Here is a 57,671-nt window from a genome sequence, read left to right on the forward strand (position 1 = left end):
TAATCCAGTAAGACCCCTTGAAGACGACGAGGTAGATAGGGCAGAGGTGGAAGTGTGGTGACACATGTAGCTGACTGTCACTAATAGGTCGAGGGCTTGACCAAAGGAACGAAGATTCTTCTTGCAATCAAAAGGAAGTCATGATATAATCAATATACAGTTTTTAGGGTATAAACCTAATCCTCGATAGCTCAATGGTAGAGCACACGGCTGTTAACCGTGGGGTTGTTGGTTCGAGCCCAACTCGGGGAGTTTATTTTTTTTGTAAATATAATTGCCGATGTGGCTCAATTGGCAGAGCAGCTGATTTGTAATCAGCAGGTTATCGGTTCGAGTCCGATCATCGGCTTAGGCAAAATATTTATGGACCTTTAGCTCAGTTGGTTAGAGCAATCGGCTCATAACCGATCGGTCCAGGGTTCGAGTCCCTGAGGGTCCATTTTAGATAAATTAAGTAAGTAAGAATGATATTTTGGCCTGGTGGCTCAGTTGGTTAGAGCGCCGCCCTGTCACGGCGGAGGTCGAGGGTTCGAATCCCTTCCGGGTCGTTTCTCTTGTATATTACAAGATTTTACTGGGATCTTAGCTCAGCTGGGAGAGCATCTGCCTTACAAGCAGAGGGTCACAGGTTCGAGCCCTGTAGGTCCCATTATAACAATTTAATATTGTTGTATGCCGCAGTGGCGGAACTGGCAGACGCCCAGGACTTAAAATCCTGTGGGTAGTGATACCCGTACCGGTTCGATTCCGGTCTGCGGCATTTTTATTTAGAAAAACTTCCAATATGGTTATATGTTGGAAGTTTTTTTGATATGAAAGAACATACCTTTTGGACAGATGGGTATTTTGCCTGTAGTGTAGGAAATTTTTCAGTATCAGTCAATGTTCCATGCTTTATAGCATTACTTTCCGCAAGTGTAGGAATTAGTATGATAATTCTTAAATCCGCTACATATCGTCCAAGTTTCATCTATATCATCTTTTCTCCGAATAATGGCTATAATTTCACTTGCAAATACTTCTCTATCAATTTCGGCTGTATCAAAGGATATGTCCAGTTCTCAGGCAACTTATCCATAAGCACAACTTTATCCATTTCGCTATGTAATTCTTTCGCAAACTCTGTTATCTCTGCAAAACAAAGCAGTCCAAATGTTTCCTCACCTGTATCATTTACTCTGGTCTTGCCTGTTACTGAGTAAACACATATTGGCTTTACCTCAAATTCGACTGCTCCTGTTTCTTCCTGCAACTCTCTTTTAGCAGTTTCAAGAATATTCTCCCCAGCTTCTCTATGCCCTCCAGGCACTTCGTATGTATCTCTTTCTTTGTGTTTGCAGAAAACCCACTTGCCGTTACTCTGTGAAATAATTACTGCAAATTTTAATAATTCGTCATTAACTGTATCATAAAATTTTACTTCTAGATTATCCATTACTATACCTCCAACTAATCTATTCTTTAAAGACTTAAACACAATTACATATTTTTCTTAATTAATTTACATTCTATTTTTTTGAAAAAATCATTCCAATATTTCATATCCACCACTATAATTTCTTCATGTGATATTGTATATAAAATACAGTTTTCTTTTGCAAAGAAGGCAATGTCCATCTGATCTTCATACTGAAAGAAATCTGAATACCTTTTCAATATATCTATACTAGCCTTTGAGCATTTATAAAAATGTTGAATTGCCTCTTTGTTTTTGCTTCTTAATTTAATCTTTGTTCCCGGCCAGACACATGTTCTTTTTCTTTCAATTAGAAACTTTTCCAATTCTCCTTTAGGTTCTGGAAGGATGTCTGGAAAATCTTTTGTGTCCGCAATAGGTTCTACTAAACAAAACCTATCACTTAAATTACACAATTTATCTAACATTAATTTATACTTGGTATTTTCTATTTCAAATACATAATATTCAGTCATAATTTTCTCCTAACTTTAATGTGTTTTTTCAATATAATTATTAATACCACCACTTTACAATTAAAAAAAAGAAATCACAGGACTTTCAGTGGTATAATGAATTTGACAAAAACATAAGAAAGAAAGTGACCCTGTACGACAAATTTATTATACCACGAAAACACAATAATTAGTAGACTTAATCAATATTTTGGGTGGGAAACATATGTTTGTAAAGAGCGTTGAAAAAGGTGATGAATTATATTATAATAGCAATAATGAGAAGACTTGTAGGCAGGTGGAATATGCTAGAAAAAATTATAGAACTTACAAACGAATATATAGAGAGTATGCCCAAAAAAGAACGTAAAAAATATGGACAATTTTTTACCAGTAAGGAAACTGCCCGTTTTATGGCTGGGTTATATAATGTTAATGAAAAAATAAGCAAAGTAAGTGTCCTTGATGCAGGGGCTGGTTCAGGTATATTGTCATGTGCCTTTATTGAGCGATTGGAAACGATAGATTCTATTAAGGAGATTGAACTTACCTGTAAGGAAAATTGGAACATATTCACCTTTTTGTTAGCAGAAATAAGGTTTTTGACAAGGAAAGTGTGTTACAGGAAACAATTATTATTAAAGTAAGGAAAACAGGTGATAAGCCAGAAACTGTTACGATTACATCATCGAAATCAAACAGTGATTTTGGAGAGCTGACATCATTGACGGCTCCGTATGATCTGGTTGTAGCAGGATCGGACTATTATGTTTATCTTGTAACAGATGAAAATGAAGTGGAAGTATTAAAGAAATTGCATAAATTTGATAAGACACTTCCGGCAATTGGTGTAAAAATGAAAACAGGATTGAACGTAGACTTCCGTAATCGTGAGATTTTGAGGGATGAAGCAGAAGAAGGGGTAATACCTTTATTTTATTCACAACATATAAGGCAAGGAAAGGTAGAATTTCCAATCCGGAAAGAACATGAATATGTAGTGACAGAACAAAAGGGATTGATGCAAGATAACAAAAACTATCTATTTGTAAAGCACTTTACAGCAAAGGAAGAACCTCGGAGATTACAGTGTGGAGTATATTTAGCCAAAAAATTTCCGCAATACCAAAAGATAAGTACACAGAATAAAATTAATTTTGTAGACGGTGTATTAACGGAAATGTCAGAATACCTAGTGTATGGGTTGTATGTATTATTTAATTCTACACTTTATGACGAATATTATCGGATTTTGAATGGATCTACACAGGTTAATTCAACAGAGATTAATGCAATGCCTGTACCGGATTTAGAGGATATTCAGGAAATGGGAAGAAAAGTGCTTGAAAGTAAGGATTATTCAGAGGCAAATTGTAATTTGATATTGGAGGGATACTTATGATACATTTAAATGGTGATCGATTTATTGGACCAAGATAGAATGAAAAATTTATATGGCAAAATCTAAAGTGTGATAAGTATTAGTTAAATTTATGGGGATTAGTATCGTTAAAGATGTTTGCTTCTTGAGAAAATTGTATATAAGTGTTATTATAAATATAAGATACTTAAAATAGTAATACTATCAGGCATTTGACTTGATAAAGTATTAGAATTATTTAGGGGATAGAAATGGGTAGAGAAAATAAAGGTATAAGAATTTCATTTAATTCACCGGTTATTTTGATTTTTTCAATAGCGAGTCTTTTGGTATTAGGACTTAGCTATATGACCGGAGGTGTTTCAGACAGGTTATTATTTTGCGTATATAGATCGTCTTTGTCAGATCCTTTGACATATTTCAGATTTTTCGGTCATGTTCTTGGTCATGCAAACTGGGAACATTTTCTTAGTAATATTATGATGATTCTTGTTGTAGGTCCGCTTCTTGAAGAAAAGTATGGCTCGACAGATACACTGATTGTTATATTGACGACAGCATTTGTCACCGGACTTATTCATTTTATATTTTTTCCAAATGTTGCTCTTTTAGGGGCGAGTGGTATTGTTTTTGCGTTTATATTGCTTGCAAGTATGACGAGTATAGAAGATGGCAAAATTCCGCTTACTTTTATTCTTGTCGCAGTTATCTATATAGGCGGTCAGATACGGGATGGAATTCTGGTAAAAGATGATGTATCAAATCTGACACATATAATCGGAGGAATTGTCGGTTCTGTATTTGGATTTGCTATGAATAAATACAGGGTGAGGAAATATTGAGATTAGCAAATCATGACATTGATAAATGATTACGGCAAAAATATTGAGATTACAATTATATCATTAAATAAAAATACAAATACCGACGGATATTGAGGTGGTAAAAGTGTCATTTAAGCATATGAAAATTCAAAGCCTTGACGATTTCTTTGTCCCGCTTAGCGGACGGAGTGAAAAAGGAATTTATTTTTATCGTTTTAACAAAACATCTGATAAAATAGATGAATTTATTTATAAATATTATAATGCGGCGAGAAAATCCGGTGTTGTAATTGACGGGAAGATAGGAAATCCGACTGAAAGTAATCTTTCGTATTATCAGGAGATTATGGGGATGGATTTTCAGATGAGCATGGGATTTATTTCTGATTCTTTGAAAAAATGGCTGCCACGCATGAGGGCGATTCAGCGTGAAAATATTGCAGGGGCGATATATGATGTTCTTGACGGACTGCGAAGAAGCGGTAAGAATGAAAATATGCTTAAAAATGCGTATATTAAATTTATGTGTTGGCTTTATTATAAATTTGAGGGTGTCGTGGAGCAGATGAACGGTGAGAATATCCCAAAGATTTTTTTCGTGGGAGATATTGTCGGCTATGAATTTATGCTTATAAATATACTTGCTGATGCGGGATGCGATGTTGTTTTTGTGCAGCTACACGGAGATGTGTCTTATCTTAAGGTTGACGAAAATTTAGAAAGGTCTTTTGAGTATGTGGGAGAAAACGGTGCGGCAGAGCAAAATATGGTGAGAGAGTTTGCGGCAGATTTTAGTATAAAAAGTATGCTTGAAAACCATGATTTTAAGGCACAGAGAGAAAACGGTCAAGGAACGGTAAGTTCGCAGGCAGAAATACAGAGAGTGAAAAGTCATGGAACGGGAGGTTCGCAAGTAGATGTGCAGAACATACAAAGACAAGAAAGTGGAATACCGCAGGCAGAAGGAAAGAGTACGAAATCTTTACAGAACAAAAAAAGTTTAAATATAAAAGTTCAGAGTACAGAAGCAGACAATATAAATATTATGGCAGACAGAGGTGGTTCACAGCCAAAAATGTCGTATAAGGTTTCTACTCGTAATTGCACTAATGTCTGGATAGAAGGCAATGGGCTTGACGATTTTTTGCAGCCGGCAGGGGTCAGAAAAGACAGATTTAGGAAATTATATGAAAACGAAAGAAGAACAGAAAAAGTAAACAATGTAGATAATGCACAGAATTTGCATATAAGAAATGCAGAAAAAGTAAACAATGTAGAAAATGTACAGAATTTGCATAATATAAGAAATATAGAAAATAATCTGGGAAATGGGATGTTTTCTGCTGATAATGCACAGGGTTATGGGGCAGATAAAGATAAAATATTTTTAAACTGTTATGTAAGGATAAACGGTGTCTGGGACAAACTTACATATGAAAATGAACTTTATCAATTTTATCTTTCGCTTAAGGCTATGAAACGAAATGTTGTTGTCATTAGTGAGCTGATACCTAAGCCTGATGTTGATGAGATTGCAAAGATAAGGAGAGGAAATTACCGTGATGTTTTTCAGCTTGTAAAGGGACTTGAATTAAATATCAATTTTACCGAAAATCCGATAGTTAGTGAGTTTCTTATCAATTCTTTTGAGGAGACTGTTTATGGAGAGGCGGACAGGCTTGGGACAGGTGCAAATATAAATAAAATGTTGAATAAAGCCGTATATCTTCTTTGTTTTATTAACAGATATCAGACGCAGTTTTTTAAGAATTTTAGCTATGACAACATACCGTGTTTTATTTATATGGGTGGCTGCAATGATGAAAATGAAGCTATGTTTATGCATTTTCTTGCAAGGACACCGATTGATGTGCTTATTTTATGTCCAAACAGGGCAGAGAGATGCCGACTTGAGGATAATATTCTGTATGATATAAACTATGAGGAACAGCTTGCCATAGATAAATTTCCTATACAAAATTCGGGGCTGCACATAGGTACGGCGGCATACCATGCGGAGAGAGAGCTTGACACTCTTATGTATAACGATGATACCATATTCAGGGATAAACAGTATGATAAAGCACGGACTGTTTCATTGCAGACTATGGACAGGGAAATCAAGATTTTGTGGGAGACTGAGATTAAGTACAGACCGGGATTTTCGACTGTTGACGGTTTTGTAAATATTCCTGTTATCTTTTCTAAGTTTTCGGGTGTAAAAGACGGAAATGTCAGAGAATATATGATAATGTTAAAAAAGCTTATGACACCTGAAACGGTTGTTGTAGACAAAGTTCCTAATATTCTTTCGACAGATGCAAATCCGATTAAAGAATATGCCACAGAATTTTTTAAGAATGGCAGGCTGCACAGGGACAAGATAAAAAAAAGCAGGGCATACCGGTATGGTTTTCTGCGTGATGAGATGCAGGATTATATTCTTGACAAGCTGGAATTTTTGATAGCACAAAAATATATTAAGGGGACTTTTGAAAATGGAACTGAATATACTATAGTTTCAGTGGCTCTTAATCTGCCTAAGGAAGTGACAAGGCTTTTGCAGGCATTTGATTTTACTAAGAAAAATCCAAAACTTTTGTATATAAATACATCAGACGAGCTGATTTCCTTAGAAGATACGATTTATCTTACTTTTTTGCATTTGCTCGGTTTTGATGTTGCTTTATTTGTGCCTACGGGTTACAATATGGAAAAATATTTCAATTTGAAACTTATGGAAGAACATCAGCTCGGTGACTATATATATGATATTCAGATACCGGACTGGGAAAGTATTCCGTTAAGTTTGCACACATCATGGCGTGACAGGTTGTTCAGGCATGGTTGAGAAAATAAAAACAGATATTTATTTCTGAGCAGGCAGTTTGCAGAAGTTTGTGAAAATAGACTGTTAAAAAATAGATATTAACTAAACAAAAGTTTAAGATGAGAACTAAAAGCTGAAAGTGAGGGACGCATCTTGAATGAAAGTCAAGAAGATTGATAGTCAAAAATATTAAGGAGGACAAGTATGGGACTTGATTTTGGAAAAAAAGAACCGGCAGCAGTTCAGCCGGCAGTTCAGAATGAGATTGAAGCGGTCGATGTTTATGATATTGTCGAGGATAGAAAGCAGATGAACAACGAGCTTGTGGGTTCAGATGAGGTTGATGCACTTGTCAGCACTATCGAGGTAAACAACCTTGAAACGATAGTGTCTTTTGGTGCTGAGGCAGCAGATGAGATTTCAAAGGCTTCTGATATAGTTCTTAACAGTATGAGCATGAGCCAGATTGATGAGTCGAGCGAGATGCTCAATGCACTTTCAAAGATAATGTCAAAGTTTGATATTGACGAGATTAGGGAGGACAAGGGACTTTTTAATAAGTTATTTGGAAATCTGAGAAAGCAGCTTGAAAAAATCTTACAGAAATATCATACAATGGGTGATGAGGTCGACAAGATATATGTTCAGCTTAAGCAGTATGAGAGTGAGATAAAACAGTCAAACAGAAATTTAAACCAGATGTTTGATGCAAATGTTGGTTATTATCATGAACTTGTCAAATATATTCTTGCCGGTGAGCAGGGATGCAGGGAACTCGAAAATTATATTGCACAGAGACAGCAGGACTATGAAAATACGGCCGACAATGCCATTCAGCTTGAAATTTCAAGCCTTAATAATGCGTTGATGATGCTTGAGCAGAGAACACAGGATTTAAGGACTGCAGAGAATATTGCCATGCAGTCAATTCCTATGATTAAGACGATGGAGTACAGCAACATGAATCTTGTCAGAAAGATAAATTCTGCATTTATCGTCACTTTACCTGTATTTAAGCAGGCACTTGCACAGGCTATTATGTTAAAGAGACAAAAGATACAGGCAGAGGCAATGTCTGAACTTGACAAAAAGACAAATGAGATGCTTATAAAAAATGCAAAGAATACTGTTGAGCAGTCAAAGATGACGGCAAAACTTGCATCGGGCAGTTCAATAAAGATAGATACGCTTGAGAAGACATGGAGAACCATTGTAAACGGTATTGACGAGACAAGAGCTATTCAGGAAAATGCCAGAAAACAGCGTATTGATGATGCAGCAAGACTTGACCAGATTAAGAAAGAGTTTATGGAAACATATGGCGGTGCTGTTAAGCGTTAATAAAAACTTAAGTATTAGATAAATACTTTTAGTGTTATACTTATATTAATGAAATTTTTACATTTAAAAAGAGGAGGAAATGAGTTATGCCAATTAATTTATCAAAAGGACAGAAAGTAGATCTTACAAAAGGAAATCCTGGACTTAAAAATGTTATGGTAGGTCTTGGATGGGATGTTAATGCATTTGATTCGGGGGCTGACTTTGATCTTGATGCAGCCGCATTTATGGTAGATTCAAATGGTAAATGCCCGACAGAAAAAGAGTTTGTATTTTATGGAAATCTTGAACATCCATCAGGTGCTATAAAGCATATGGGTGACAACCGGACAGGTGACGGTGAGGGAGATGATGAGCAGATAGAGGTAAATCTTGCTGATATTCCTGCAAATATTGAAAAAATCGCATTTACGGCAACAATTTATGATGCAGAGACAAGGAGACAGAATTTCGGTCAGGTGTCAAATGCTTATATAAGACTTGTCAATGTTGAGACTAATGAGGAGATTATAAGATACGACCTCGGAGAAGACTTTTCAATCGAGACGGCAGTGGTAGTTGGCGAGATATACAGACACAACGGAGAGTGGAAGTTCAATGCGATAGGAAGCGGTTTCCAGGGGGGGCTTGCTGCACTTTGCGGACACTATGGAATTGAGGTTGCCTAAAAAGGAGGTATGGAATGTCAATAAGCTTAAAAAAAGGGCAGAAGGTAAGCCTTACAAAGGAAAGTGCCGGTCTTTCAAATGTACTTGTAGGTCTTGGCTGGGACGCTGTGGAGAGTAAGAAAGGTTTTCTTGCATTACTATTTGGAACACAGGCAGCCGACATAGATTGTGATGCGACTGCAATCCTTTTAAAGGACGGAAAGTTCTGCGATAAGAATGATGTGGTTTATTTTGGAAATCTCGAACATAAATCAGGGACTGTAAGGCACATGGGTGACAATCTTACAGGTGACGGTGAGGGTGACGATGAGCAGATACTTATAGACCTTTCAAAAGTTCCTGCTGAGTATGACAGGATAGTCATTGTGGTAAATATTTATGACTGTATAAAGAGAAAACAGGAATTTGGTATGATAAAAAATGCATTTATAAGAATAGTTGACGGAAAAACAAACAGGGAAATGTGCAAATACGACCTTTCAGAGGACTATTCGGGAATGACTGCGATGATATTTGGAGAAATCTACAGACATAACGGAGAGTGGAAGTTCAATGCCATAGGTCAGGGGACAAAGGATACAAGTATCAGTGAATTATGCAGACATTATAAGTGACAGGGCATATGCTGAAAGTCAGAAAAAGTTTATTTTAGAAAGAATTGATAGCAGGTAATTCCGTGATGCTTTAAGAAAGTATTGCGTGAATATAAAAAAGAGAGGAAATTTTCTAATCATGATTGAAATAAGGAACAAGGACAGCCTTAAAAAAGGCTTGTCCGGTGAACAGGCAGCTAAGAGTAAAGCGGAGTTTGGAACAAATGAGCTTGCAAAAAAACAACAGGAGTCATTATTATCAATGTTTATAGGAGCATTTGATGATATATGGATAAAAGTTTTATGTTTTGCACTTCTGCTTAAAATTGTGCTTGCGGTACTTGGTGTTATATTTCCGGCTATTTCAGGCGGAAACGATGCAATAGAAATCGTGAGTATCATTCTTGCAATAGCACTTGCAACGGGCTTTTCAACATTGTCGGAGTACAGAAACAGTTCAAGAAGTGAAGCTTTGCAGGAGGAGTACAGTAAAACTTTTGCAAAAGTAATGAGAGACGGAAAACTTTTAAAGATTTCTACAAATGAAATCGTAAAAGGTGATACGATACTTATACAGGCTGGTGACAAAGTACCGGTTGACGGACTTATTTTTGACGGTCATGTTAAAGTCTCTCAGGCGGCATTAAACGGTGAGTCAAGAGATGAGTCAAAAGTGGCAGCAGACAATATGGATGATGCAGAGTCGACAGATTATTCATCAGAAAATAAAGTGTTTATGGGTTCTGTAGTTACAAGCGGTGAGGCTTATATGGTGGCAACTGTTATAGGCGATGCTTCAGAGCTTGGTAAGATAAATAAGGCACTTACAGATAATGAGGAAGAGGAAAGAAAAGACACTTCAAGCCTTAAACTTGAGGTAGTAGCTGCAGGTATCGGTAAACTCGGTGTCTCAGCAGCAGCCATAGCAGGTGTTTTACAGGTAGTGTTAAATATCGTAAGAGCGAATGAAGCAATTACTCCGGTATTTGTTATTTTGCTTGTTGCGGAGGCAGTGATGCTTATGGCTTCTATCGTTATCATGGCTGTTCCGGAGGGACTTCCGATGATGAACAGTCTTGTGCAGTCAATGAATACTGAGTCAATGTATAAAAAGAATATTTTAGTAAGCCACAAAGCTGCATTTTCAGATTCCGCTTATATGAATCTTTTGTTCAGTGATAAAACAGGTACTATCACAGAGGGAAATCTCTCTTTGGTAGAATTTATCACAGGTGATGGAGAGATTGCTGATAAACTGTTAAATGCTGACTTTATGGATGCGATAACAGTCAATAACCTTGCTAAAGTATCAGAGGGAAAGGCTATCGGAAGTAACAACATGGACAGGGCACTTCTTTCTTATGCTCTTGCCAACAATGCAAAGCCGGATGAGGATGAAATTGAAAAAAGAGTTAAAGAAAATAATGGATTTGACTCTGAAAAGAAATGTGCCATCGTGGAACTTAACGACGGTGTAGTTTACTGGAAAGGTGCAACAGAGCAGATAATTGATGACATTACCCACTATGAGACAGCAGACGGAAGCATAAAAGAGTTTACTGCTGCTGACAAAGAAAAGGTTATAAAACAGATGGAAGCACAGGCTAAGCGTACTATGAAACTTTTATCTGTTGCAAAGATAGCAGATGGAAAGAAAATACTTCTTGCAGTATTGTGTCTCAGGGATAATGTCAGAAAAGATGCAATCGAGACAGTTGAGGTGCTTAACGGTGCCGGAATACAGGTTGTCATGGTGACAGGTGATGCTGAGGAGACAGCGACAGCTATCGCAAAAGAAGCCGGTATTCTCGTGGATGAGAAGAACGATGTTGTTCTCACACATGAAGAACTTGAAAAAATGTCAGATGAGGAGCTTAAGAAAGAACTTCCACATCTTAAGGTTGTAAGCCGTGCAAAGCCTCTCGACAAGAAGCGTTTAGTATCTATCGCACAGCAGCTTGACAATGTTTGTGGTATGACTGGTGACGGTGTAAATGATGCACCTGCGTTAAAACAGGCTGATATAGGATTTGCTATGGGTGACGGAACTGCAGTTGCACAGGAAGCCGGTGATGTAGTTATTCTTAATAACAGTCTTACTTCAATAAAAGACTGCGTACTTAACTCAAGAACAATGGCAAAATCAGTCGGCAAGTTCCTTATTTTCCAGCTTACGGTAAATATAAGTACACTTCTTATGAACATCCTTGCACCTATACTTGGCTGGACAGAGCCATTTTCAATCGTGCAGATATTGTGGATAAACCTCATAATGGATACGCTTGCAGCAATGGCATTTGGTGGCGAACCTATTCTTAACAGATATATGGACGAGAAGCCTGCAAAGAGAACTGACAATATCCTCACCGGGTATATCAAGTCAGCAATAGGAGTCAGTGCTATATTTATCACATTAGGTTCAATACTGATACTTGAAAATGTGGGCGGTATAACATCATTTGTAATGCCTGAAGGATGTAAAAATCCTGAACTTTACGAAAAGACATTTATGTTTGCCTTCTTTATCTATTCGATAATATTAAATAGTTTAAATACAAGATCTGAGAGATTTAATCTCTTTGAGCATATAAGCGAGAATAAAAATTTTGGGCTTGTAATGGGAGCAATATTTGTATTGCAAACAATTATCATTCAGATAGGCGGTCCGGTATTTGATACAACGATGCTTAGCGTAAAAGCACTTGTTGTGTCAATGTTGCTTGCTGTGCTTATTATCCCGGTAGATATGATAAGAAAGCTGATAGTACGAAAATAAATAACAGAATGAGTGAAAGAAGGGGTTGTGCTTGACTATTCCTACAATAATCTGCCTTGTTGGGGCGGAGTTATGTGCTTTATCACTTATATTCAGACGCAGGAAATAGAGAGAAACAAGTGATGATGTTGAAATAAAGAAAATAGCTTAACAACTTGGCATATTTAGAAGTATGTGGGTGCGGTACCGGATGTGCCGCACCTCAAATTTTTGTCTAACAGATATTTAATTTATGATATACAGGAGAAATTTATGGATAATATATATGTAAACTATCTTTTGACAGCATTGATATTGACTTTTGCAATACCGGGTGCGGGAGTTGTCATAGAGCAGTTTGTAAAACTTCTTTATTCGGTGACAGCAGCCTTTCTTGGCGACAGTTTCACCTATTTTATATTTAACAGACTGACTTTTATAGGAGTATTCCACCATGAACTGTCTCATGCCCTGCTTGCAACGGTTACGGGAGCGAAAGTTACCAAAATAGTATTCTTTCATCCTGACGGTGACAGGCTCGGATATGTCGAGTATGTGACAAGGGGAAATATAATAATGAGGTCAATTCAGCAGGCATTGGCTTCGATAGCACCGGTATTCTGCGGTGCATTGACAAGTGCGGGTATTTATTATTATCTTACTGTTTATGGTGCGGCATTAGCGGTATGGCAGACTGTACTTTTGTGGTATGTATTTATTTCAATCATATTACATATGACTATGAGCAGACAGGACTTTAAAGGACTGTATCGTGGCATACCGGTTGTGTACCTGATAGTATTTGTCATTGTATATATTTGTAAATTTACATTATTTTAATTTTAGTAACAATTCAGCCATATAAATATAATCGGTAATAAATGAGGGGCTGTTACTATTTTTAAGGCTGAACTGTTGCCAATATTGATAATATGGTGATTTTTTGCTATAATAAAAAAGATTGTGCATAGTTAAATGCAGTTACTGTTCCCTTATAGGAGAGGTGACATTATCTTATTTTAAGCATTTGCGAAATGCATATAATGTGTGCAATTAACACAACCTAAAATTAGTTTCGCAATTACTTATTAGCTTATTTTAAAAGGAGGATACAGATAAAATGAAGAAATTAGAGGACTATGTAAGATGTATTCCGGATTTTCCAAGCAAAGGCATAATGTTTCGTGATATTACATCAGTGATACAGGATCCGGACGGGCTTAAACTTGCTATTGATTCCATGATAGAGGCTGTCAGGGATGTTGATTTTGATGTTGTTGTCGGTACTGAATCAAGAGGATTTATTTTCGGTATGCCTATTGCATATGCACTCGGCAAAGGATTTGTTCCGTGCCGCAAAAAGGGCAAACTTCCATGTGAGACAGTTACAGCATCGTATGCCCTTGAATATGGAACGGCTGAGATTGAAATTCATAAGGATGCAATAAAGCCGGGACAGAAAGTTCTTCTTGTGGATGATCTTATCGCAACAGGCGGAACTATTGAAGCCTGTGCAGGGCTTGTCGAGGAACTCGGCGGTGAAGTAGTTAAGATTTTATTCCTGCTCGAACTTGCCGGTCTTAAAGGAAGAGAAAAACTTGCTAAGTATGATGTGACATCATTGATTACATATGAGGGAAAGTAGAATACAAAAAAGGAGACATAATTATTTATGTTAAATAAGTTATTTAAGTTAAAGGAAAATAATACAAATGTAAAGACCGAAGTTATAGCCGGTCTTACTACATTTATGGCTATGGCATATATACTTGCCGTAAACCCAAACATTCTGAGCGGCACGGGAATGAACCGTGATGCGGTACTTCTTGCGACAGCTATTGCATCATTTATCGGTTGTATGGCTATGGCACTTCTTGCAAATTATCCATTTGCACTTGCACCGGGTATGGGACTTAATGCATATATGGCAGGAACAGTTTGTGCAAATATGGGATATTCATGGAAAGTAGCACTTCTTGCGGTATTTGTAGAAGGGCTTATATTTATCGTGCTCTCGCTTACAAATGTGCGTGAAGCTATATTTAATGCAATTCCGTCTTCACTTAAAAAAGGTGTAAGTGCAGGTATCGGTTTATTCATTGCATTTATCGGACTTCAGGGTGCAAAGATAGTAGTAGCTGATGATTCTACACTTCTTACTTATGTCAGATTTACAAAAAATTTCCATACTGTAGGAATTGGAGCATTACTTGCACTTGTCGGATTGTTTATAACAGTTATTCTCTATGCAAAAAATGTTAAAGGTTCTATTCTTATCGGAATATTAAGTACATGGATACTTGGAATGTTGTGCCAGCTTGTCGGAATTTATGTTCCGAATCCTGACACCGGATTTTATTCATTATATCCTACACTTAAGATGATAGATATTACAGCTATCGGAGATACATTTGGACAGTGCTTTAAAGCCGATTTTTCAAGCATCAGAATCCTTGATTTTATCGTTGTACTTTTTGCATTCCTCTTTGTAGATATTTTTGATACACTTGGAACACTTATCGGCGTATCAACAAAAGCGGGTATGCTTGATGAAAACGAAAAACTTCCAAGAATCAAGCCTGCACTTCTTGCCGATGCTATCGCAACATCAGTCGGAGCTGTTCTTGGAACATCAACAACTACAACATATGTTGAGTCATCAGCCGGTGTACTTGCAGGAGGACGCACCGGACTTTCGGCAGCAGTAACGGGTATTATGTTCCTGCTTGCGATATTCTTCGCACCTATATTTACTGCAATCCCGTCATTTGCTACTGCACCTGCACTTATCTTTGTAGGTTTCCTTATGATTTCATCAATCATAAGTGTAGATTTTACAGACCTTACAGAGTCAGTACCGGCATATCTTGCACTTCTTGCAATGCCGCTTATGTATAGCATTTCAGAGGGAATCGCACTCGGTGTTATATCATATGTAGTTATCAATGTATTTTGTGGAAAAGCAAAGAAAGTTAAACCTTTAATGTATATACTTGCGGTATTGTTTGTATGTAAGTATATATTCCTGTAGAAACAGGGAAAAAGGTGCCATTGTTAAATAGCATGATGCAAGGGGCAAAAGCAGATAGCAATGTATGTTTATATAAAAATTGCTATCTGTTGGCAGCGTGTCAGATAAAAAACGCAGTTTTGTGAATTGAGTTTCATAAAGCTGCGTTTTTTGTTTTGCCGAAAAAAAAGAACCGCTGGAGAAAGCGGTTCTAACAGTCAAGCTTTCGCTTAACTGTTTGGAGAAGGTATGAAAAAAATTTAAGCACTTATCAAATGATTTTGTTTCATTTGATGGGTTTATATTATCGTGGAAGTGTGAACTTGTAATGTTTTAAATGTGAAATATATGTTAATAAATGTGAACAAATAAAGTTAATTGGGGAGAGTTTGTGGAAACAGGATGAAAATACGGAAAACCCGGCAATTTTAACATTATCAGGCAGGCAGCAGAGAGGGGGCAGATATCTGATTAGCTATGTCAGGGGATTTTTTGGCTGAAATATTATATGTATATAATCATGAAATACCTGAATATTAGGGGATTGCAGTGTGTGAAAACGATTTCAAATATTATTGTTGTCCTAGGGAAAGAGTATGAATATAATGTAAGTGGGAAAAGACAAAAGTTGTTCATAGAGTACATCCTTAAGTAAGAAAGGAAAAAATCATGTCAATCAAGAAAATAGCAGAGAGAGCAGGTGTATCGGCTTCGACTGTTTCACGCGTGCTCAACAATCCAAATTATAAATGTTCATCTCCCAAGCTTCGTGACAAAATCTGGAAGATTGCGATAGAGCTTAATTACACCCCAAATACTGCTGCAAGAAATCTAAAGATGGGAGTTAAGGAGAAGGAAGAAAAAGTCTATTATGTAAGTGTTCTTATGACACGAATGGAAAAGGCAACGGCAGATCCGTTTTTTAATGAATTGCTTCGGGTGATAGAAAGTGAGATACATAAACAGGTTGCAATATTGACAAAGGTCTGGTATATGCCTGTTTTTTCAAATGATAAAAAATGCCGTCATGAGGATCTTAATCTGCTGGTAGATAAAATGTATGATGAGCTTGAGCAGAAATGTGACGGTCTTATAATCATTGGTAAATGTAATAAAGACGCATTGAAAAAACTCAATAACAAATTTAAAAATGTCGTTTCGGTAAACCGTAATTCAACAAATTATGAGGTTGATGAGGTTTTGTGTGACGGAAAGAAAGTTGCCATGATGGCAGTAGAATATCTTATATCACTAGGGCATACAAGTATAGGTTATGTTGGTGACTGCTACAATGAAGCGAGGTATCGTGGGTATCTTGAGGCATTGCACAGACATGACATCGACCCGGAGGCAGATTATATAGTACAGACCGGGCAGACAGAAGCGGAGGGGTTTGCGGCAATGCAGAAATTTATGCAGTCGGAGGACAGACCGACAGGAATATATTGTGCAAACGATATAACGGCTATCGGGATATTAAAATTCCTTGAAACAAATAAAAACAGGTATTATATTCCATCTATAATAGCAAGTGATGATATAGAAGAAGCACAATATACAAGACCTATGCTCACAACAGTAAGACTTCCTAAAGAGGAGATGGGGAAGTTTGCATTATATCTTCTAGTTGACCGTATGCGTGGAGGACATAAAAGTGTTGTCAGGACAGAGCTTGAGGGAAAACTTATGGTACGAAACAGTTGTGTAGGGACTGATGAGGGTGGATGGAGTGATTATTGTATATAGATGTAAAATTAGGTGTTGACAGCTACCTTCTTATGAGATAGAAAATAATGGATATTCTAAAGAAGTTGAGCATTTTACTGATATTATAAGGTCAACAGCTCATTTAATAATAGAGTAAAAAAGAATAAAAAACTACCCCATCTGTATAATGAAAATATTCATAATACAGATGGGGGTTAATTTTTAGAAAACAGTTTTATATCGTAATATCAATATTTGCACCGAGTTCCGGATTGACAGACCTTTCCATAGCAGAACGATTCATCATGTCGATAAGACCGGCTCCGCTTTCTTTCATTGTATCTAGACTTTTTGCAAGAACTGCGGTTTCAACATTATTTATTACATCTGCCTGTGATATGCCCATAGAGAGTGCTGCAATATCCATAGAAATCCCTCCTTTTAATTTTGACCTATTGACCTATTGGTCTGTTTTTAGATTATAACTTTGAAAAATTTCTTTCTAAAATAATTATACCATAGTTTGATGAAAATTAACAGTTCAGTCATAAAAATATAATCGCTAATAGTAACAGTTCAGCCATAAAAAGATAATTGGCAATACAATGAACTTGTTCATTGTATTGTTAAGTACCTTTTTATGGTAGAACTGTTACGATAGAGAAATAAAGGTGCTGTAAACAACTTGCACTAATTATAAACTTAATGTATAATAGCCGATGCGGGGGAGCTTGTGCGTGAAACAGGCTGAGAGTAGATTGCGTATCTTAACCCTTATAACCTGATGGATAATGCCAGCGTAGGAAGTTGTCGGTATAGATTTGCAATGATTTATGTTGAGAATATGCATGGTAGTTATGTATATTCTTTTTTTGTGGCTTTTTATATGATGTAGCACGATTATAGGAAATTGCGAAACTGATATTCTGCGATAGCAGTTAATAGTGTTACGAGCAGGCAGTGGAACGGATTGTCAATATCCGTTTGACTCAGGCAGATTGGTGATAGTTTCGCAGATACCGAGAGTACATAAATAAAAAAAAGGAGGACATAAATTTGAAAACAGCATTAACAATAGCAGGAAGTGATTCAAGCGGTGGAGCAGGAATTCAGGCTGATATAAAAACAATGATAAGCAACGGAGTATATGCGATGAGTGCGATAACTGCACTTACGGCACAGAATACTACGGGTGTGACAGCCATTATGGATGTAACGCCTGAATTTCTAGGTGAGCAGCTTGACGAGATATTTACGGATATATATCCTGATGCGGTAAAGATAGGTATGGTGTCAGCAAGTGGTCTTATAGAAAAAATCGCAGATAAACTCATAGAGTATAAGGCAAAAAATATAGTTGTTGACCCCGTTATGGTTGCGACAAGCGGTGCAAAACTCATAACTGATGATGCGATAAGTACATTAAAGAAAAAACTGCTTCCTATAGCAACAGTTCTCACACCAAACATACCTGAGGGTGAAGTTTTATCAGGAATGAAGATTGAGAATGAAAATGACATGGTAGAAGCGGCAAAGTTTATAAGTGAAAAATTTGACTGTGCAGTGCTTATGAAAGGCGGTCATCAGATAAATGATGCAAATGACCTTTTATATAGAAATGGTGATTACAAGTGGTTTACGGGAAAGAGGATAGACAATCCTAATACTCATGGAACCGGATGTACTTTGTCAAGTGCCATAGCATCAAATCTTGCAAAAGGATATGACCTTGATAAGGCGGTACTCAGGGCAAAGGATTATATATCAGGAGCACTTGCGGCAATGCTTGATCTTGGAAAGGGAAGCGGACCTATGAACCACGCATTTGCGTGTGACAATGAATTTATGAAATAAGGGGCAAAATTGCGTAGCAATGGAGCAATCCGTTATATTTGAAAGAGTTTATACTATATTAAATGTCATAAGCTCCTTGTTTATGATATGTAAAGTTGCAAAAACAAAATATAGTTTATTGGGAGTTTCACAAATATTTATATAAGATAAGAAGAAAAGAAATAATAAGAAGTAAGAAAGAGGAATTAAATGGAAAACAAGGGAAGAACATCATTATTTGAAAACGGACTTATATGGTTTGGAGCCGGACTTTCGATAGCCGAGATACTTACGGGAACATCGTTTGCATCGCTCGGTTTTGGCAAAGGAATACTTGCTATCATAATCGGTCATATTATAGGTTGCCTTATGCTTTTTTGTGCAGGAATCATAGGTGGAAAAGAAAGAAAAAGTGCAATGGATACTGTTACTATGAGTTTTGGTGCGGATGGAAGCAAATTTTTTGCATTTTTAAATGTGCTTCAGCTTGTGGGATGGACTTCTATTATGATCTATGATGGAGCACTTGCAGCAAATGGAATATTTAATACAGGAAACTGGGTGTGGTGTCTTGTAATCGGTGCTCTTATTATTCTCTGGGTTGTGATTGGAATAACAAATCTTGGAAAAATAAATACTGTTGCAATGGCTGCATTATTTATTCTTACTATAATAATGTGTAAGGTTATATTCTTTAGCGATATATCAGGAGTAAAAGTATCAGGCGACAGCATGAGCTTTGGAGCAGCAGTAGAGCTTGCGGTAGCTATGCCGTTGTCATGGCTTCCACTTATAAGTGATTATACAAGAGAAGCAAAAGAGCCTGTAAAGGCAACACTTGTAAGCACGATAGTTTATGGAATCGTAAGCTGCTGGATGTATATTATAGGAATGGGTGCAGCTATATTTACGGGAGAAAGTGATGTTGCACAGATAATGGTAAAAGCAGGGCTTGGAATTATCGGACTTTTGATAGTGGTATTTTCAACAGTAACAACAACATTCCTTGATGCATATTCAGCCGGAATATCAAGTGAAACTATTTTATCAAAATTAAACGGAAAATATGTGACAATAGCAGTAACCGTAATAGGAACAGTGGCAGCAATATTATTCCCTATGGATGATATAACAGACTTCATGTACCTTATCGGTTCGGTGTTCGCACCAATGATAGCTATACAGATAGCAGATTACTTTATCTTAAAAGCAGATAAGAGCAGTAAGAAAGTTGATATGATAAATGCAGTTATATGGGTGATAGGATTTGTACTTTACCGTTATCTTATGACTGTTGATATACCTGTAGGAAATACTTTGCCTGATATGGCAGTTACTATTGTGATAGCGGTTATAATAGGAAAGATTATTGGGAAAAAGTAAGTTTGACAAAGGTGAATTGTGCAAATAAACCAGTATTTTTATGAATGAAAAAAGGTCTTGCCATATGGCAGGATCTTTTTAAGTGGCATAAACTATATCCTCATATTTATTTTGAAATTTGTGAAAATCGGTAACAGTTCAGCCATAAAAAATAATTGACAATACTTGAGCTTGCTCATTGTATTGCCAATTATCTTTTTATGGCTGAACTGTTACGAAATATTTTATAATATTTAAAACCTTGTTGCGTCTCAAAAAATATCATGTTAAAATATATTTAAGCAAATACTCTTATTATCTAAATGTGAGATTACACATATTCATAAAATCTAATTTCATAAAGATTCTTTGCTTATAAAACTAATATACGACAATAGAATAAGCGGAGAATGATATGGAATTAAGGTTTTCATGCTGTTGTCCGCATAATGTGCTCCCGAAAGTATTCATTTTGAGAAACTGTCGAGAGTACATCATCGATGAAAGGAGACTGCTTATGGCAAATATTGAGGAGAAGAAAACAAAAGCACAGACTAGAGAAAATAATACAGGGATTTATAGAAACCACAAAGATGGTGTCGCATACAAGCTTTTTTCGGGTAAGAAAGAATCTCTGTCATTGTATAATAGTATTATGAAAACGGAGTATGCTGATCCTGATGAACTTGGAGTAGTTACATTAAACAGTGCAATTTATATAGGAAGAAAAAATGATAATGCAATAATTTTACATTTTAATATGCTGCTTACAGAGTTTCAGACGACTTTTAATCCCAATATGCCGCTTAGAACGCTTATATATGTGGCAAATGAATATGAAAAGTATATAGCGGAGCATGAATTAAATTTGTATTCTGAATACATACAGGAAATTCCGACACCACATTTTGTGACATTATACTATGGAAGTAAAGAGCAGCCTGAGAAACAGATATTAAAACTGTCAAATGCCTATAAATGCAAAGATGAAAATCCGGAACTTGAGCTTATGGAAACGCAGTATAATGTAAATCCAAGCTACAATGAGGAGTTAAAAAGACGGTGTCCGGAGCTGGATGGATATATAAAATATGTCGAAAAAACCAGAAAATATCACAGACAAGGCATGACATATGAAGAAGCAGTCAAAAAATCAGTAGATGAGTGTATAGAAGAAGGAATATTAAAAGAGTTTTTCATAAAAAATAAAGCGGAGGTGATCTCGATGACAATATTTGAATATGACGAAGAAGAACACATGAGGCTTGAGAGAGAAGAACAGTACAGGAAAGGCGAGGCATGCGGTGAAAAGCGTGGCATTGAAATTGGTGAAAAAAAGGGAAGAATTTTTGGTGCAATAGGAATACTAAAGGATTTAGGAATGTCTGAAAGTGAAATAAAGAATCAAATAAGAACAAAATATAAACTGAATAAGGATGAAATTGAAAAATATTTTAAAGAGTACACAAAACAATAAATTTTTTAAAGACAGTCGGAAGAGTATGTAAAGGAAATTGCTAGGAGAATATCAGCAGAGTCTTTAAATAAAAATGTTGTAGTATAAGTAGTGAGAAAATTAAAAAATAAAAAAGGCTGTAGCATCAAATTTTAGTGCAACAGTCTTTTTTTAAGTATAGGAAAATGCTCGTAAAGTAGTGTGATGCCAGGAGCAAAACGCTGTTTTTGCTCCTTTTTATTGATAGTAGTTTAACAGTATCAAGGAAGTTACTTCAAACAGTGTTATAGGTAAGCAGCAGAGAATATTTTGAATATCTGCCCGATATTGTTATTAGTTTACGGCGTCACTGTTAAGCAGCATCTTAAGGTCTGAAATCTCGTCCTGTATCTTTTTACCGTTTTCGGTATCTTTAACAAGTATTCTAGGATTGGCTGTATAGACTATTTCTGATTCGGAGTCAATATCTTTGTTATCTCTCAGTGCTTTATATACGCTTTCAAATGGGTGATGTGCTTTGATCCTCATTCCATGTGAATTAAATATAAGTGTGTATCCGGCGATTCCGGTGGTTTCATGGTATGCCTTACTGAATCCTCCGTCTATTACAAGAAGTCTGCCGTTTGCTCTTATCGGTGATTCTCCTTCTATTGTCTTTACAGGAGTGTGACCGTTTATGATATGTGATTCTGGTGAGAAAAGACCAAATTCGTGAAGTATCATATTGCAGGTCTTTTCAGTATGATAAAATCTGTAGTAAGGGTTTGTGGGTTCATGCCATGTACTTTCGTCATTTATCATACTTCTCTCAAAGGTCTTTATGACACGGCCGCAGAGTGGTGACTTGTGACCTGCCCATAAGAACCACATAAAATCGAGAGCATTTTCATTTTCATTGTCAAGATAAGCAAGTCTTGCCATTTTATCAGCGTAATCAAGATATTTTTTGCCCTGATATACTATTCCGTCAAGCGTGATACCGTCAAAGTTTCCGGATTCATCGAGAGGAACGCAGCCATGATAGAGAAGATTATTATTAAAAATCTTATACATACTGCCTTTTTCGTATAAAAATTTTATATGCTTCTGCAGACGGTTACTTCCGATAAAGGCGGCTTGCAATTCGTCCATAATGGCGTTTTCCTGCTCAGTAAGTGCGAGTGGGTTATCAGGATCTATTGTAGGCAGGTCGGTATCTGATAATTTATAAAGTAATTCAGTCAGATTGCAGTCGGAGTTACAAGGACTGTTTGAAACGGTATCAGTGTCAGTAATTATAGTGCTTTTGTTGTTTATATCAGAAACAGCAGCTTTTATAGTAAAATCATTAAAATTTATTTTTGAAAGAAGCTGTCTTTCATTCATCTCATACTCAGGATGGCGGCATATTATCTGTTCCTCGAGTTTAAATAAGATGACTGAGATGGCTTTGAGTGCCGCGTCCATCGGTTCTTTATCTTTATATGTTTTTTCTCCGAAAAGAGCAAGGTTTCTAAGACTTATACCATAACCGTTTTCAAGTATTCTTGTATTATCATATTTTAGATTGTTTCGTATGACATTTGCTATAGATGCTTTGTTTCCGCAAGCCGCACCCATCCAGAGAATGTCGTGGTTACCCCATTCGATATCGAGGGAATGATGCTCCATAAGAAGGTCGAGTATCATATCGGCACAAGGACCTCTGTCAAAGATGTCACCGACAATGTGGAGATGGTCTACGGCAAGCCGTTTTATCAGATTTGCAAGTGCGATGATAAATTCATCACCGTTATCAATATTTAATATAGTATCAAGGATAACTTTGTGATAACGAACCTGATTGTCATCCTCATCTTTCTGTACATGCAAAAGCTCATCAATAATATAGGCAAATTCCTTTGGCATCGCTTTTCTAACTTTTGAGCGTGTGTATTTTGAGGAGAGGAGTTTTGCGACCTCAATGAGATTTCCAAGCATCATGCGGTACCATTCTTCAGGGAGTTCACATTCCTTGTGGAGCATTTCAAGTTTTTCTTTGGGATAATATATCAGCGTACAGATTTCCTGTCTTTCCACATTGCTGAGTGTATCACGGAATAAAAGGTCAACCTTTTCATGAATGACACCTGAGCAGTTATTTAGAATATGGCAGAATGCTTCATATTCGCCATGAATATCGCTCATAAAATGTTCTGTTCCTTTTGGCAGGTTGCAAATAGCACTTAAATTTATTATCTCGCTGCTCACAGCCTGTTTCGTCGGATATTTTTGGGCGAGCAGTTTAAGATATTTCTTATTATTTTCCATAGTAGGCCTCCTAGTTTAGTGCGGATTTTGGAGTCATTATATCACAAATTTGCTTTTTTTTGTAACACACTACTGCGTTACAAGAATTTTACATTATTTTACAAAAATTTGTCTATTTCATGGTTATGGATTTTACATAAGGTTGCTATTATTAACCTTGTCAGAGAAAAGAATTTGGTTTTAGCTGTCACAGCATATATTAACAGTAATGAAAATGCTGAAATAAGCTGATAAATGGCTTGTTAGACAATATGCCTTGCAAGTGTGTGATACAGCAACGAAATTAAGACCAATAAAAAGTGAGGATTACACATGGAAACTTTAATATATCATATTGAAAATGGCGGGAGTACATGGCAGGAAAAAACAGTGGATGTCAGTTCTCCAATAAAGATTATGAATATAAAAATAAATATACCAAAAGAGTATGCTTTGCTTTGCTATATAATTGTAAAGGATAGTAATGGAAAGTTTAGAATGTTCAGGGAAATTGGGTATGGTCCCAGAACGCTCATAATAGGAAATGATGGGATGCATACGACAGCAGGTGGGACAGCAGGAGATATTCCTATAGGCAGATGGAAGTTTATAATATGTGCATTTAGGGAATATGTTATGCAGCGTCTTGGGAAAAACAGTTTCAATGTTAAAGTTACTATTTCTGATGACATTTCTTCAGTGAAAGAGCCGGTGGGAGAACAGGACTGGGTTGGGAACAAAGAATTTGATATTGATAAGAATTATTCGGACGAGAGCAGATGGTACAAAGGTGATTTTCATACACACACGAGATTGTCTGATGGAAAGGAGACAACGAGAAGTGCGATGAAAAAGGCAGAACAAATGGGAATGGATTTTTATATCCCGACCGAACACAATGTTTTGCACACCGGATGGACAGAAGCAAAAGTGATGGTCGTACCGGGGGTTGAGATTACGACAAGTCTGGGGCATTTTAATATATTTGGCTGTCTTGGGATGCCGGGCAGACTTACACACATTTTAAAACATGATGGTGAGGACAGGATAAGTGAGGAAGTAGAGTACACCATCAGGGAAGCAGATGAAAAGGAATGGCTTTGGAGTATAAACCATCCATTCCTGCATATATGGAAATGGACATATTTTGACCTTAAATTGAAAAATCTAAGATTGATGGAGATAATAAATGACCCGACATATGAATATGCAAAAAAAGCAAATGAAGATGCTATATCATTTATAGATTTTTTGTGGCAGCAGGGATTTAGGGTTTTCGGACTTGGGGGAAGTGATTCGCACAACCTTATAGACGAAAGGTACGAGGGGGCAGATGAGCCGAGTGTGCCGGGAGACCCTGCAACATTGGTATATATGGATGGAATGACGCCTTCTAAACTGTTGAAAGCGGTTTCAAAAGGTCATGTCATAGTTGCCAGATATATTACAATGGAAGTTTATTTTCTTTTTGAAAATAAAAAATATCTTCCCGGTGACAGGATAGAGATAACAGGCGATTCTGAATTTAAAAATGACATTGTTGCGAGTGTGACAATAAAAATAAATGAAGAAACATACGGAAAAAATATTATTCCTGAATTATATCTGATTGAAAATGGAGTAAAAAGAGAGGTCGGGCTTGAAAAGAGGGATGAACGGACATATATGGCAGATGTTGTGACAAACTGGCACACCATTGAATGGGAATGGAAAAGATTTGAGGTATTGTCGAAAGATTACGGTTTCTTAGGCTATGTAAATCCGATATTTCACGGAAGAAAAAAATCAAAACTAAAGACATTCGGTGAAGCAGTGCAGCTATGGCGAGGTCAATAAAATAAAGAAATGGGGAATTAAAAATGTTTGATAACAGTAAATTAAAAAAAATAGGAAGTGTGTGGCTTTTTGTACTTCCGGCATTTATACCTTTGATGGTGTTTTGGATTTATCCGATATTAAAATCATTATACATAAGTTTTACTGATTGGGACTATATGTCGCCTACATATAACTTCGTATTTTTAGATAACTTTATAAAGCTGTTTAAGGACAGCAGATTTTATGAAGCATTAGGTACAACTGTTTGGTTTAGTATCGGAACATTATTTCCAACGATAGCCGGCGGACTTTTACTTGCACTTCTTCTTAGAAAAACATTCAGGGGAAGCGGATTTTTCAAATTCATTCTTTTTTCGCCGTGGATAACTCCGACTGTTGCGGTGTCTATCGTGTGGACATGGATATTCAATCCCGACAGCGGACTTGCAAATGCGGTGTTAAAATTTTTTCATCTTCCTGCATTGCAATGGATAAATAGTTCAGATACGGCTCTTTTATCGGTAATAGTGGTAACGGTGTGGAAAAGTCTCGGTTATGCAATGATATTTTATCTTTCGGCACTGGAAAAAGTACCGACTGAGCTTTACGAAGCAAACGGGCTTGATGGTGCTAACGCATGGCAGCGTTTCAGAGATGTAACACTTCCCTGTATATCACCGACAACATTCTTTTTACTGATAGTGACAATGGTAAATTCATTGCAGGCTTATGACCAGATTCAGATACTTACGCAGGGAGGACCGTCAGGTTCGACAAGAACACTTCTTTATATGTATTATCAGCTCGGTTTTGAAGAATATGACATGGGACAGGCAACAGCCGTAGCAATAGTTCTTATAGCGATAACGGTACTGCTGTCGGTAGTTCAGTTTATTATTTCTAAAAAATGGGTTCATTATTGATATAGATTGTGAATTATGAAGAAGCAATGAGCCGGCAGCAGAGCGGATTGTGAATATTCGCTTGATTGCAAGGTGTTTAATGGATATTTGATTTGAAATCATAAATGAAACTTTAGAAAGCGAGAGAAAAATGCAGCAGAATATAGTAAATGAAAGTAAATATACAGGGTTTGGAACAAAAAAAACATTTTCATCAATTACAAAGATAGACAAAGACAGTATATCAGAGAGAAATCCGGCATTAGAAAAAAGCATTGAAGTCTTTAGGAATATCGGAAAGACATTCGGAAAAATGTTTATCCTTGTCATAGCAGGTATATTTACGGTATTCCCTTTTATATGGATGATACTCAGTGCATTAAAGACAAAGGCGGAGGTCATGGATGTGTCAAAATTATTTCCTGCAAATGCACAGTGGGGAAATTTTATGAGCATATTTACGGCATCGCCGATGCTTAAATACATAGGAAATAGTTTATTCGTAAGTGTTGTGGTCGTTGCGATACAGATAATAACAGGTGCAATGCTTGCTTATGCAATGGTATTTATGAGATTTAGGGGAAGAAAAATATTATTTGCGATAGTTATGGGAACTTATATGCTGCCGGCAGCGGCAACATATATACCAAGTTATATAATACTTGCAAAACTGGGACTTTTAAACAGCTACACGGGTCTGATAATCTCAGACACGATAAACATATTTGGAATATTTTTGTTAAGACAGGCATTTATGCAGGTGCCGACACCGCTTATAGAGGCGGCAAAGATGGATGGTGCGGGGAATATGAAGGTTTTGTGGAAAGTCGTAATGCCCATGACTAAATCATCATTTATAACATTTGGTCTTATGAGTTTTATAACAATGTATAACAGTTATATGTGGCCGTCACTTATAACTAACGATAAAAATATAAGTCTTGTATCGCAGGGGCTTCGCAGCTTTTTTATAGAAGGTGGAGCTTACGGTACGGAATGGCCTAAGGTTATGGCTGCAAGTGCTGTTATAGTTGTGCCGCTTTTAGTGATGTTCGCATTTACCCAGAAATGGTTTATCAATGGTATTGGTGGAGATACGGGCGTTAAAGGTTAGAAAGACACCTGCAGAACTGCTTATAGACTATGTTATATCTATGCAATTCAATTCAGTGTAATGATAGTTTTGCAGATGTCTGGAAAATAGATTATATATAAAGTAAAAAATGGAGGATTATCATGAGAAAGAAATTATTATGTATGGCGTTGATGATGAGCATGACAGTGGGGCTTCTTACGGGTTGCGGAACAAGTTCTAAGTCTGCCGTAAAGAGTGGGTCTGATTCTAAAAAGAATGGTCCGGTTGAGGTTGAGTTCTGGTATTCCGGCGGTAAGACTGCCGTGAATGTTGTTGCGGACATTGTTGATGAATTTAATAAGTCGCAGTCGGATTATAAGGTTAAGTGTGTTACTCAGGCAGATTATGATGAGACTTATCAGAAAGTTCAGGCTGGTATCGCAGGCGGTACTGCACCTGATATTGCACTTTTGGATGTAAATAGTTCAAGGACTCTTAATCAGAAGAAAGTCCTTGAAGATATAAGTGCATATACAAAGGATGATTCTGATTTTAATAAGGATGATTATATTGATGTGTTTTTAAATCAGGGTGTTGATGATGAGAATAAGACATTTGCAATCCCTGCTTATGGAACTACACAGGTACTTTATTACAATAAAAAAGCATTTAAAAATGCAGGAATTAAGCCTGAAAGCATTAAGACATGGCAGGATTTAGCAGATGCTTCTAAGAAGATTACTGAAAAAAATAAGGGCATGACAGGCTGGGAACCTATGTGGGGCAAGGACAATCTTGTTGATGCAGTGCTCAGTAATGGCGGAAGTCTTTTTAGTGATGATGGAAAGACAGTGTGTGTAAACAGTGATGCGTGGGTTGAAGTGTGGGACAGCTTTAAAAAATGGATTCACGATGATAAGATAATGAAAATTCATTCCGGCGGACAGGGATGGGAATACTGGTACACAACTATTGATGATGTTTTGCAGAATAAGGCAGGCGGTTATACCGGTTCGTCAGGAGATCAGGCAGACCTTGACTTTAGTATCGTAGGTGCAATGCAGCAGCCGGGATTTGGAAATAATGCATCAGCTCCGGCAGCAGAAGCTAAGAATCTCGTTATCCTCAAAAATTCTTCAGATGAAGAAAAGAAAGGTGCTTATGAATTTATAAAGTATTTCACTACACCTGAAAATCAGGCTAAATGGTCTATGGAAACAGGTTATGTTGCAGTTAGAAAATCAACACAGGATGTAAAAGAATTTAAGGATTATACAAAGAAAAATCCACAGGCACTCGTACCATTACAGCAGGCTTCACATGGTTCTGTACTTCCGACAGACCCTACAGGCGGAAAGATTTATGACGCACTCAAGGTAGCAGCAGATAAAGTTGAGATTGAGGGCGTATCTGCAAAAGATGCACTTGACGAGGCTCAGAAAACAGCAGAGGAAGCTATGAGTTCAGTTTCAAAATAATTTTTAGTGATTGTGAAACTAATTATTTGTTATATTTCACAATTTAATTTCAGATTATGATAGTTTGACAAATATTTTAAGTAAGTACATGGAAAGAGGGGACGAGCGGTGATTAAGGGGATTTTGTTTGACAAGGATGGTACGCTTCTTAAGTTTGACGAGTTGTGGGATGAGGCTACTAAAATGGTGATGCCAAAGTTTCTCCATAAGATAGGAATTGATGCTGATGAGGAAAATGTTTCAAGGGCGGTGAAAGCCGTTGGAAACAGCATTGCAGCAATGACCTACAGGGATATGACGAAAGCAGTCATTGAGGTTTTTGAGATAGAAGCAGATGATAAAATGTTAAGTCTTTATTCTAAACAGCTTGAAGAACTTTATTTTGAAGAAGTTACTAAAAGCACGGCAAATATCCTACCTACCGCTGACCTTGATGAATTATTTAAGTGGCTGTCGGACAGAAAGCTGATAGTGGGGCTTGCTACCGCTGATACAAAGCAGACGGCTCTTAAATGTCTTGACAGACTAGGCATCAGACATTTCTTTTCATATGTTGGCTCTGATGACGGGGTTTTAAAACCAAAACCGTCATCGGATATAATAGAAGATTTTAAAAGAAAATTTGGTATAAATTCAGAGGAGATAATGGTAGTAGGAGATACAAATACAGATATGCAGTTTGCAAAGAACGGTGGAGCATTGGCAGTTGGAGTGTTGAGTGGTGTCGGTGAAAAAGAAGAATTGAAAGAAAGTGCAGACTTTATAATCGCTGATGTGGGACAACTGATGCACGACTGGGAAAATATAAAAATACAGGAAAGCAGGTAGTTACAGTTATGGCAGAATTGTTGATGGATGGAATTGAAAAAAAATATGACGGTGGAAGTTTTGCAGTAAAAAACTTTGACTTACAGATTAAAGACAAAGAATTTGTTGTGTTTGTTGGCCCTTCAGGCTGCGGTAAATCGACGGTATTAAGAATGATAGCAGGTCTTGAAAAGGCAACGGCAGGCAGTATTTATATAGATGGAAAAGTGCTTGATAAAAAAATGGCGGCAAACGGAGATATAGCAATGGTTTTCCAAAATTATGCCCTTTATCCGCATATGTCTGTGTACGACAATATAGCATACAGTATGAAGATAAAGAAAGTACCTAAAAGACAAATAAAAGAAAATGTTGAAAAAGTCGCAAATATGCTGGGACTCAAAGAAGTTCTTAAAAGAAAACCGGGGCAGCTTTCTGGAGGTCAGAAACAGAGAGTAGCGATAGGAAAGGCACTTATCAGAACACCAAAGATATTTCTTATGGATGAACCATTGTCAAATCTTGATGCAAAGCTCAGAACTCAGATGCGTATGGAGATTAAAGAACTTTATGAACATTCAGATGCAACATTTGTCTATGTTACGCATGACCAGACAGAGGCAATGACACTTGGAACAAAGATAGTCGTATTAAACAATGGAAAAATTCAGCAGGCATCAACCCCAAAAGAACTTTATAACAAACCGGCAAACCTTTTTGTAGCACAGTTTATAGGAACCCCCCAGATGAATATCTGGAAAGCCGAGGTCATTCAGGAAAAAAGGAATGTAATGCTTTTTATCGGTGGACTTGGGAGATACAGACTGTCAGAAAAAAATGCTGAACTTTTGAGAAAAAGAGGATATTTTGATAAAGAAGTCTATGTTGGAATAAGACCTGAAGACATATTTTTACAGGTAAAGGGTATGGATGATGAGATGTTTCAGAGCAGCCTTGCAGCAAGATTAAAAGTTTATGAGCCGGATGGGGCAGTTTCATATTTGCACTTGGAAACGGCTGGCGAAAGTGATAGTATTGAAAATAAGAAAATTTCTTCAAAGGAAAATGTTGCAAAAAACTGGAATGATACGATGAAGAGTGAAAATAAATTTAATAGCAATGTAACAATACGCATTGAGGGAAATGGTGATTTCAGAGAAGGCGAGGAGTATCACTTTGGATTTGATGAGTCAAAAATTCATTTCTTTGATATAGAAACGGAAAAAGCAATAAGATGAAAAATACAAAAAAAGAAGTGCTTAGAAACTGCATACCTGCAATGGTATGTATGGTAATAAGCGGACTTAACACGATAATAGACGGTTTATTTATTGGCAGAAATATAGGTGAGGACGGACTTGCAGCAATAAATATTGCATGGCCTGTGCCAGCGTTTATCCTTGCGAGCGGTATAGGTATAGGAGTCGGATGTGGGATAAATTATGTTTCCGCACTTGGAAAAAAACATGAAAAAGAGGCAAAAGAATTTTTAAAAAATGCTTTTGTCTTTTTGGCGTGTGCAGGTATTTTATACAGTGTACTTTTTGAAATGACAGCACCGTATCTTATGAAAATACTCGGTGCAGAGGGGGAAGTGTATACGCTTGCGGTACAATATACTAGGATAATAGCGGCAGCGGCACTCTTACAGATATTTGGAGCAGGACTTGTCCCGATAGTCAGAAATCTTAATATGCCAATACAGGCTATGGCAGCGACGATAAGTGGTGTCTGTTCAAATTTTGTATTTAACACGATATTTATTTTTGTACTTCAGATGGGAATGAGAGGAGCGGCACTTGGAACGGTGCTTTCACAGGTGGTAACAAGCATTATAGCAGGTGCGATCATAAAAAAGTCAGGTGCATTAAGCAGAGAAGATGTGGAAGAAAAAAGGTCAGGATATATAAAAAAGATTTTTTTCGGTGGTATAGCTTCTTTTGGAATATCACTTCTTCCTACCTGGGTACTTGCCCTGACAAACTATCAATGTCTTTCGTATGGAGGCAGCAGGACGGTGGCTTGTTATGCGGTCATATCGTATCTTGTATATCCGGCTCAGAATATGCTCACCGGTATAGCAGACGGAGTGCAGCCGCTTTTTAGTATGTGTGCGGCAAAAGAAAATATGGAAAAGAAAGAAAAGCAGATAAAAGGTGTTGTGACAAGGCTTGTGTTATTTGTATCAATATTAGTAATGCTTTTGCTTTTTGCCGCTGCACCCGTATTTCATAAAGTTTTCTCACTAAGCAGTGAAAATTATGAACCATTTGTGCAGGGACTTAGGATAACAGCTATATCATTGTTGTTCTATGGATTAAACAGACTAAGCATAACGATAATGAACGGAAAAGGACAGCACCAGGAAGCATCAATAATAATTTATGGAGAAGCAATAATATATACACCATTTTTTTTATTTGTGCTGCCAAAACTTTTTTTAGTTACAGGAATATGGATAGAGCCGGTTGCGGCGGCTGTATTGACTGAAGCAGTATGTGTGATAGGTCAATTAAGAAAGAGTGAAAAATATGAATATACAAAAGCCGGATGAACTGAATTTGGGAAATAGCCGTATAGAAATATACGACAAAGACAATAATCTGTTAAAAGTAATAGAGCCGTATGCTGTGGAAAGCTGCATGAATCCCGGAATATTTAAAATTACGCCGATTAAAATAAAAAAAACGAAAGACAGCATTATATTTATATCGGAAAATATTAAAACTGAGATAAAAAAACAGGATATAGAAAGCGGTGATATAGAGGTGAAAGCATCTGCTTTTATACCGCAAAGGCGTAAAGCAAAGAATAACTGCACTAAATGTACTAACTGTGGCAGATGCAGCTGGTAAAAATGAGTTCTTGGCAACAGACTGATAAAGTAAGCGTCAGATTGTAAAGCAGCTTGCAAAATAGTTGAGAATAATCTTTTTTGCAAATAATTTGTCAATTTATGTTAAGTTTGTGAGCCGGCAGTAAAAAAAATTCTTGCCTGATACACTCTTTTTGCGTATAATTTAGTTTGGTGTAAAAATATTAAATTATATACAAAAGGAGAAAATCATGTGGGATAGTATTAATAAGATATTAGCTAACATTGACGATTTCGTCTGGGGAGTTCCACTTATGGCAATCATAATAACAGGTGGAATTTTGCTTACATTTCGTCTTGGATTTTTGCAGCTTCGCAGACTTGGGCTTGCATTAAAATGGATGGTTAAAAATGAAGAGGGCGGAAAAGGCGAAATATCAAGTTTTGCAGCATTGTGCACAGCACTTAGTGCAACAATAGGAACGGGTAATATAGTAGGTGTGGCAACGGCTGTTGGAGCAGGCGGACCCGGAGCACTTTTCTGGATGGTTGTAACAGCGTTGTTCGGAATGGCAACAAAGTATGCAGAGGGACTTCTGGCGGTCAAATACCGTGTGGTAGATAAAGACAATCACAGTCTTGGCGGGCCGTTTTATTATATAGAGCTTGGAATGGGTAAGAAATTCAAATGGCTTGCAAAAATATTTGCATTTTTTGGAGTCTGTGTAGGACTTTTTGGAATAGGAACATTCAGTCAGGTGAATGGAATATCAAGTGCTGTTCAGAATTTTTTTGATCCAAATAAGGCACATACGGTATCAATCCCCGGAATAGGTACATATTCATGGACGGTAGTAATTGCATCACTTATTCTTGCGTTCTGCGTTGGAGCCGTACTTATAGGTGGAATTAAGAGAATTGCAAGTGTAAGTCAGATAATAGTTCCTTTTATGGCAATAATTTATTTTATATTTGCAGTAGTGCTTGTCATATGCAATATAACAAAAATTCCTGATGCCATAGTGATAATTGTAAAAGCTGCATTTAATCCGCAGGCAGTTGCAGGCGGCGTGACGGGAAGTATGCTCGTTGCAATGCAAAAAGGTGTTGCCCGTGGTATATTCTCAAATGAGGCGGGACTTGGAAGTGCACCTATAGCGGCAGCAGCAGCTCAGACACACGAACCTGTAAGACAGGGACTTGTCAGCATGACAGGAACATTTATTGACACAATAATTATCTGTACAATGACAGGACTTTCAATCGTACTCACAGGAGCATGGAAAGTTAAGGGACTTGAGGGGGTTCAGGTGACAACATATGCGTTTAAGCAGGGTCTTCCGTTCCCGGCAGAAGTATCCGCATTTGTCTTGATGCTCTGTCTTGTATTCTTTGCTTTTACAACGATACTCGGATGGGATTATTATAGTGAGCGTTGTTTGGAATATCTTACAAATGGAAATATGAAAAAAGTAAAAGTATTCCGTTGGGTATATATACTTGCAGTATTTATCGGACCTTACATGACAGTAAGTGCGGTATGGGTAATCGCAGACATATTTAACGGACTTATGGCACTGCCAAATATGATAGCAATATTTGCGTTAAGCGGTGTTGTCGTAAAAGAAACAAGAGATTTCTTTAAAGCAAAGAAACATTTAAAATAGGGTGAGTTTTCAGTCTGCACCATTTAATAAAATATTATGATTATTTTGTAGATACTTAAAATGCAGATAATGGCAGAGCCGGTCGAATAAATATAATATATATAAGAAATATAAGAAGCTTATGTTTTAACAATAGGATGGATAGAAGTTAAGACATAAGCTTCTTTTTTGAATTTTCATTTAATCCTCATTGTGCTGTGCTATTTAGTGAAATATGCGTTAAGTAAAATGTAACAAAAAGAAATCTTAATATAATACTTGATTTTGTATAGAATTTTGAAATCTCATTAAATCTCATAAAAAGGTATATGTTCATTGTAAGAATTACACAGAAAATAAGAATACGGTATGTGAAAAATGCAGATAGAAAAAGCTGACAGTATTATGTTAATATGGCGAAAAAGCCGGAACGGCAGAAGTAGGAGAAAATTTTTTGGATGAAGCCTTTGAACTGCAAGAGCCATTTGAAAAAGATTGCATAAATTCACTGTTAGGAATAATGGTATCGTCAAACCAAGAATTATTTGACAGTATAAAGAATGGAGGGACTGGGATTATGAATGAAGTATTAAGAGAATTTTTTAAGGAAGAGATAAAGGCTGGTGAAGAACAGGCAAGAAACGAAGGAGTGCGGGAAGGACGCAAGGAAGGACGCCTTGAAGGACGCGAAGAGGGCAGGATAGAGACTTTATATACCGATTGCAATATGTCAGTGCCGGATATAGCTAAAAAGGTGTCAAAGTCAGAAGAATATGTAAGGGAGATAATTAAAAAAATATCGGCGGCATGTCTGTAAGAGCGATATTTCTTGCCAGAAAAGCAAATATTCACAGAAAAAACAGTAAATCTTAACAATGGGAACAAATATATCAAGAACCCATATTAAGATTTGCTGTTTTTATATATAAAAACGATTTCACCATAAAATACTCAAAAATCACCATTATAAAATCTATTGCCTTATAAATATTCTTTGTGCAAAATCACCAAAAACAATATAAAAATATAGAAATAAACAGTGCTATATGCAGACTAATAAACATGGTATAAACACTGTAATTATTATGGTTCTATACATTTGAATAAAATAGTTTACAAAAAGCAAAAATGAACAAAAAATGCATGATTTGTTAAAAGTTTACAAAAAATTAACATACAGTTAAAAATCTGTTGACACTAATTACTAATTTATGGTATTCTTAGGTTATCCAAAATAATGTAAAGTATTTTAGAAAAATTTAAAGGCTTTCTGGAATACTTTTTGGTTGAAATCTGGAGATAGATTAAGGACCAAGGTTGAGAAAAAAATTAAAGAATTAAAAAGATTATAGGAGGAGACATTTTATGAGAAAGACAAAACTTTTAGCAATCGCAATGGCTGCTGTTGTTGGAATGTCATCAGTTCCAGCGGTTTATCGAGATGTAGTAGTAGCACAGGCGGATGAGACTACCGGTGAAACATTTAGTTTGGATGAGCCAAATTATTTAGCTGCGTATACTGCTGGAAAGAAAGTTACAACAGATAAGCAAACTTTGAATTTTACATTTAAGACATATGAGACTGCAACATTAAATTGGGATACGCCGGTGTTGTTGGTTTATACATCTGATGATGGAATTTATGAGAGTAAAAATACAAATTATAAACATTATGCAAATGTAAGGTCTGATTGCTGGGTTGATGCTGAGGGTACAACTGAAACAGATGCATCAAAAAATATAACAATTAATAAAACATATCCAAGTGATTGGAATGAGTGGTTAAAGGCTTGTAAAGAAGAAGGAAAAGCTACTGTAGAATATCAGAAAGATTCATCTAATAAGGTTACGATTAAATATACAGTTGTTGCAGGTGATTATACAAGTGTATCAGAGTTTTCATTTATAGCTGATGAAGGAAAAGAGACATATTTTGCAGTTACAGGTGAGTTATGTACAATATCAGGACTGCCAATAGATATGAAAATGGAACTGTCAAACGAGCAGACAAGGTTGAAGTCAGTTGCAGGTACTTACTCTGACACCGACAAGACAACTACTTTCGGTCAGGTGAAATGTGACGGATGGTGGACTAATTGGAGTAATGGTGTTGAAATTACGGAAGATGCACAGAAGTTTTCTTTCAAAACAACAACAAATGAGTCTACAGATCTTAGATGGAATACACCAACAACAGTAGTGTTTACATCAGTGGATGGTGGTCTTTATAAACCGACTACTTCAAAGAATTTGTATAAAGAATATTCGGTTATAAGGTCAGATTGCTTTGTTATTACTGGAGCAGATACTGTAAATGAAACATCAGGAAGCCTTAAAACAACAGGTATTCCGACAGTTGAAACAAAAGCATACCCTGATGGTGCAAATGCAGATGAGAAAAAAGCTATTGATGATGAAAACAACGCTAAAATAACAGAAGCTTGGAAACCATGGGTTGATGCTAATAAAGCAGGTACAGAAGTAACAGGAACTGTTAAGAGAGAGGGTAATAAAGTTATCCTTACATACTTAAATAATGGTATAGGCTACACTGCTACAATTCCAGTAGAAGAGGGAAAGAAAGCATATCTTTCTTTAACAGGTGAACAGTGTACGATAGATAATCTAAAATTTGCACCTGCTCCAGCGGAGTCAACACCAGCACCAGGAACAGAGGCAACACCAGCACCGGGAACAAGTGCAACACCAGCACCGGGAACAAGTGCAGCACCAGCACCGGGAACAAGTGCAGCACCAGCACCGGGAACAAGTGCAACACCAGCACCGGGAACAAGTGCAACACCAGCACCGGGAACAAGTGCAGCACCAGCACCGGGAACAAGTGCAGCACCAGCACCGGGAACAAGTGCAACACCAGCACCGGGAACAAGTGCAACACCAGCACCGGGAACAAGTGCAGCACCAGCACCGGGAACAAGTGCAGCACCAGCACCGGGAACAAGTGCAACACCAGCACCGGGAACAAGTGCAACACCAGCACCGGGAACAAGTGCAGCACCAGCACCGGGAACAAGTGCAAAACCGGCACCAGGAACAAGCACAAAACCGGCACCGGGAACAAGTGCAACACCAGCACCGGGAACAAGTGCAAAACCGGCACCGGGAACAAGCACAGAGCCAACAGCTAAACCAACTGTAGCACCTACAAAGAAACCAAGTAATACAAAGAAACCGGCAAAGAAACTTAAGAGTGCAACAATTACTGTTAAAAATGGCAAGAAGAAAGTTTCTTCAGTGACTGTTAAGACAAAGAAGTCAGTTAAGCTTGCAGTTTCAGTAAACTCAAAAGCAAAACTTTCAGTAGCAAAACTTTCTAAGAAGAATGCTAAGATTGCAAAGGTAACATTTAAGAAAAACAAACTTACTATAAAGGGTCTTAAGAAAGGAAAAGTTTCTATTAAGATTACAAGTAAGAAGACATCTAAGTATAAGGCAGCAACAAAGAAGATTAAGGTTACTGTTAAAAAATAAAAAATTTTCAAAAAAGATATTATTTATGTACATTGAGGGGGAGTTGACATAAAGTCAGCTCCTCCTTGTGATTTCTTACATTAAAAAAATAAAGTGATATCCGGGTTAAAAGCAGATTGCAATGTATGATCTTAACATCTTGCAAAATACATTTTGAATCCAACATCACAAAAAATTGCAAAGTATTGAAAAGGAGATAAGCATATGGTAAGACATAAGATTAAAAAAGCGGTAGCTATTGCCATGTCAGCAGTGATTGCACTTACGGCAGTGCCGTATTCATCAAAGAACATTGTCCAGACTGTAAAAGCGGATGAAAAAAGCAAATTTGGTGAAAATACATCTGATATTGTCGATATTGATACAGGATTCACTAATAAATCAGGGGATGAATATTTAAGTGGTAATTTCGATGTTCGTTATACATTTACGAATAAAACTAAAGATTCATCTGCAAATTGGTTTAATTTTGCTGTTGAAATATGGGATACAAACAATGGGGAAAACAGCGGATATACTGCAAGAGCTGATAATTATGGCTGGTTTTATGGTGGTGATAAATATAACCATAATAATGATGGCTCAAAAGCGACATGGGATAATATAAATTTTGTGTGGGATGACTTTGCAAAATCTATGGAAGATGCCAGTGTTACGGTAGATATTCATAGGGCAGAAAGGTCAGTTGTATTGAAATATAATATTGTCGATAATAAAGATAATTCAAAAGTTTACTCATTGAGAAATACGATTGAATTTGGTAAGTTTGAAGATACTGTCGGAATGCATCTTACAGGAGAAAAATGTACTCTTTCAAATATTAAAGCTGTAGACATGACTGATAATACAACTGAATCATCAGAACCGACAGAGATTTTAGCTTCTGAAGTTCAGAGTAAATATAATACATATTTCAACAGCAGTAATCAGAAAAATCATGTAACAGTACATGATCCATCTGTTGTAATAGGTTATACTGATACTAAATATACGGGGAATAAAAATGTAAAAATATATGGTGTTCAGAATACTGCTAAAACAAGAAAAAAGGTTTATTTTATATTTGGTTCGCACAGAGCTTTTGCATGGTCGACCGATATGCAGAATTGGAACTATTTTCAGAATAATATAAATAATGACACGACTTGTCAGGCTTTGTTTAAAGATGCGTTCAACTGGGCTAAGCAGGGTGATGCATCATACCAGTGGGATGGAAATTTATGGGCACCTGATGTAATATGGAATCCTGATTACGTTAATTCGGACGGTTCAAAGGGAGCATGGTGTATGTATATGAGTATAAATGGTAACTCATGGAACTCAAGCATTGTACTTCTTACATCAGATGATTTGGATGGTGATTGGACAAAAAGAGGTACAGTTGTGTATTCTGGATTTACTGAGTCAGGAGTTCATGATTATAAGGATACAGACTTTGCGAATGTAGTTGGTTCGGATGAAAATGCTAAAAAGTTTATTTCAGAACACTACAAAAGGGGCTCATATAAACCTTCATACAATGATGGCAAAAATGTATGTAGTGAGACAAATTGGAATAATTATTACGGGGCACACGCTATTGACCCTTGTGTAACATATGACTCAGAAGGAAAACTTTGGATGAGTTATGGCTCATGGTCAGGTGGTATCTGGATGTTTGAACTTAGTACAAGTACAGGACTTCGTGATGCTTCGATTGGGCATACATATAAAGATAATGAGAGTGACCCTTACATGGGATATAAGCTTGCAGGTGGAAATCAGAAATCAGGAGAAGCTTCTTATATAGAAAAAATAGGAAGTAAATATTATTTATTTGTTTCATATGGTGGTTTTGCTGCAAAGGGCGGATATAATATGCGTGTTTTTGCATCAGACAAAATAAATGGTCCATATAAGGATGTGGCTGGAAATGATGCGAGATATGGTACTAGTCAGTCCGATACTACAAGCACAGATGCGGGAAATACAAACGGAGTTGTCGGTGAGCGTCTTATGTCATATTATAAGTGGAGTTATCTTGACAAAGGGCGTGTAGCAGAGGGTCATAATTCAGCGGTAGCAGATGACGATGGAAAAGCATATGTTGTTTATCATACACGATTTAATGATGGAACTGAGGGACATCAGGTAAGAGTGCATCAGTTATTTAAGGCTAAAAACGGAGGTCTTGTTGCGACACCGTTTGAGTATTCCGGCGAGACATTATCTAAGTCTGCATATAGCAATGATGAAGTAGAAGGAGAATACAAAGTTATATTACACAAACAAAAGGTTGACAATAATAACCTTGAATGTTGCAATGAAGAAACTATCAAGCTTAATAAAAATGGAACTGTTACAGGTGATTATTCAGGTTCATGGGTGCAGTCAGAAGACGGGCCATACGTGACTATCGTAGCGGGTGGAGTTGTTTATCAGGGGGTATTTATAAAACAGAAGATAGAAGGCACTGCATACGAAACAATGTGTTTTACAACCGTTGGAAATAACAATGTAACTTTCTGGGGAACAAAAGGTTATACAGATGAAGCAATAGTCATAAAAGATGCAGGAATGATGAAAGTAACTGTTCCTGAAAAAACATATGTAGACCTTTCGCTTCCTACAAACGGAGATAATGGTTCTAAGATAAGCTGGTCATCTTCTGATACATCGGTAATGTCTGATAAGGGTGAGGTTATTGATGCTTCAAAGGATGTAAAAGTGACACTGACAGCAACTATAACCTATAATAATTATTCAACAAAAAAGACATATGAAACTATTGTAACAACAGATAAAATGGCTGATAAAGATTCTGGTCTTGAAGCAAATTATACATTTGAGAATGGACTTAGAAATGAAGCTGATACGACTCAGACAGGTACAGCGAAAAAACGCGGTTCAGGAACTACTCCTACTATTGAATATAATAAGGACAGAAGCGGAAATGTATTAAACCAGGGATTTGGTGCTAATGGAAATGAAAGTTATACAGAATTTAGTAATCCGTTAAAAGGAAAAACATTAAGTGGAGTGACTGTTTCACAGTGGGTAAATTGTCCGAGTGAAGATTTGTGGGATGCACTCTGGAGCTTTTATGATACTGATTCATCTGATTCAAAAGACGGCAGAGTATTTTTTACTCCGAATGCATATCTTGGATATAACGGAACGGTGAATGGAATCAATAAGTGGTTTGATTTTAATAGGGCTGACAAAACTACAGGGAATATTTCGACAAATCAGTGGCACTATGTAACAGTATCACTTGGAAAGAGTAATTTTGGAATATATGTTGATGGAAAGTTTGTATGCGATAAATCTAAATATACATTATATGCAGGTTCATCATATGCAGATGCTGCCGAGGATATGCTTAGTGTCATTTCATCATCAGATAAGTTTTATCTTGGACACGGCTCTTTCTGGGGTTCGGCTCCGGCATATATGGATAATGTACGAATTTACAGCAGGGCATTGAATATAGGTGATGTTGCAGCATTATATAATTCAGAAAAGGAAGAACTTGTCAATTCAAAAAATGCTGAGCAGATTCAGGAAAAAGCCATGCAGCAGCAGAGTATATTCTTCAAGAATTATAATGCAGATACGGATGCAAAGACGGCAGGATGGACATCAACAAGTGCACAGAACTCGCTTACATTAGCAGGTGAGAGTGACGATGCATATAAGGGGTATGTGCAGTTTGCACCGGGAGCACAGAACTCAAGAAGTGCATACACTTCATTTGGAAATGTTACATTGCCTGACAAATATGTAGTTGAGTTTGATACAAAGCTTACGGCTGGAAATGGTCAGGCTTCGCAGATGGCATTGGCTGCGTCAGATTATAATAAGACAAATAGTGCGTTGGCAAATACTTCATATCTGTGGAGTTTAGACACAACAAATTCCACAAATTGGAAGATTTCATCAGGAAGTACGGCTTCAACAGCAAAGACAGATACAGTAACTATTGCAAAGAATACATGGACACATTTTAAGACGACTGTTGATAAGACCAACAAAAAGGTCACATTAGATATAAAGGATGCATCAGGAAAGACACTTAAGACAATGGATATTGCAATGAGCAGTATCTCAGATGTGAAAGGATTATGGTATCTGAGTGGAAGATATCAGGGTGTTGCAGGATTTGATAATGTCCGTATCTATGAAGCAGCTGCAAGCCAAAAATATTCAGTATGTTACAGTCCTAATCATGTAGCAGCAGGAACGACTATAGAAACACAGGAATTTACTGTTGATGAGTCGCAGAAGCTCAAAAAGAATGAATTTACTCGCGACGGATATGAATTTATCGGATGGTCTAAAACTCCTGATGGAGCAGTTGACTATAAGGATGAGCAGAGTGTAAAAAATCTTGCAGAAGCAACAGAGGCGGTTGTATTGTATGCGGTTTGGAAAGAAGATTCATATACTGTAAAATACAATGCAAATGGAGCTGCGGGAGAGGAGATTTTACAGTATGGAAAACCAGGCTGTGGAATACGACTTATAGAAAACACATATGTTCGCAGCGGTTACAAGTTTAGCGGATGGGCAACAACAAAAGATGGAATTGTCTTATACAAAAATGCACAGGAAATTTTAACAGACCTTGCAGAAAAAAATCAGACAGTTATATTGTATGCGGTATGGGAGGATACGCATCGGTTTACAATTAAGTTTAACTCAAATGGCGGAAGTGGCTCAATGTCGAATCAGATAGCATTAAATAATACTAAGTTCAAACTTAGTAAGTGTAGATTTTCAAGAACCGGATATACATTTGCAGGCTGGGCAGAAACAGCAAATGGAACAGTTATATATAATGATGAACAAAGCATTGATAAGAAGCTTGCGGAGACAGGTGGAACTATAAGTTTATATGCCGTGTGGACAAAAAATCCGGTTTCAACACCTACCCCTACTCCAACAGTAACCCCGACGGTTACTCCATCGCAGAAACCGACTTCAAGTCAGACTCCTGCACCAGGTTCGTCGGCAACAACAAAACCGACAGATGTGCCAAGTCAGACTCCGACAGTAAAACCGACAGAAGTACCTACACAGAAACCAACGACAAACCCATCGGCAAAGCCGACGGTTTCACCAAGCAATGAACCGGCTGCTACACCATCAGTATCACCAAGTACAGAGCCTGTACAGACTCCGACGGTGGCACCGTCAAAGAAACCGGCAACAAAGAAACCGGCAACAAAGAAGCTTAAGAGTGCAGCCATTACGGTTAAGAAAGGAAAGAAGAAAGTATCTTCCGTAACCGTTAAGAGAAAGAAAACTGTTAAACTTTCAGTTTCAGTGAACTCAAAAGCAAAACTTTCAATGGCAAAACTTTCAAAGAAGTATGCAAAGATTGTTAAAGTTAAATTTAAGAAGAATAAACTCACGATAAAAGCACTTAAGAAAAAGGGAAAGGTTTCCATTAAGATAACAAGTAAAAAGACTTCTAAGTATAAGGCGGCGGCTAAGACGATTAAAGTTACCGTTAAATAGCAAAATTTTATAAAACTTGTTTTGGAACTAAAAATCCAATAAAGTAACAGCGATAATAAATGTTATTGTTTGGTAAAAGTTCCAATATAAAAATATGACAGGCAATACAATGAACAAGTTCATTGTATTGCCTGTTTTGCCATTTTTATCTGAATTGTCGTAACAGTTCAGCCTTGCATTTCTTACATTCATAAACCTGCCAGCGAGCTGTCAGTCGCTGCTTTGCAGCTTATGTTTACTCATTTCAGAAATGAAAGGCTATTCCGCCCAAAAAAACAAGCCAATAATACATCGAGCAAGCTCGTGTATTATTGACTTATCTTTTTTTGGCTGAACTGTTACGAATTGTCAGTCAGATTGTGATTTATAATGGACTTTATGTTTTTTTTGTGTTAAATTATATGATACAGGGGTCTGGAACAGATAGTGCTATGCTCTGCATAAAGATTGCTGTCAATATCATTATGAAATGATACTATTATCCGGAGGTGGCAGGCGAATGCTTAGAAAACCATCAGCAAGACGTGCGCTTGCTTCATATATAGACAGTCAGGAAAGAGTTGACATAAAAGTAATCATGATTCTTTTCATGCTGAATGTATTTGGAATTATCATGATATACAGTGCATCAAGCTATAATTGCAGTCTGAGTCCAAAATACAATTACGATGGTATGTATTTTGCAAAGAAGCAGATATTTAATGTTGTTCTGGGATTTGGTGTTATGCTTGTCATACGCTTGTGTAATTATAATCAATTATATATTTATCGTTTTTCAAAATCTCATTTGTTTAAGAATATAAAAGCTTTAAAAAATAAAAAAATATCTTTATCATGGCTTATATATATCATGTCGATAGTTGTGACTCTTACATTATTTTCACCGCTTAAAGTTGCGGCAAAGGGTGCAGTTAGATGGATAAAGATAGGACCGCTTTCACTGCAGGTTGCTGAGGTATCAAAGATACTCATTATTCTGTGGGTCGCAGCAATGATATCAAAATATATCAATCACAGAAACAAAATAAGAGTGTTGTTATTTATATGGATTCCGTCAATGCTTTCGGTACTTTTTTTATTTAAAGTCAGTTCCAATCTTTCCTCAGCCATTATAATCGGCGGTATAATTTTCGGAATGACTTTTATTATGACTCCATTTTGGAAGATACATATTGGAGTTGTTGCAGCCGGAGGTGTCGGTGTATATTATTATATAAATCACCTTAGAAATCTTATCAAATTGAATGTAAATCCCAAGGATTACAGTTTCAGAACCAGGCGTTTTTTGGGATGGCTTGCACCGCTTAAATATGCGGATGATGAGAGTTATCAGTCCCTCCAGGCACTCTATGCGGTTGCATCAGGAGGATTTTCCGGAAAAGGACTTGGAAACAGTGTCCAGAAGCTTTCTAAAATTCCTGAGGCACAGAACGATATGATATTTGCCGTTATATGTGAAGAACTTGGGATACTTGGTGCAGGGATACTGATAATGATGTTTATATACCTTATTTATCAGTTGTTTAAGATAGCAGGGAGAGCAGAAACGGTATTTGGTCGTGCTATGGTTGCAGGCATTGCGATACATATAGCACTCCAGGTTGTTGTAAATATATTTGTCGTTCTTATGATAATACCAAACACAGGCGTATCACTGCCATTTATAAGTTATGGAGGTTCAGCAGTTGTATTTACGATGGCGGAGATGGGACTCGCTCTTGCAGTAGACAGGGAGCATTTCAAAGCTAAAGTAAAGAGAAAAGCAAAGCAGATAATAGAAGAAAAAGAACTTGCAGAGTGAAATAAATTATGATAAACTAAATTTAGTTATATGACTGACGGAAGTGGAAGTGACCACAGGGAGTATAACAGTTTGACAGCCGACCGTCTGGGCAGAAAAGTTCCCGGAAGTGTCGGTTTTTTTTTCATTAGGCATTTGCGAAACTATCATAAAACTTCATTAAATTGTGCAGGTATAACAAATAGTGTTAGTCGGCATTTTTGTCGTCGTCAGCACTTAATCAGCGTTTTTTGCTGATTTATGTACTGTTACGAACGACAACATAGCGAAAGCGTGCCGACGATATTATTTGTTATATCTGTGCAATTAACACAACCTATAATTAGTTTCGCAATCACCTATATATTTCATTTACGAAAGGAGATATTTAATGAACGAAATTCAGTTAAAATACGGATGCAATCCAAATCAGAAACCAGCAAGAGTATTTATGAAAGATGGAAGTGACTTGCCTTTTGAGGTTTTAAACGGAAAGCCGGGATATATAAATCTTCTGGATGCTTTTAACAGCTGGCAGCTTGTTAAGGAGGTAAAAGAGGCTACAGGTCATGTCGCAGCAGCTTCATTTAAGCATGTAAGTCCTGCCGGAGCCGCTATAGATGTACCTCTTACGGACACTATGAAAAAGGTTTATTTCGTAGATGATGATATAGAACTTACTCCTATGGCGACAGCTTACATCAGAGCAAGAGGAGCTGACAGAATGTCATCTTTCGGTGATTTTGTGGCACTCTCAGATGAGTGTGACGAAGCAACGGCAAAATATCTTAAGTCGCTTGTTTCAGATGGCATCATTGCACCGTCATATTCGGACGAAGCACTTGAGATACTTAAGGGCAAAAAGCGTGGAAATTACTGTGTTATCAAGATTGACCCTGATTATGAAGCAGCACCGCTTGAGACAAAAGATGTATTCGGAATCACATTTGAGCAGGGACACAACACGGTCAAGACAACAAAGGAACTTTTTGCAAATATTGTAACTGAGAAGAAAGAACTCTCAGAAGATGCATTAAATGATATGATAATTGCAAATATCGTACTTAAATATACACAGTCAAATTCAGTATGTTATGTAAAAGACGGACAGGCAATCGGTATTGGTGCAGGACAGCAGTCGCGCATCCATTGTACAAGACTTGCAGGGGATAAAGCAGACAAGTGGTTCTTACGCCAGTCACCAAAAGCACTTAATCTTCCTTTTAAGGATGACATCAGAAAACCTGACAGGGATAATACTATAGATGTATATCTTTCAGATGAATATATGGATGTTCTTGCAGACGGCAAATGGGAGCAGTTCTTCACAGAGAAGCCTGAACCTATGACAAGAGAGGAACGTGCGGAGTGGATTAAAAATCTTGACGGAGTTACACTCGGTTCAGATGCGTTTATCCCATTCAGTGACAACATCGAGCGTGCAAACAAGAGTGGTGTCAAGTATGTTGCACAGGCAGGCGGCTCAAAGAATGACCAGTCTGTAATTGATGCCTGCAACGAATTTGGAATACTCATGGCATTCACCGGACTTAGATTATTCCATCACTAAGATGTAACAATCGTAAAAAAATTCATCTCGAATTTTTCGTTCAGAAGATTTCGAGAGTACATTACGGAAAAAACGGAGGTTTTTATGGAAAAAGTATCTTTAAATAATGAACTCGCTTCAAATACATATCCGGGTAGAGGCATTGTTGTCGGAAAGACTGCTGACGGAAAGCACGCAGCAATCGCATATTTTATCATGGGCAGAAGTGAAAACAGCAGAAACAGGGTATTTGTGACAGATGGCGACGGAATACGCACACAGGCTTTTGACCCGTCAAAGCTTACAGACCCAAGTCTTATAATATACGCACCTGTCCGTGTTCTTGGCAATGACACAATAGTTACAAACGGTGACCAGACAGATACGGTATATGAGCTTATGCAGGATGGTTCTACATTTGAACAGTCACTCTGCACAAGAGAGTTTGAGCCTGATGAGCCAAACTTCACACCTAGGATTTCAGCTATACTTCATGTGGAAGACGGCGGATTTGACTATTCAATGTCTATCCTTAAAAGCAATAACGGAAATCCTGACTGCTGCAACAGATTTACATTTGACTATGAAAATCCGGTCGCAGGCGAGGGAAGATTTATCCATACATATATGCATGATGGAAATCCTCTTCCAAGTTTTGAGGGAGAGCCAAAGCTTGTTGAGATACCAAATGATATGGACGAGTTTGGCGAGCTTGTATGGAACAGCTTAAATGAAGATAATAAGGTATCGCTTTTTATCAGATTTATAAACATTGAAGACGGAACATTTGAGAGTAAGATTTATAATAAGAATAAATAAGCGTTGTTTGATTTTATTAGTTCAATGATTATGAATTGCAATTTTATATAAGAAAATTTAAGTCTGAGTTTAACCGCTCAGACTATTTTCTTTTTAAAATGAGAAGTAATATTTCAAGAATTAAGAGATTGTTCTTATCTCATTTCTAAATGTAGTGACGGGAAAGAGGAAAGAGTTGTAAAACACATGAGTTGTATATTGGATGATGAATATAGATTTTCACATCAGGCAGAATAAAGATATAAGTTGCTATTTATATCGGAAATGATTATACTGATATTACAATGAAAGTAAGGGATTTCTTACAGTGAAGGGAGGAAGAAAGATGGATTTAGCAAAAGTTACATCTAAGGGGCAGGTAACAATTCCTATTGATATTCGTAAAAAGCTTGGTCTGAAAAATGGTGATAAAGTGTTGTTTGTTGAAGAAGCAGGAAGAATATATATGATAAATTCATCAATGGATGCTTTCAGAGAAGCTCAGATGGAATTTGCGGGTGAAGCTGACAGAGTAGGACTTAGAGATGATGAAGATGTTGTAAATATGATTAAAGAATTGAGGAAAGAGGGTGTTGTGGACAGATGAGAATTATGCTTGATACAAATGTGATTATATCAGCATTATTATTTCCGAGTAAAAGAATGAATGATATGATGGATTATATTTTTACACAACATCAGCTCGTTTTATCTTCTTATGTAGTTGAAGAACTAAAAAGCGTTGTAAAACGCAAGTTTCCTGCTAAGGAATATGCGATAGAAAAGTTACTCATGGTAATGAGCTATGAATATGTTTATACACCTAAGAAAATGGATGAAACTCTTTTTAATATAAGAGACTGTAAAGACTATCCGGTTTTATATACGGCAATAATAGAGGATGTGGATATATTGATTACGGGAGACAAGGATTTTTCTGATGTAAATATAGAAAAACCAGAGATAATTACTCCCGGAGAGTTTATCGAAAAATATATTTAGCAATATTTTTATAGAGAAATTTACAAACCACAACAAGAGGAGGCACCGCTATGAACATCGAAGAAAACATAAAATTATTTCAGCAGTACCAGAAAAGCAACAAACTCGAAAAAGCATCGGAAATGGTTGATGCGATAGCAGATACACTTAAAACAGATGGCAGAACTGTTTTGTGTGCAAATCATATTTTAGAGTTTTATCTGTTTGAATATTATTTTAAGACGAGAGATTATGAGGCGGTGAGGTATCCCATGCATCGTATGTATCATTCTCTTGCAAAAAAATATATGGAGAGGATGCATTTTGACAAAGCATATGAAAAACTGGAGAAGGCAGCGGAGTGGAATCGGGTCGATATGGATATTTACTGGGAAAAGACCGAGTGCTTAAAACAGCTTGGGGAACTTAAAAAACTTAAAGAAACGACAAAAGAACTTCACAAATTTATATATACGAGGGCGGATATTGCCCGTTATTATCGAAATATAGCTTATTATTATGTGGAGAAAAAAGAGCCCGAAAAGGCAATGATGCTATATACATACAGCAATATGTTCAGTCACAGCAAGACTGCCGACAGTGAGATTAACTTCCTTGAAACTGCTCTTGGCAGGGAGTGCCCGGAATATACTGTTGAGCAGATACAAAAGGATGTAAAGAAACTTAAACTGCCTGTCGGTATATCAGAGACAACGCTTGCTATACTTTTCAGGGCAGGACAGCTTGAACTGGAGCAGGGGGACAAGGCTTCCGGATTAGAATGTATGGAAGTTTTGTATCAGGTGACAGGCGATGAAAATATAAGAAAGATCGTAGAGGAAAATTCATGACAGGAGTATTATTTGAGGGTGGTTCGTTCAGACCGGTTTTCAGTTGCGGAGTGATGGATGCATTACTGGAAGAGGATATTATTTTTCCGTATTGTATAGGTGTTTCAGCAGGTGCGGCGGATGCTGCATCATATATTTCAAAGCAGAAAGAGAGAAACATAAGGATACTTGAAAAATATCGCAATGATAAAAGGTATTTAAGTAAAAGAAATTTTATAAAAGAAAGAAGTATATTTGGGCTTGACTTTGTGTTCAGAGAGATACCAAACAGTCTTGACCCGTTCGATATGAAAACTTTCAAAGATTATAAAGGCAGCTTTGTAATAGTTACGACGGATGCGAAAACCGGCAAGGTACATTATTTTAACCAGAATGATGTGGACGAGACATTCGAGGTGTTTTGTGCAACCTGTGCATTACCGGGTGCGTGTCCGCCGGCAAAGATAAATGGCAGAAAATATTATGACGGGGGACTTTCAAATCCCATTCCAATAGATAAATGCCTTGAGGATGGTTGTGACAAGATGCTTATAGTCCTTACACAGCCTGACGGATTTGTGAAAACTCCAAGAAAATCAGAAAAAAACATAGCAAAGATAATGAAATTAAAATATCCAAAGATAGCAGAGGAACTTCTTAACAGATGTGACAAATACAATGAGTCTGTAAAAATGTGCGAAAAGCTCGAAAAAGCAGGCAAGGCAGTAATACTCAGACCACGCTGTAAACTAAACAGTCTTGAAAGTGATGTTAGCACATTAAGAAAAACATATGAGATGGGAAAAGAAGTCGCAAAAGCTAATATGGAAAAGATAAAGTTTATAGAGTAACGGTTCTGCTATAAAAATATATTGTAATACAATCAACTGTTTTATTGCATTATAAATTATCTTTTTATGGCAGAAAGATGGCACAATATAAAAAATGATTTGATTTTTATAAGAAATAGTATATAATAAAACTGATTGAGAAAAGTTAAGCCTAGAAAGCCTTGTTTAAAAGGTTTTGGGAAAATAAAGTTCCTGCTATACATCAGGGACAAGTCTAAAGATGGAGGATTTTAAAATGAGTAGATTAGTTTCAGCAAAAGAAATGCTTACAAAAGCTAAAGCTGGTAAGTACGCAGTAGGTCAGTTTAACATCAACAACTTAGAGTGGACAAAGTCTATTTTACAGACAGCACAGGAATTACAGTCACCTGTTATCCTTGGTGTATCTGAAGGTGCAGGAAAGTATATGTGTGGTTATAAAACAGTCGTAGGTATGGTAGAGGGAATGCTCGAGGAATTAGACATTACTGTTCCTGTAGCACTTCACCTTGACCACGGTTCATTTGAAGGTGCAAAAGCTTGTATCAATGCAGGATTTTCTTCAATCATGTTTGATGGTTCAAGCCTTCCAATCGATGAAAATGTTCAGAAAACAACAGAATTAGTAAATACATGTAATATTCTTGGTCTTTCTCTTGAAGCTGAAGTAGGTTCAATCGGTGGAGAAGAAGACGGAGTTATCGGTGCCGGTGAGTGTGCAGATCCTGATGAGTGTAAGAAAGTTGCAGACCTTGGTGTTACAATGCTTGCAGCAGGTATCGGAAATATTCATGGTAAATATCCTGAAAACTGGGCAGGACTCAGCTTTGAGACACTTGATGCTATCCAGGCTAAGACAGGAGATATGCCTCTCGTTCTTCACGGTGGTACAGGAATCCCTGCTGATATGATTAAGAAAGCTATCTCTCTTGGTGTTGCAAAGATTAATGTAAACACAGAGTGCCAGTTAGCATTCCAGGAAGCTACACGTAAGTATATCGAAGCTGGCAAGGACTTAGAAGGAAAGGGATTTGATCCTCGTAAACTTCTTGCTCCTGGTGCAGAAGCAATCAAAGCAACTGTAAAAGAGAAGATGGAACTCTTTGGATCAGTTGGAAAAGCTAACTAAAAAGTGAGCCATAATTAAAATGGTATTTTAAGGCTTAGAAAAGTTATCATACAGCTTTGCAGTATATATTGCTGCAAAGTTGTTTTTCCTTTATAATAAAATATAAAAATTATCTAAAAACCGACTGAAATGCAGTTTTTTTGCATTGTCTAAAAATTATAACCATAAATTTTTAAGCTATAATGCCCGGAAGGAGTAATTATATTATATGACTAAAAACGAATTTTTATCCATACTTAGGGATAGTCTGGCGGGAAATGTGCCTTCTGATGTTATCAATGAAAATATAAGTTATTACAGGGATTATATTGAAAATAATGATAAAGCTGAAAGTCAGGTGCTTGAAGAACTTGGTGATCCAAGACTTATAGCCAGGACTATCATAGACAGTTTTATTGCTGAAAAGGGACCTATGGCTGATTTTTATACAAAACAGGCAAGAGACGAATATCGCGGAAATTATGATAATGTATCATCATATGACAATAATTATGAAGATGATTATGATAATGGGTACAACCGTTTTTCTTTAAAATGGTATGATAAATTATTGGGAATAATAATTATCATAGTGGTGGCAGCACTGGTTCTTGCACTAGGTGCAGTCGCTCTTGGAATATTCTTTAGGATAATACTTCCACTTATAGTTATATATTTTGTAGTTAAGTTTATAATGGAAAGGTTGACATAAAGGTTCACACAGTGTTAATATCCTTATTGTCCGTAAAATAAGAGTGAACAAAAAGCACTGGTTTAGCTATAGACAGCAGTTTGGTATTATATATTGTGGACAGTGCGTAAAGCGTACAATACAGCGTTTATAAATAAAACTGATTTTATTAGAATGGAGTAAAAATGTATAAGATATTATGTAAAGATGGCAGTGCAAAAAGAGGCCGTCTTGAAACGGTACATGGAACGATAGAGACACCGGTATTTATGAATGTTGCAACAGTTGGAGCAATGAAAGGTGCAGTTTCGACGGAGGATCTGCAGCATTTGAAAACACAGGTTGTTTTGAGTAATACTTACCATCTTCATGTCAGACCGGGTGATGAAATTGTTAAAAAGATGGGTGGACTTCATAAATTTATGACTTGGGACAAACCTATTCTTACCGATTCAGGCGGATTTCAGGTTTTTTCGCTTGCCGGACTCAGAAAGATAAAAGAGGAGGGCGTTTATTTTAATTCCCATATAGACGGAAGAAAAATATTTATGGGACCTGAACAGAGTATGCAGATTCAGTCCAATATAGCTTCAACGATAGCTATGGCATTTGACGAGTGTCCTCCGCATCCTGCCACAAGACAGTATATGCAGAATTCTGTTGACAGGACAACGAGATGGCTTGAGAGATGTAAAAAGGAGATGGACAGACTTAATTTGCTTGATACTACGATAAATAAGTCACAGCTTCTTTTTGGAATAAACCAGGGCGGAACTTTTGAGGACATACGAGTAGAACACGCAAAGAGAATATCAGAGCTTAACCTTGACGGTTATGCACTTGGAGGGCTTGCAGTAGGTGAAAGTCATGCTGAGATGTACGATATTATCGAAAAGACAGTACCATATCTGCCGGAGGACAAGCCGACATATCTTATGGGAGTCGGAACTCCTGCAAACATTCTAGAAGCAGTAGAGCGTGGAGTTGATTTCTTTGACTGTGTATATCCGGCAAGAAATGGCCGTCACGGTCATGCCTACACAAATCACGGTAAGATGAACCTTATGAATAAAAAGTATGAGCTTGATGACAGACCGCTTGATGAGACTTGCGACTGTCCTACCTGCCGTAAGTACAGCAGAGCTTACATAAGACATCTCTTAAAGGCAAAGGAAATGCTTGGTTTAAGACTTATGGTAACGCACAACCTTTATTTCTATAACAGCATGATGGAAGAAATTCGTGATGCTATTGAAAAAGGGTGTTTTAAAGAATATAAAAAGAAAAAATTAGAACAGCTTGAGGAGGAAGCAAAATGAATTTGACAACAACATTGTTAGCAACAAAAGCAGGTGGAACACAGGGTATAATAAGTATGGTTGTAATATATGCAGCTATCATTGCAATTTTCTGGTTCTTTGCAATTAGACCACAGAAGAAGCAGCAGAAAGAGCATGATGCACTTGTATCTACTCTTGCAGTAGGTGACAGCATACTCACAACAAGCGGATTTTTTGGTGTTGTAATCGACATTATGGATGAAGTAGTTATCGTAGAATTTGGAAACAACAAGAACTGCCGTATTCCTATGAAGAAAGAAAATATCGTGGAGATAGACAAGCAGGAAGAAGAAACTAAAACTGCAAAGAAATAAGTTGTTGTGCCGCATTTAAGATATGTATGGCAATATAAGCAATGCTAGGAACAGGCAGCACAGCGGACTCAGAATATCCGTTTGACTTATCCATAAAATTTAAAAAGCTGTAAATTCACATACTTTGTGGATTTGCAGCTTTTTTATGTTATAGGAAACTTCTCGTTTCCCATAACATAAAAACACTCCGTGAGGATGCACATTTCGCGGAAAAGAAATAAATGCTACGCATTTCGCTTAAGCGCGAAAGAGTCGCAAGCGACTCTTTGTTCTTGTTGTAAATATTTGGTAAATCCAAATATTTTTTTGAAATTATAAATATCTATAAAAATCTAAAAGTTTTTTTGCCGTGATTTCTCTGAAAACTCAAACTTTGTCAATACACTAGGCATTTTCAGCATAATCCAAAACATTTTTTGTGAATTCTGAAGGCTTTGCGGCTTTTGCAATATTAATGAGATACTCGAAAGGAACACTCAATGTTCCACGGCCTGTACCCATATCTATAGCCGGTTTGTTACTGCCGTGGAAGTCTGAGCCGCCGCTTGGAAGAAGCTCGTATTTGTTGCAAAGTTTTCGTGCATATGTCTCATCCTGTGCCGTGTGATTTGAATATTTTGCCTCCATACCTTTAAGTCCGGCAGCTTTAAGACGGACGATAAGAGTTTCAAGTTCTTTTTCTTCGAGTTTATAGTGGAGAGGGTGTGCAAGGATAGGAACACCGCCCGATTCGAGAATAAGTTCGATACCCTCCTCAGGAGTGATATATTTTCTTGGAACATAGAATGGACAATGTGTGTCGAGATATTTATCAAAAGCCTCGGCAGCATTTTTTACAATACCGTGTTTTATAAGCCATCTTGCAAAGTGTGCTCTTGTTATAACGGTGTCAGGATTGCCCTCCTGAAGTTCTTCATAGGTCATATTGATGGAAGCGTTGTTGAATTTTGCTACCATTTCCTTGTTTCTCTCAACTCTTCTTGAAACTAAAAGGTCAGAAATTTTGGTAAATGCAGGATTTTTGTAGTCGATAAAAAGCCCGACCATATGAATATCTCCGTCTTTATAACCTACAGAAAGTTCAGTTCCGGGAACAAAAAGAACGGGTGCGTTTTGTTCTTTAATGGCGGTAATCGCACTTTCTATTCCGCCTACTGCATCGTGGTCGGTGAGAGCAAATGCAGCGAGATTTTTTTCAACTGCTTTTTTAACAAGCTCTGCCGGAGAAAATGTTCCATCTGAAAAAGTTGAATGTGTGTGTAAGTCTACTGTTTTTATCATATTGTTCATGTAATGCCTCATTTCTTTTTTATGTACTTTTTATAGTGTTGTCTGGAATGCCGCAAAAGAAAAGTTTTATACGAAATATAGATAATTGATGGTAAGCAGTTCTATATTTCGTATGATTTTCCATTGAGGCGGCATCTCAAATTTATGCTTAGACTGCATAACATCATGTAATATAACAAAAGTTTAACATAAAAAAGGATAAAAATGAATAGACATGAAAAAGAAAGGTGTGAACAGTAAATGATGTTTAGTCATGCAAAGGCAGAGTGTGAATGTTGTTTATTACATTTGGGCACACCAATAGGGATATTTGGCTTTGCAGGTAGTGTATGCCGGTCAGAATGGAGGTTGTTATGGTGGAGAAAATAGTGAAAAATTATATGATAATATTGGTAATTCAGATTTTACTGACCGTGGTAATATTATTTGCGGCTTCGGCAATAATATGGAAGTGTGCGGGAGATGAGAGTATGGTTAGTGCCGTTGTCACAGGGACATACATAATAGTAAGTCTTGTGGGGGGCTTTACTGCCGGAAAAATGTTTGAAAAAAACAGGTATCTTTGGGGAATACTGGCAGGGATATTGTATTTTGCCGTACTTATAGCAGCAGGTGCAGCAATTTTTAAGACATTTAAATTTGAGAGCAGTATGATTATTAATGGAATTATATGTATGACATCCGGCATGGTAGGTGGAATGATTTCACATAAATAGTGACGGCAGAATATTGCCGGCTGAAATTATGGGATTGTTGCAATAAATCACATCTTTTTATACTGTAATGCAACATTAAAAATATATATAAAACTTAATAAAAAAGTAAGCACATATTACAAAAATTGTGTTATCATGAATATAAAGTAACATAGTGGAAGGCAGGGAGTGTTATGAAACGCAGAGATGAAATGAGAATAGAAAGCTATAGAGAAAGAGCAGTGCGAAGCAGGCGGCGCAGGGAGCGTGAACTTAAAAAGACGAGATTTATTCTTATGAATGCGGCTATAGCTTTAGTTGTGATACTTATTGTGTTTGTTGTTGCGATTATTAAATTAAATGGAAAAGGAAACAGCGGCAGCAAAGATTATACACAGGAAAATATAAAAAAGAAAGACACAAAAAAAGCTAAGAAGCCGGTCATGACGGCAACTCCGGCACCTACGAAGAAAGCCGTAACGCAGAATACAGGTGTCGGTGCAAAAAAGTGGATAAGGACAGATCTTGACAAAGACAAGCCGATGATAGCTTTGTTATTTGATGACGGTCCATACACACCGGTTACATCCAAGATTTTAAAGGTTTTGAAAAAGTATGATTCAAGGGCTACATTCTTTGTTGTTGGAAACAGAATACAGACATATAAAGAGGTGTTAAAAGAGTCGTACGACATGGGAAACCAGATTGGAAGCCACACATATGACCATGAGGATTTAAGTAAAAAGAATAAAAAGCAGCTTATATCTGAGATGAGAAAGACAAATAGAGAACTTCGCTCAGTTATAGGATGTAATGCGACGCTTATCAGACCTCCATATGGAAATATAAGTGATCTTATGAGAAAAGTCATCAAAATTCCGATGATGTACTGGAGTGTTGATACAGATGACTGGAAATGGAGAAATACAGCAAAGATTCTTGCTGAGTGCAAAAATGTAAAGGATGGAGATATAATACTTATGCATGATCTTTATCCGAGTACGGCAAATGCAGTAAAGAAGCTTGTTCCGAGGTTAAGGAAAAAGGGGTATCAGCTCGTAACGATAGATGAATTGTTTTATTATAAAGGAATAAAGGCGAAAGCCGGAAAAGTTTATGCGAGTGGAAGAAAATAGTTATTAAAAAAATTTGCCAATATGCTGTTTGCTATGGTATAATACAATTTAGCGTGGCTTATTGTACGGTAAACTACGGTAATCATGTTTTAAGTATTAAGTAAAAGGAGAAAAAACAGCATGAAGGACAAGAAAAAAGGATTATTGCATTTGTTTATCATAATAGCAATAATCGGACTCTGTTCTTATATAACATTAGTAGGTATCACTAGTGCACATAAGGGCAGTGCCAAAAACATTAAACTTGGTTTGGACTTAGCCGGTGGTGTAAGTATCACATATGAAGCTACTAAGGACAACCCAACGGCAACGGAGATGAAAGATACCATTCAGATGATGCAGCAGCGTGCAGAGGTTTACAGCACAGAGTCTTCAGTAGTTCAGGTCGGTGACAACCGTATTGAAATTGATATACCGGGTGTTGCAGATGCAGATGAGGTTCTTAAATCACTTGGTAAAGAGGGTTCACTTGACTTTGTAGCAGAGGATGATATGAAGCTTGATAAAAAGGGAAATCCTCAATACACAAAGACCGTATGTACAGGTAAACATATCAAAAAGGCTGAGGCAGGTACACAGCAGAATGAAGTTACAAAGAATAAAGAATATGTAGTTGAACTTTCATTTAATGCAAAGGGTACAAAGTTATTTGCGGATGCGACAAAAGCCGCTTATCCTACAAAAAAGAAGATTTATATTGTATATGACGGAAAAGTGCTTTCTGATCCAAATGTTCAGGCTGAGATTACAGACGGAAAAGCAGTTATTTCCGGAAGCTTTGACACATATGACAAGGCAGAAGAACTTGCATCAATGATTCGTATCGGTGCACTTCCGGTAGAACTTAAGGAAATC

The 57,671-nt window shown here is 37.0% G+C and carries 47 protein-coding genes, 6 tRNA genes, 1 rRNA gene and 2 riboswitches (1 of these 56 running past the window's edge); of the genes, 48 read left to right on the forward strand and 6 right to left on the reverse strand.

The annotated features are described in order from the left end of the window. From DW721_RS05660 to DW721_RS05690, 7 genes are all read left to right on the forward strand, one after another. Positions 1 to 104, forward strand: a 23S ribosomal RNA gene (locus DW721_RS05660); the annotation flags it as partial. A 76-nt stretch (positions 105 to 180) separates the two neighbouring features. Further along, positions 181 to 252 (forward strand) — tRNA-Asn (locus tag DW721_RS05665). Positions 253 to 276: 24 nt separating this feature from the next. After that, positions 277 to 349: transfer RNA gene (locus DW721_RS05670), tRNA-Thr, on the forward strand. A gap of 16 nt (positions 350 to 365) precedes the next feature. Beyond that, positions 366 to 439: transfer RNA gene (locus DW721_RS05675), tRNA-Ile, on the forward strand. A gap of 35 nt (positions 440 to 474) precedes the next feature. Continuing rightward, positions 475 to 548: transfer RNA gene (locus tag DW721_RS05680), tRNA-Asp, on the forward strand. Between the two features lie 28 nt (positions 549 to 576). Further along, positions 577 to 649 (forward strand) — tRNA-Val (locus tag DW721_RS05685). Positions 650 to 674: 25 nt separating this feature from the next. After that, positions 675 to 760: transfer RNA gene (locus DW721_RS05690), tRNA-Leu, on the forward strand. Positions 761 to 763: 3 nt separating this feature from the next. Here the strand turns inward: DW721_RS05690 and DW721_RS05695 are convergent. From DW721_RS05695 to DW721_RS05705, 3 genes are read right to left on the reverse strand one after another with little or no spacing between them, the layout of a single operon-like run. Beyond that, a complete protein-coding gene (locus DW721_RS05695) occupies positions 764 to 970 on the reverse strand; it encodes a hypothetical protein (protein ID WP_118745128.1) in 207 nt (68 codons plus the stop codon). A gap of 27 nt (positions 971 to 997) precedes the next feature. Beyond that, complete coding sequence (locus DW721_RS05700; RefSeq protein WP_118745129.1) at positions 998 to 1,435, reverse strand: NUDIX domain-containing protein; 438 nt, start codon at positions 1,433 to 1,435, stop codon at positions 998 to 1,000. Positions 1,436 to 1,479: 44 nt separating this feature from the next. Continuing rightward, entirely contained in the window at positions 1,480 to 1,932 is a 453-nt protein-coding gene (locus DW721_RS05705) for a hypothetical protein (RefSeq protein ID WP_118745130.1), read from the reverse strand. A 284-nt stretch (positions 1,933 to 2,216) separates the two neighbouring features. Between DW721_RS05705 and DW721_RS16340 the strand changes: the two genes are divergently transcribed. The 12 genes from DW721_RS16340 (at position 2,217) to DW721_RS05760 (ending at position 17,059) form a co-directional block, all read left to right on the forward strand. Then, positions 2,217 to 2,558, forward strand: a complete 342-nt coding sequence (locus tag DW721_RS16340) for an N-6 DNA methylase (RefSeq protein WP_243035960.1) — start codon at positions 2,217 to 2,219, stop codon at positions 2,556 to 2,558. Then, a complete protein-coding gene (locus tag DW721_RS05710; RefSeq protein ID WP_243035961.1) occupies positions 2,528 to 3,313 on the forward strand; it encodes a hypothetical protein in 786 nt (261 codons plus the stop codon). Before DW721_RS16340 ends, DW721_RS05710 begins: the two co-directional genes overlap by 31 nt. Positions 3,314 to 3,543: 230 nt before the next feature. Then, positions 3,544 to 4,134, forward strand: coding sequence for a rhomboid family intramembrane serine protease (locus tag DW721_RS05715; RefSeq protein ID WP_118745131.1), 591 nt, complete (start codon positions 3,544 to 3,546; stop codon positions 4,132 to 4,134). Between the two features lie 106 nt (positions 4,135 to 4,240). Then, positions 4,241 to 6,967: a YceG family protein gene (locus tag DW721_RS05720; RefSeq protein WP_118745132.1), complete on the forward strand. Its 2,727-nt coding sequence runs from the start codon at positions 4,241 to 4,243 to the stop codon at positions 6,965 to 6,967. Positions 6,968 to 7,150: 183 nt separating this feature from the next. After that, positions 7,151 to 8,287, forward strand: coding sequence for a toxic anion resistance protein (locus DW721_RS05725; protein WP_118745133.1), 1,137 nt, complete (start codon positions 7,151 to 7,153; stop codon positions 8,285 to 8,287). 86 nt (positions 8,288 to 8,373) lie between these two features. After that, on the forward strand, positions 8,374 to 8,955 hold the full coding sequence (locus tag DW721_RS05730; RefSeq protein WP_022015361.1) for a TerD family protein: 582 nt from the start codon (positions 8,374 to 8,376) through the stop codon (positions 8,953 to 8,955). 14 nt (positions 8,956 to 8,969) lie between these two features. Continuing rightward, a complete protein-coding gene (locus DW721_RS05735) occupies positions 8,970 to 9,569 on the forward strand; it encodes a TerD family protein (RefSeq protein ID WP_118745134.1) in 600 nt (199 codons plus the stop codon). Between the two features lie 118 nt (positions 9,570 to 9,687). Then, positions 9,688 to 12,324, forward strand: a complete 2,637-nt coding sequence (locus DW721_RS05740; RefSeq protein ID WP_118745135.1) for a cation-transporting P-type ATPase — start codon at positions 9,688 to 9,690, stop codon at positions 12,322 to 12,324. 252 nt (positions 12,325 to 12,576) lie between these two features. Next, positions 12,577 to 13,143, forward strand: a complete 567-nt coding sequence (locus DW721_RS05745) for a M50 family metallopeptidase (RefSeq protein ID WP_055945687.1) — start codon at positions 12,577 to 12,579, stop codon at positions 13,141 to 13,143. Positions 13,144 to 13,423: 280 nt separating this feature from the next. Then, on the forward strand, positions 13,424 to 13,948 hold the full coding sequence (locus DW721_RS05750; protein WP_055945689.1) for an adenine phosphoribosyltransferase: 525 nt from the start codon (positions 13,424 to 13,426) through the stop codon (positions 13,946 to 13,948). A 27-nt stretch (positions 13,949 to 13,975) separates the two neighbouring features. Next, complete coding sequence (locus tag DW721_RS05755) at positions 13,976 to 15,334, forward strand: NCS2 family permease (protein WP_118745136.1); 1,359 nt, start codon at positions 13,976 to 13,978, stop codon at positions 15,332 to 15,334. Between the two features lie 648 nt (positions 15,335 to 15,982). Beyond that, the gene (locus DW721_RS05760; protein WP_118745137.1) at positions 15,983 to 17,059 is read left to right on the forward strand and encodes a LacI family DNA-binding transcriptional regulator; all 1,077 of its coding nucleotides are present in this window, start codon (positions 15,983 to 15,985) and stop codon (positions 17,057 to 17,059) included. A 196-nt stretch (positions 17,060 to 17,255) separates the two neighbouring features. On the opposite strand, the gene DW721_RS05765 is transcribed toward DW721_RS05760, so the two are convergent. Next, complete coding sequence (locus DW721_RS05765; RefSeq protein WP_022015368.1) at positions 17,256 to 17,447, reverse strand: YjfB family protein; 192 nt, start codon at positions 17,445 to 17,447, stop codon at positions 17,256 to 17,258. A gap of 286 nt (positions 17,448 to 17,733) precedes the next feature. Beyond that, positions 17,734 to 17,844: riboswitch (TPP riboswitch) on the forward strand. 232 nt (positions 17,845 to 18,076) lie between these two features. On the opposite strand from DW721_RS05765, the gene thiD reads away from it, so the two are divergent. The 3 genes from thiD (at position 18,077) to DW721_RS05780 (ending at position 21,692) form a co-directional block, all read left to right on the forward strand. Then, a complete protein-coding gene (gene thiD / locus DW721_RS05770) occupies positions 18,077 to 18,874 on the forward strand; it encodes a bifunctional hydroxymethylpyrimidine kinase/phosphomethylpyrimidine kinase (protein WP_118745138.1) in 798 nt (265 codons plus the stop codon). 189 nt (positions 18,875 to 19,063) lie between these two features. Then, positions 19,064 to 20,236, forward strand: a complete 1,173-nt coding sequence (gene cytX, locus DW721_RS05775; protein ID WP_118745139.1) for a putative hydroxymethylpyrimidine transporter CytX — start codon at positions 19,064 to 19,066, stop codon at positions 20,234 to 20,236. Between the two features lie 496 nt (positions 20,237 to 20,732). Continuing rightward, positions 20,733 to 21,692 carry a hypothetical protein gene (locus DW721_RS05780; RefSeq protein ID WP_118745140.1) on the forward strand — a complete coding sequence of 320 codons (960 nt, stop codon included), beginning with the start codon at positions 20,733 to 20,735 and terminating at the stop codon, positions 21,690 to 21,692. Between the two features lie 312 nt (positions 21,693 to 22,004). Here DW721_RS05780 and DW721_RS05785 read toward each other — a convergent pair whose 3' ends face one another. Continuing rightward, complete coding sequence (locus DW721_RS05785; protein WP_118745141.1) at positions 22,005 to 23,960, reverse strand: fructose-1,6-bisphosphatase; 1,956 nt, start codon at positions 23,958 to 23,960, stop codon at positions 22,005 to 22,007. Between the two features lie 312 nt (positions 23,961 to 24,272). On the opposite strand from DW721_RS05785, the gene DW721_RS05790 reads away from it, so the two are divergent. From DW721_RS05790 to yajC, 23 genes are all read left to right on the forward strand, one after another. Beyond that, the gene (locus tag DW721_RS05790; RefSeq protein WP_118745142.1) at positions 24,273 to 25,775 is read left to right on the forward strand and encodes a CehA/McbA family metallohydrolase; all 1,503 of its coding nucleotides are present in this window, start codon (positions 24,273 to 24,275) and stop codon (positions 25,773 to 25,775) included. A gap of 23 nt (positions 25,776 to 25,798) precedes the next feature. Beyond that, on the forward strand, positions 25,799 to 26,680 hold the full coding sequence (locus DW721_RS05795; RefSeq protein WP_118745143.1) for a sugar ABC transporter permease: 882 nt from the start codon (positions 25,799 to 25,801) through the stop codon (positions 26,678 to 26,680). A gap of 130 nt (positions 26,681 to 26,810) precedes the next feature. Beyond that, positions 26,811 to 27,773: a carbohydrate ABC transporter permease gene (locus DW721_RS05800; protein WP_207665614.1), complete on the forward strand. Its 963-nt coding sequence runs from the start codon at positions 26,811 to 26,813 to the stop codon at positions 27,771 to 27,773. A 122-nt stretch (positions 27,774 to 27,895) separates the two neighbouring features. Next, positions 27,896 to 29,212 carry an ABC transporter substrate-binding protein gene (locus tag DW721_RS05805; protein ID WP_118745144.1) on the forward strand — a complete coding sequence of 439 codons (1,317 nt, stop codon included), beginning with the start codon at positions 27,896 to 27,898 and terminating at the stop codon, positions 29,210 to 29,212. 108 nt (positions 29,213 to 29,320) lie between these two features. After that, on the forward strand, positions 29,321 to 30,040 hold the full coding sequence (locus tag DW721_RS05810) for an HAD family hydrolase (protein ID WP_118745145.1): 720 nt from the start codon (positions 29,321 to 29,323) through the stop codon (positions 30,038 to 30,040). Between the two features lie 8 nt (positions 30,041 to 30,048). After that, positions 30,049 to 31,257, forward strand: coding sequence for an ABC transporter ATP-binding protein (locus tag DW721_RS05815; protein ID WP_118745146.1), 1,209 nt, complete (start codon positions 30,049 to 30,051; stop codon positions 31,255 to 31,257). Then, positions 31,254 to 32,573 carry an MATE family efflux transporter gene (locus DW721_RS05820; RefSeq protein ID WP_118745147.1) on the forward strand — a complete coding sequence of 440 codons (1,320 nt, stop codon included), beginning with the start codon at positions 31,254 to 31,256 and terminating at the stop codon, positions 32,571 to 32,573. Before DW721_RS05815 ends, DW721_RS05820 begins: the two co-directional genes overlap by 4 nt. After that, complete coding sequence (locus DW721_RS05825) at positions 32,551 to 32,874, forward strand: hypothetical protein (RefSeq protein ID WP_118745148.1); 324 nt, start codon at positions 32,551 to 32,553, stop codon at positions 32,872 to 32,874. Before DW721_RS05820 ends, DW721_RS05825 begins: the two co-directional genes overlap by 23 nt. A 211-nt stretch (positions 32,875 to 33,085) precedes the next feature. Next, positions 33,086 to 34,501, forward strand: a complete 1,416-nt coding sequence (locus DW721_RS05830) for an alanine/glycine:cation symporter family protein (protein WP_118745149.1) — start codon at positions 33,086 to 33,088, stop codon at positions 34,499 to 34,501. Positions 34,502 to 34,934: 433 nt separating this feature from the next. Beyond that, positions 34,935 to 35,297: a hypothetical protein gene (locus DW721_RS05835; RefSeq protein ID WP_118745150.1), complete on the forward strand. Its 363-nt coding sequence runs from the start codon at positions 34,935 to 34,937 to the stop codon at positions 35,295 to 35,297. Positions 35,298 to 35,845: 548 nt separating this feature from the next. After that, on the forward strand, positions 35,846 to 37,972 hold the full coding sequence (locus DW721_RS05840) for a hypothetical protein (RefSeq protein ID WP_182436228.1): 2,127 nt from the start codon (positions 35,846 to 35,848) through the stop codon (positions 37,970 to 37,972). 204 nt (positions 37,973 to 38,176) lie between these two features. Beyond that, the gene (locus DW721_RS05845; RefSeq protein ID WP_118745151.1) at positions 38,177 to 43,474 is read left to right on the forward strand and encodes a glycoside hydrolase family 43 C-terminal domain-containing protein; all 5,298 of its coding nucleotides are present in this window, start codon (positions 38,177 to 38,179) and stop codon (positions 43,472 to 43,474) included. Between the two features lie 499 nt (positions 43,475 to 43,973). After that, positions 43,974 to 45,275, forward strand: a complete 1,302-nt coding sequence (locus tag DW721_RS05850) for an FtsW/RodA/SpoVE family cell cycle protein (protein WP_182431515.1) — start codon at positions 43,974 to 43,976, stop codon at positions 45,273 to 45,275. Between the two features lie 20 nt (positions 45,276 to 45,295). Next, positions 45,296 to 45,375: riboswitch (ZMP/ZTP riboswitch) on the forward strand. Between the two features lie 270 nt (positions 45,376 to 45,645). After that, the gene (locus DW721_RS05855) at positions 45,646 to 46,824 is read left to right on the forward strand and encodes a phosphoribosylaminoimidazolecarboxamide formyltransferase (RefSeq protein ID WP_118745152.1); all 1,179 of its coding nucleotides are present in this window, start codon (positions 45,646 to 45,648) and stop codon (positions 46,822 to 46,824) included. Between the two features lie 84 nt (positions 46,825 to 46,908). Next, on the forward strand, positions 46,909 to 47,622 hold the full coding sequence (locus DW721_RS05860) for an IMP cyclohydrolase (RefSeq protein ID WP_022015039.1): 714 nt from the start codon (positions 46,909 to 46,911) through the stop codon (positions 47,620 to 47,622). Positions 47,623 to 47,947: 325 nt separating this feature from the next. Then, positions 47,948 to 48,208, forward strand: coding sequence for an AbrB/MazE/SpoVT family DNA-binding domain-containing protein (locus DW721_RS05865; RefSeq protein ID WP_118500037.1), 261 nt, complete (start codon positions 47,948 to 47,950; stop codon positions 48,206 to 48,208). Further along, complete coding sequence (locus DW721_RS05870) at positions 48,205 to 48,603, forward strand: putative toxin-antitoxin system toxin component, PIN family (RefSeq protein ID WP_055945728.1); 399 nt, start codon at positions 48,205 to 48,207, stop codon at positions 48,601 to 48,603. Before DW721_RS05865 ends, DW721_RS05870 begins: the two co-directional genes overlap by 4 nt. A gap of 50 nt (positions 48,604 to 48,653) precedes the next feature. Next, positions 48,654 to 49,433, forward strand: a complete 780-nt coding sequence (locus DW721_RS05875) for a hypothetical protein (protein ID WP_118745153.1) — start codon at positions 48,654 to 48,656, stop codon at positions 49,431 to 49,433. Then, entirely contained in the window at positions 49,430 to 50,263 is an 834-nt protein-coding gene (locus tag DW721_RS05880) for a patatin family protein (RefSeq protein ID WP_118745154.1), read from the forward strand. Before DW721_RS05875 ends, DW721_RS05880 begins: the two co-directional genes overlap by 4 nt. Positions 50,264 to 50,498: 235 nt before the next feature. Continuing rightward, positions 50,499 to 51,371, forward strand: a complete 873-nt coding sequence (gene fba / locus DW721_RS05885) for a class II fructose-1,6-bisphosphate aldolase (RefSeq protein ID WP_055945734.1) — start codon at positions 50,499 to 50,501, stop codon at positions 51,369 to 51,371. 208 nt (positions 51,372 to 51,579) lie between these two features. Then, on the forward strand, positions 51,580 to 52,062 hold the full coding sequence (locus DW721_RS05890) for a hypothetical protein (protein WP_022015035.1): 483 nt from the start codon (positions 51,580 to 51,582) through the stop codon (positions 52,060 to 52,062). Between the two features lie 164 nt (positions 52,063 to 52,226). After that, positions 52,227 to 53,360, forward strand: a complete 1,134-nt coding sequence (gene tgt / locus DW721_RS05895; protein ID WP_118745155.1) for a tRNA guanosine(34) transglycosylase Tgt — start codon at positions 52,227 to 52,229, stop codon at positions 53,358 to 53,360. A 56-nt stretch (positions 53,361 to 53,416) separates the two neighbouring features. Next, complete coding sequence (gene yajC / locus DW721_RS05900) at positions 53,417 to 53,695, forward strand: preprotein translocase subunit YajC (RefSeq protein ID WP_347560360.1); 279 nt, start codon at positions 53,417 to 53,419, stop codon at positions 53,693 to 53,695. Between the two features lie 384 nt (positions 53,696 to 54,079). On the opposite strand, the gene DW721_RS05905 is transcribed toward yajC, so the two are convergent. After that, positions 54,080 to 54,985 carry a PHP domain-containing protein gene (locus DW721_RS05905; protein WP_182436229.1) on the reverse strand — a complete coding sequence of 302 codons (906 nt, stop codon included), beginning with the start codon at positions 54,983 to 54,985 and terminating at the stop codon, positions 54,080 to 54,082. Positions 54,986 to 55,338: 353 nt separating this feature from the next. Here DW721_RS05905 and DW721_RS05910 point away from each other — a divergent pair, with 353 nt between their 5' ends. The 3 genes from DW721_RS05910 to DW721_RS05920 form a co-directional block, all read left to right on the forward strand. After that, positions 55,339 to 55,701 (forward strand): TIGR04086 family membrane protein, encoded by a 363-nt coding sequence (locus tag DW721_RS05910; protein WP_182436230.1) that lies wholly within the window; start codon positions 55,339 to 55,341, stop codon positions 55,699 to 55,701. A gap of 173 nt (positions 55,702 to 55,874) precedes the next feature. Beyond that, positions 55,875 to 56,816, forward strand: coding sequence for a polysaccharide deacetylase family protein (locus DW721_RS05915; protein WP_118745159.1), 942 nt, complete (start codon positions 55,875 to 55,877; stop codon positions 56,814 to 56,816). 120 nt (positions 56,817 to 56,936) lie between these two features. Continuing rightward, positions 56,937 to 57,671, forward strand: the start of a protein-coding gene (locus tag DW721_RS05920) for a protein translocase subunit SecDF (protein ID WP_022015029.1). Its footprint extends 1,491 nt past the window's final position; 735 of the gene's 2,226 nt are visible here — the first part of the coding sequence; the start codon lies at positions 56,937 to 56,939; the stop codon falls past the right edge of the window.

The organism is Clostridium sp. AM27-31LB, from assembly GCF_003480745.1.
In the GTDB taxonomy this organism is placed as follows: domain Bacteria; phylum Bacillota; class Clostridia; order Lachnospirales; family Lachnospiraceae; genus Butyribacter; species Butyribacter intestini.

Coding starts and splice junctions, on each gene's coding strand:
- DW721_RS05695 (WP_118745128.1), bottom strand. CDS start 970: ATGAAACTTGGACGATATGTAGCGGATTTAAGAATTATCATACTAATT.
- DW721_RS05700 (WP_118745129.1), bottom strand. CDS start 1,435: ATGGATAATCTAGAAGTAAAATTTTATGATACAGTTAATGACGAATTA.
- DW721_RS05705 (WP_118745130.1), bottom strand. CDS start 1,932: ATGACTGAATATTATGTATTTGAAATAGAAAATACCAAGTATAAATTA.
- DW721_RS16340 (WP_243035960.1), top strand. CDS start 2,217: ATGCTAGAAAAAATTATAGAACTTACAAACGAATATATAGAGAGTATG.
- DW721_RS05715 (WP_118745131.1), top strand. CDS start 3,544: ATGGGTAGAGAAAATAAAGGTATAAGAATTTCATTTAATTCACCGGTT.
- DW721_RS05725 (WP_118745133.1), top strand. CDS start 7,151: ATGGGACTTGATTTTGGAAAAAAAGAACCGGCAGCAGTTCAGCCGGCA.
- DW721_RS05730 (WP_022015361.1), top strand. CDS start 8,374: ATGCCAATTAATTTATCAAAAGGACAGAAAGTAGATCTTACAAAAGGA.
- DW721_RS05735 (WP_118745134.1), top strand. CDS start 8,970: ATGTCAATAAGCTTAAAAAAAGGGCAGAAGGTAAGCCTTACAAAGGAA.
- DW721_RS05740 (WP_118745135.1), top strand. CDS start 9,688: ATGATTGAAATAAGGAACAAGGACAGCCTTAAAAAAGGCTTGTCCGGT.
- DW721_RS05745 (WP_055945687.1), top strand. CDS start 12,577: ATGGATAATATATATGTAAACTATCTTTTGACAGCATTGATATTGACT.
- DW721_RS05750 (WP_055945689.1), top strand. CDS start 13,424: ATGAAGAAATTAGAGGACTATGTAAGATGTATTCCGGATTTTCCAAGC.
- DW721_RS05755 (WP_118745136.1), top strand. CDS start 13,976: ATGTTAAATAAGTTATTTAAGTTAAAGGAAAATAATACAAATGTAAAG.
- DW721_RS05760 (WP_118745137.1), top strand. CDS start 15,983: ATGTCAATCAAGAAAATAGCAGAGAGAGCAGGTGTATCGGCTTCGACT.
- DW721_RS05765 (WP_022015368.1), bottom strand. CDS start 17,447: ATGGATATTGCAGCACTCTCTATGGGCATATCACAGGCAGATGTAATA.
- cytX (WP_118745139.1), top strand. CDS start 19,064: ATGGAAAACAAGGGAAGAACATCATTATTTGAAAACGGACTTATATGG.
- DW721_RS05780 (WP_118745140.1), top strand. CDS start 20,733: ATGGCAAATATTGAGGAGAAGAAAACAAAAGCACAGACTAGAGAAAAT.
- DW721_RS05785 (WP_118745141.1), bottom strand. CDS start 23,960: ATGGAAAATAATAAGAAATATCTTAAACTGCTCGCCCAAAAATATCCG.
- DW721_RS05790 (WP_118745142.1), top strand. CDS start 24,273: ATGGAAACTTTAATATATCATATTGAAAATGGCGGGAGTACATGGCAG.
- DW721_RS05795 (WP_118745143.1), top strand. CDS start 25,799: ATGTTTGATAACAGTAAATTAAAAAAAATAGGAAGTGTGTGGCTTTTT.
- DW721_RS05800 (WP_207665614.1), top strand. CDS start 26,811: ATGCAGCAGAATATAGTAAATGAAAGTAAATATACAGGGTTTGGAACA.
- DW721_RS05805 (WP_118745144.1), top strand. CDS start 27,896: ATGAGAAAGAAATTATTATGTATGGCGTTGATGATGAGCATGACAGTG.
- DW721_RS05815 (WP_118745146.1), top strand. CDS start 30,049: ATGGCAGAATTGTTGATGGATGGAATTGAAAAAAAATATGACGGTGGA.
- DW721_RS05820 (WP_118745147.1), top strand. CDS start 31,254: ATGAAAAATACAAAAAAAGAAGTGCTTAGAAACTGCATACCTGCAATG.
- DW721_RS05825 (WP_118745148.1), top strand. CDS start 32,551: ATGAATATACAAAAGCCGGATGAACTGAATTTGGGAAATAGCCGTATA.
- DW721_RS05830 (WP_118745149.1), top strand. CDS start 33,086: ATGTGGGATAGTATTAATAAGATATTAGCTAACATTGACGATTTCGTC.
- DW721_RS05840 (WP_182436228.1), top strand. CDS start 35,846: ATGAGAAAGACAAAACTTTTAGCAATCGCAATGGCTGCTGTTGTTGGA.
- DW721_RS05845 (WP_118745151.1), top strand. CDS start 38,177: ATGGTAAGACATAAGATTAAAAAAGCGGTAGCTATTGCCATGTCAGCA.
- DW721_RS05850 (WP_182431515.1), top strand. CDS start 43,974: ATGCTTAGAAAACCATCAGCAAGACGTGCGCTTGCTTCATATATAGAC.
- DW721_RS05855 (WP_118745152.1), top strand. CDS start 45,646: ATGAACGAAATTCAGTTAAAATACGGATGCAATCCAAATCAGAAACCA.
- DW721_RS05860 (WP_022015039.1), top strand. CDS start 46,909: ATGGAAAAAGTATCTTTAAATAATGAACTCGCTTCAAATACATATCCG.
- DW721_RS05865 (WP_118500037.1), top strand. CDS start 47,948: ATGGATTTAGCAAAAGTTACATCTAAGGGGCAGGTAACAATTCCTATT.
- DW721_RS05870 (WP_055945728.1), top strand. CDS start 48,205: ATGAGAATTATGCTTGATACAAATGTGATTATATCAGCATTATTATTT.
- DW721_RS05875 (WP_118745153.1), top strand. CDS start 48,654: ATGAACATCGAAGAAAACATAAAATTATTTCAGCAGTACCAGAAAAGC.
- DW721_RS05880 (WP_118745154.1), top strand. CDS start 49,430: ATGACAGGAGTATTATTTGAGGGTGGTTCGTTCAGACCGGTTTTCAGT.
- fba (WP_055945734.1), top strand. CDS start 50,499: ATGAGTAGATTAGTTTCAGCAAAAGAAATGCTTACAAAAGCTAAAGCT.
- DW721_RS05890 (WP_022015035.1), top strand. CDS start 51,580: ATGACTAAAAACGAATTTTTATCCATACTTAGGGATAGTCTGGCGGGA.
- tgt (WP_118745155.1), top strand. CDS start 52,227: ATGTATAAGATATTATGTAAAGATGGCAGTGCAAAAAGAGGCCGTCTT.
- yajC (WP_347560360.1), top strand. CDS start 53,417: ATGGTTGTAATATATGCAGCTATCATTGCAATTTTCTGGTTCTTTGCA.
- DW721_RS05905 (WP_182436229.1), bottom strand. CDS start 54,985: ATGAACAATATGATAAAAACAGTAGACTTACACACACATTCAACTTTT.
- DW721_RS05910 (WP_182436230.1), top strand. CDS start 55,339: ATGGTGGAGAAAATAGTGAAAAATTATATGATAATATTGGTAATTCAG.
- DW721_RS05915 (WP_118745159.1), top strand. CDS start 55,875: ATGAAACGCAGAGATGAAATGAGAATAGAAAGCTATAGAGAAAGAGCA.